Source organism: Paenibacillus baimaensis (genome assembly GCF_025567575.1).
In genome coordinates, this window is sequence record NZ_JAOQIO010000124.1 from 460,821 (window position 1) to 511,172 (window position 50,352).

Consider the following 50,352-nt stretch of genomic DNA (forward strand, 5'->3'; position numbering starts at 1 on the left):
ACATGCCTTGTTCATTCAATCACACGTTCCATCTGTTATCAACAGCATATAGCGCAATTTCGATGAAACTATGAGAGATTTGTGAATATTATGTAAAATCTTTTTCCAGGTTTCTATTAAAGTGACTCGCATTAAATATGGTGCTAGATTCCTATTTTTGATATAGTTGGAAGTGATACAACATACCCATAACCTCAGTCCATGAGGAACCATTAGGAGGAACGCAACATGCTGCTGCAAAAAGGACAGAAAATCGATGTCACCAAAAATCGAAATCATAAAACTGTACAGGTTCATATTCGCTGGAAAACGGCTGATACTCATATTGAGGTGGATGCTTCTGCATTTTTATTATCCGGCTCCGGTAGATGTGAGCATGATGAAGATTTCATATTTTACGGGAATCCTGTGAGCTCTGATCGTTCTGTGTCGTATACTGCAGGCAGTAACGCCCAAAGTGGACAATTCACAATGGACTGGAGCCGATTATCCTCCTCGATCCATAAAATTGCACTTACGCTAACGATCCATGAAGGCAAGAAATTAAACCAGTATTTTAATCAAGTATCCAATACTTATCTGGAGATTATTGACCCTAGCGGTAAAGAAACGACGATTACATTTGAGTTCGGCAAGGATCTTACCAAAGAAACAGCGATTGTTGTTGGAGAGTTTTATCTACATAACAGGGAATGGAAGTTCAGCGCGATCGGCAGTGGTTTTTTCGGAGGATTAGACGACTTATGCAAGCATTACGGACTTGAGGTTATAGACACGCAGGACGATGCAGGTCATGACGCTGTTGTAGCTGAATCTGCCGCTGCAGCCGCGCCCCCTGTAGAAACGAAAATTAATCTCAACAAAATCGACCTGCTGAAAAAGAAAGTAGAAATCTCTCTTGCCAAAAATAAGATCGCGAACGAAAAGGCACGCGTTGCTGTTGTCTTTGACGCTTCCGGTTCCATGTTCGACCTATATGAAAATGGCACCGTTCAACGTGCCTTCGAAAAAGTGTTAGCAATTGCCTCCAGTATGGATGATGACGGACAGCTTGATGTATGGTTTTTTGCAGATAGTAGCATGCGTACCGGTAGTGTTACTTCCACTGATTATGAAAACTATGTTGAACGCTCCTACACCTTAGGTGCTGCTGGAGGCAGCAACAATGAGCCAGTTGTCATGCGTGACGTAATCAAAAAATATAGCAAAGAAGAGCCCAATAATCGCCTGCCCGCTTACGTTATCTTTTTCAGTGACGGTGGCATCTATGAAACTGAAGCAATATCGAAGATTTTGATTGAGAGCTCAAAGCTGGGGATCTTTTGGCAATTTGTCGGCTTGGGACAATCTTACTATGGTGTGTTGGAAGAACTGGACGACCTGCCAGGTAGATTCATTGATAATGCCGACTTCTTTGCACTTGATGATATCGATACCGTCAGTGACAGTGAACTGTATGACAGATTGTTCAATGAATACCCGCAATGGCTTGTACAAGCGAGACAAAAACGAATTCTCAAATCGTAGCAGCTACCAGACCGTGGAAGTTCAGAGAAACAGATTGGGCATGGCTCACAATAAAAGGCAAGCGAGTATGAAGACTAAGCTCCTTCATGCTCGCTGAGTGGAAATGACAGCTTAAACTCGGTTCCTACGCCTACCTCACTCGCAACCTCGATCGTACCTTTCATTCCGTTAACCAGGTGCTTCACAATAGTAAGCCCAAGCCCCGTACCCTCAGATCGGGAAATCCGTGAATGCTCGGCTTTATAGAAACGCTCCCAGATCCGCTGCAGCTCATCGCCCGATATGCCTATACCCGTGTCAAGAATATAGATCGTTCCGTTTCCGTCCTCCTCACATACACGAACTGTAATCGTCCCTCCCGATGGAGTGAACTGGATCGCATTGTGCAAAAGATTTTGTAAGATTTGTGCAAAACGGTCATCGTCCAGATCGGACACGATCGGATTATACGTTTCTTCCGGAAGCTGCTCCAGCAGGGTGATTTTTTTGTCAGCCAGGGTCGGCTTGATCAGATCGAGCACTTCACGGGTTTTGCCAACGATGTCCATCGGATAGGTCAGAAAAACATCCATACCATTCTGAATTCTTGCCAGATCCAGCAAATCATTAACAAGACGCTGCAGGCGCTGTACCTCGTAATCACATATTTTTAAATAATGGCCGTATTTATCCTCGGGAATAATCTTGTCATTCATTGCGATGATGAGCCCTCTCAGCGAGGTTAGAGGTGAACGCAGCTCATGGGATACATTAGCCAAAAACTCCTGCCTCGCATCCTCCCAATTCACCAGCTGATCCACCATGAAGTTAAAGCTGCTGGCCAGCTCACCTATTTCATCCTTGGAGGTCACGGGCACTCTTACTGTAAAATCTCCACCTGCAAGCTCAAGCGCCGCCCGGTTCATCTGCTGCAACGGCCCTGCCAGCTTACGGGAGATCACGTACAAGATCAAACCTACCGTCAATAATGAAAATAACAGTGGGACCGAAATATTCCAGCGTACAGCAGCTAGCGCTTCACTGACCTCAATTGCAGGCACATTCAGGAAAATCACAATCGGCTTCCCGTTCAGCTGCGATGGTGCATAATAAGTCAAGGTGCCCCCTCGCGCCCGCTCATCCAGCTTGTATTCGCCTGCCACGAAGCCTGCCTGTCCCTTCAGGCCATCGATAAACAACGTATCCACAACCTTCGGAATCAGCGTCCCTTCACGCTCTGACGATCCATTAAGAATCATTCCCGAGCTATCGACAAGCCACACCTGACCATTAATGCTTCGGGCAATAATCCGTACACCAAATCGCATTTCACGTGTTGAAATCGTTCCCTCCTGAATAGATGGCAGCAGCTTGGCGACTTCACCAAAACGGGAGGAGAGCATTTCTTTTTTATCCTTATAAAATAAATCGGTAAAGTAGTAATTCCAGAACACGGCCAGTCCGACAAAGAACAAAATACACGTGACCAGGAACGTTAAGAAAATTTTGATATAAAAGCTGCTGAACCATGGTTTACGCATGCTGCATGACCTCGAATGAATAGCCGATCCCCCAGAGGGTTTGAATCGCCCAATCAGTGCTGGCACCCAGCTTTTTGCGTAAATTTTTGACATGAGCGTCTACCGTACGTGTGCCTCCGCTAAAATCGAAGTTCCACACATAACCAAGTAAGTCCTCACGCGAGTATACCCTCCCCGGATTTGAGGCCAGAAAATAAAGCAGCTCGATCTCCTTAGGGGTCAAATCGACCCGTTTGCCATCCAAGGTGACCTTGTATTGGCCTGGATCGATCATCAGAGCACCCATTCTCAGCAATTTCTCCCGATCCTGCTCGGAACCCGTATTTGCAGTCGTATTCTGCAATTGTGTCCGACGTAATACGGCTTTAATTCGGGCAATCAGCTCATTGGGATCAAACGGTTTTACAATATAATCGTCGATACCCAGATTGAAGGCCCTTAGCTTGTCTATCGACTCGCCTTTGGCGGTGAGGAAAATAATAGGTGTATGCGCAAGAGCTCCCGATTCACTTCGAATACGGCTGCACAGCTCAAAGCCGGAATGATCCGGAAGCATCACATCCAGAAGCACCAGATCAGGCTGCTGAACCCGTACGGTTTGCAGTACCTCCCCACCTCGATAAGCAATGATCGGCTCGTAGCCTGCATGCTCCAGATACAACCGGATGACTTCGACAATATTCGGTTCGTCATCAACGATCATAATTTTACCGTGCTTAGACTCTTTACTCATCCTTTGTCCCTCTTTGCTAACAGTTTGAGCTGCCTGCTGCGCTCCCGCTCCAGAATAACAGGTGCACGGTCCCGCAGGGTATGCTTATGGATAAGTTGTGTGTTGTTCAGATCACTGGGGCTAAGCCAGGTCAGCTCATTCACGCTGCAATGCTCCAGGCAAAGCACCTCCAGTTGCGGGTCAGCAAGTGGGATATCCAAATCCTCGTATTGCCTATCATCAGGATTCTCCAATGCCTCCAGGCGCCCTGAAAGTCTTGTGCGAAATACCTTTGCCTCTATGCCCAACTGTACCAAATCTGTATCCTTCAACTGGGTGAGCGCGCTGCGCAGCATCTTCTCAGCTCCTGCGTAATTATGCCTGCGCCAGTGATATAACGAAACGGCAACCTGGATCAGTCCTACATAGGTCGAAGCCCATAGATCACCGGGATGGTCCTTCCAGTACTCTTCCAATACCTCATGACATTCAAAATAATCTCTTTCCGCATGAAAGTATATCAGATAATTGATATAAGCCTGTGGATATTTCTGCATACCAATAACCGCCTTTTCCATACATCCGACATAGCTGTAGCTACGGGTATTCTTATTGTATCAAGAAGGTCCGAAAACGGAAACTACTGATTCAAATTCGTCCACAGATTTGTTACTTTTATCAGGAATAATTTTCCTTTCTATTATTTTCCTCGCAACTTCTTAGTGCTATATTGCGTTTAATAGATTAGTAACTAGTAGAAAGAGGCTGATGCAACTTGAAGCGCAACACCGTTCTGGTCATATCCATATTGGCGCTGCTCCTCACTTCGTCCGGTACGGCTCTGGCCGCAGATAAGACGTCCAAATATCGGGTTTATCAGGATGACCGAATTTTAGTAGAAACCTCCGATTATAGTTCTGCCGAGAATTACGCCAAGCAGTTTACAAGCACGCATGTCGAGGAAATCAGCACACGTAAATGGCTGTGGAACAACTATCCTCGTTATAAAATGTATCAGAATGGAGTAAGCAGCTCCGCTTGGGAATTTGCCACGCTTGATCAAGCTGTACGGGAAGCCTCCAATTGGGGACATGCCAGTATTCGCGATCTTCGTTCCGATGGATGGGTCTGGAATAACTATCCTCAGTACCGCTTATATCAAGGTGATATCACACTGGATTCCTGGGAGTTCACTACTTTGGCCCAAGCCAAAGCCGAAGGCGCCAAATGGGGCAATGTACATATCATCGATCTTCGCGACCACCAGTGGATCTGGGACAACATTCCGGAATCCAGCAAAAGCGAGCTTCGTGCAGGACCCAAGGTGTACCAGGTATATCAAGGCAAGTCAACGCAGGATAGCTGGTCCTTCTCTTATTTGGAGGATGCCGTTCGTGAGGCTGCAGCGTGGGGAAATTCCAGTGTAGTCAGATCAGATAAGAACAACCAGACCATTTTATCCAATGAAAAAATGTATAAGGTTTATCAATATTCGTCACTGCTGAATTCCTTTCTTAGCCTTGATGACGCCATAGCCTACGCAAAGTCTTTTGACCATACTCGTATTTCTAAGAATGATTCACCGAAAGACATTTGGACTAATTATCCCTACTACCAGGTATTCCAAAATGATAAGTGGATCTCCGACTCATCGATTTTGCCGGATGCTGTTAATTACGCGCTGAGCTTCAGCAATGCCTCCATCCGACTGTTGGATGATAGCTATAAGGTATGGGACAATTTCCGGATGCTGCAGTTCTGGGGTTGGAACGGAAGCTCCAACAATGATACGATTCGCGCGCATGTGAACAATACGGTAGGGCTGGACGTGGTATCACCAACGTATTTTACACTTGCTGATGCATCAGGTACTCTGACGGATACGTCCAATAAGGACACCGTTGCTTGGCTGAAAGCGCAAAACGTTCGTGTATATCCATTAATTAACAACCAGTTTGACGCCGCGTTAACGACCAAATTTCTAGCCAGTCCAGAAGCACAAAAAAAGTTTATCCAAGCGCTGGTAAGTAAAGGTGCTCAATTGGGTGTCGAAGGCTTAAACATCGATTTTGAAAGTGTTGCCGGTAAGGATCGCGCACCATTCACAGTCTTTGTCAAAAATTTGACGGCTGCCGCGCATGCTGAAGGTCTTAAGATTTCTATCGATTTGCCGCGTGGCAGTGTGAAGTGGAATGCACAGACGGCTTATGATCATGAGAAGCTGGGAGAAACCGTTGATTACATCATCACGATGACGTATGATCAGAACTGGAGAACCGGACCGGAAGCTGGCTCAGTAGCCGGGCTGCAGTGGGTCGAGGAAGGTGTTCAAGAGTTCCTGTCATACGGTATCCCGAGAGACAAGCTTATTATGGGAATTCCTTTCTATGTGCGTGAATGGCAGATCGATGAAAGCGGTCAGCTCGTTGATAACCGCGCACTGCTGATGAAGGATTTACCTGCTTTGATCAAAAGTAAAAAAGCTACTCAAACCTGGGATGACAAATTCGGCCAATATCGGGTCGAGTATGAGCAGGATGGGAACAAAAGAGTATTCTGGCTGGAGGATGAGGCCACCGTTAAGGCTCGTCTGGATATTGCCAAAAAATATGATCTCGGCGGCGTCGCAGCCTGGAGACTCGGATACGATTCAGCCGATCTGTGGAAAATGATGATTCAGGAAAAATAAGCTTTCCGTAGTATAATGAATTCTGAACGTTACCCTGAACGCAAACAACAAAGCCCGCAAGCAACGGTATAGACCGTATACTTGCGGGCTTTGTCATAAGCAAGACCATTTCCATGAAGGTGCAAGGCTGGTTACAAATTAACCATGCTTCGTATGCTGCAGGGTCTGGACAAAAATCTCTTCGATATGTGAATCATCCAGTGAGTAAAAGACGGTTTTGCCCGCTTTTCGACGCTTCACGATTCTCATATTGCGAAGATAGCGCAGCTGATGGGATACTGCAGATTGTCCCATATCCAGTAGTACGGATAAGTCGTGAACACAGAGCTCCTTTTGAAGCAGTGCACCAATTAATTTAACACGGGTCGGGTCGCTGAATGCTTTGAACCAATCGGCAAGTTGAACGGCCGACTCCTCATCAATCATCTTTTCCCTGACTTGATTGAGATCTGCTTCCGAGCCAAAACACGAAGATTCACAATCCTCGACTGTACCAAGGGACGGTTCCATTTGATCACACCTTTCAATCCAGACAACTATCCCTGTATTATAGCAAATTAATCAAGCGAACGGAATCATTCATATTGGTTACATAATATGTACCGGCTGCCCGGCGGAATGCTTATTCATCATTTGTATCAAATACGCTATTTCCAGAATGAGCGCTACCCTACCGTTGCCCAGGATGGTCGCTCCCGTAATAAACGGAATTTTCCCTAAAAAAGTACCCAGCGTTTTGATCACGATTTCTTGATTGCCTAACAATTCATCGACTGCGAGAGCAAGTTTCTTCTCAGCAGATCCGACCACTACAATTGGTATGAATTTACCCTGCACCTTGCTTTTGTCTAATTGCAGAGCATCATGCAGCCATATGAGAGGAATCACTTTATCGCGTATAACAATTACATTTTCACCGTGAACGGTTTGAATATGCTCCATCGGTATGCGGACGATTTCAATAACGTTATTCATCGGAATGACATAATCACGGCTGCTAACCTTGACCATAAGTCCTGTAATAATAGCCAGAGTCAGTGGAATTCGTACTGTAAAACAAGTTCCCTGTCCTGCTTTCGAGTCGATATCGATTAATCCGTTCAGCCGCTCAATCTGGTTGCGGACAATATCCATCCCAACGCCGCGCCCCGATACCTCGCTAACAGCCGCAGCCGTGGAAAATCCCGGACGGAAGATCAGGCATATCGCATGATAGTCCGAAAGCCGTTCAGCCTCCTCTTCGGTAATAATCCCTTTACGCAGCGCAGAAGCTTTCATCTTGTCAGGCAGAATGCCTGCTCCATCATCCTCTACTGTAATGACAACCTGATTGTCCTCATGAAACGAATTTAAACGGACGCGCCCCTTCACTCTTTTCCCTTTACTTGCACGCACATCAGCTGCTTCAATACCATGGTCCACTGCGTTGCGTATGAGATGGATCAAGGGATCCCCGATTTCTTCGATCAGCGTACGGTCGAGTTCCGTTTCCATTCCTTCCAGTACCAGCTCAATATCTTTGCCCAGCTTCTGTGACAGGTCTCTAACCATCCTCGGGAAACGGTTGAATAAATGCTCAATGGGCAGCATACGAGCTTTCATCACACTTTCTTGCAGCTCTTCCACGATGCTTGACATATGATCACTGATGTCGCTAAGTCTTTCTACAAACTCCTCGTTCGCAAATCGCCTGGATACCGACTGTTTCAGCTGGGCGAGCGATGTCTGGTCAATGAGCAGCTCTCCGACAAGATTCATCAGATGCTCCAGACGTTCAACACTGACGCGTATAGTTTGTGGTCCCTGCTTGCTCTTATCCTCCTGCACCTGTACTTTGGGAACAGGCACTGTGCTGCTCGGCTTACTTGACGGCTTGTAACTTTCTACCTTAACCAGCCTGACGTCGGTCAGTGTGGATAACTGCTCCTGAACGTCCTTCATATCGAGAGAGGTGCTTATGAGAAAGATGGATTCTGAATATACGCTGTCCTCGGTCTCATGGTAATCCACAGTAGACGGCTCGGAACAAATAACCGTACCGTAGCTTGCAGTTATTTCCTGAGTCGTGAGCTGAAACCTTGCAGCCATCATCGGACAATCGTCACTCAGGTTGATCTGGACCTTCAACAGCTGCAGCCCTGATTCCATAGCTTCCTCCAGCTGCAGCGATTGCTCCAGAGTTAGCTCCGGCAAGCTTTTAAATGGAGTCGGTTTTGTGGGGGCTTTCGTGAAATTCTGAAGATCATACAGCAATTTTGAAATATCGGAATACGAAAGTCCTCGCATATACTCGTCCCGTAATGCTTTTAAAACATCCAACGCGCTGAACAGCAAATTAATAAGTGACCCATCGACCTCAAGCTTCTTCCCCCTGATCATGTCCAGCAAATGCTCGACTTCATGTGTCACTGACTTCATTTCATCAAAGCCCATCGCAGCCGAGGAGCCTTTAATCGTATGTGCGGCCCTGAAGATGGATTGGATGGTTTCTTCCGCTGCCTCCTTTTCCATCGAAAGCAGTTCTTGCTCCATTCGGTCAAGCTGATCCACCAATTCTTCAATAAAGGCTTCCCGATAGGCTGACAAATCGTTCATGCGTAACAGCCTCCCCTAGTCGCGCAGCAGCACTTCATCCAGTTTTAAAATCCCGACCAGCCTGTTTTCACGAAGTCCGATCCCTAAGAAATAAGCCCCGCTCACACCCCCTACATGGTCCGGCGGCGGCTGAATATCGGGAAATGTGGTTACTTTGTTCACTTGATCAACAATGATTCCGACCGACTCTTCCCTGTGCTTAACAACCACAATGCGTGTTGTTTTCGTATCCTGCTGTTCAGGCAAGCCGAACAAATTCCTGAAGCTGACAACAGGTACAACCTTCCCTCTTAAATTAATGACACCCTTCACATAAGGTTTACAATGAGGAATTTCCGTTATCGTCTGCATTTTAATAATTTCATGAATTTCTTCAATTCTGACGGCATATGCCTCAAGTCCGACAGTCATCTCAATATATTGGTCCTGCTGTACTGTTGCCATAAGAATCACATCCGTATGCTTAAATTTTGAAAATCGAGACGGAGGTATTCAACTCGTCCGCAAGCTGTGCAAGTGATTGGCACGTTGCCGCTGTTTCTTCGGAGGCTGCTGCCGATTCCTGGCTGGAGGCAGCTATGGACTCAACCGAGTGCATAACTTCGGATGCCTGGGCAGCTTCTTCCTCGCAGGCCGCCGCGATCTCATTCACTTTCTGTGAAGAATCGTTGACCATATGAATAATATTTTGGAAGGCTTCGCCGGTTTGGGACGATTGCGCCACGCTGTCCAGCACTGCATTCACACTTTGCTTCGTATTTGACTGCATCACTTTAATAATGGAAGATATTTCCTTCGTCGCTTCACTACTTCGTTCAGCGAGCTTACGGACCTCATCAGCTACAACGGCAAAACCTCTGCCTTGATCTCCAGCTCGTGCCGCTTCAATTGCTGCATTCAACGCCAACAAATTAGTTTGATCGGCAATATCATCAATAACTTCAATAATGTCGCCTATCTTCAAAGAATCCTCTTCTAACCTTGTCATCGTCTGGTTCACGGCTTGCATGCCTACTATAGAGGCCTGTATGACTTTATCGCCTTCACTGGCGGTTTTGACCGTTACGTTGGATAACTCGGCGGCTTGCTCTGCGCTTTCGGCAACGGAATTAATGGCTACACTCAATTCTTTGAACAGCTCTGTGATGGATTGCGCCGACTGCGCCTGACTGATACTGCTGCCAGCAATTTCTTCTGTGCTTGCCGAGATTTCCTCAGATGCGGCAGCGACACTTTGCGAGGATTGGATGATGCCACTAATCAGATTTTGCAGACTGCTGATCATTTGATTCATGGAAGCCGCCAATTGGCCGACTTCATCCTTCGTGTCAATATCGGCCTTCTCCCGCAAATCGCCGTGTGCCACCTTGGTAACCAGACTTACGATCCGGTGCAGTGGGCGAGCGATCGATTGTGCGATTCCATAACCCATTGTAAGACTAAGGATAAAAGCAATGACAACAATAATAATCGTTGTCGTGCGTGCAGACGTATAGGCTTCTTCTGATTTGGTATTCGTCCCTTCCGCCAGTTTCACGTTGGTATCGATCAGCTTGTTTAAGCTTTCCCTGACCTTCGATCCAGCAGGAGTCAACTCGCTATTTAGAAGCTTGCTATATTCGGTCTTATCCTCTTTTTCCGCCAGTTTCATTGCCGCAGCAAGTGTCTTCGTATAGGCTGCAACAGCAGTGTCATATGCTTTAAGCTGCTCTTTCTCAACAGGGGTAATGGGTGTACCGCGGTAAACGTCAATCTGGTCCTGTAATTCCTTCACGTAGCCATCAATATCCGTCTGCAATTTATTCCCGGCCGCCAAAGTTTCACTCTGGCTCATATCGCGTATGGCTACGCGTATATTTTGATAGCTGTTGAGTCCGGCTGACAATCTTTGAATAGATGTGAGATTATTGTTGTACATTTCATTAATATTGCCGTTCATCATACTCAAATTAGATATAGCGTACAATCCTACAACCGCTACGATTACTGCGACAATACCAAATGCGGAAATTAATTTCACCGATGTTTTCAAATTCATAAACCATTTCATAGTCTCACCCTCTGTAAGTTAGTTTGTGTTCCCTGGTGCTTGTTCCATTAGATTTGACTTCATCATCTATGTAAATGTCATGTCGAGATAAGAGGATTTTACAAAAAATTCCGCAAATATAATATGGTTCTTTGTACCTATATTCGACTTTATTCTACATCGTTCTACAAGATTATATGAATTTTACTATGACTAATAGTCATTCTCTATCTAATATTAATTTTGTATATTTTATCGTATATCTGTTATGTACATATGAATTGTATAGGACAATTGTCATCTTTACAGACATAACAAAAAACGTGAGAATCACAAGGATCCTCACGCTCGTAGTCCGAACTATTCAATTTCATCCAGCTCATCCAAATCGGTAACAGGAGCATAGCAGGCAAAATTTTCACAAATGTAGGCAGTTGCCCTACCGCCTAACACAACTTTATCCCTCAAGAGCGGTATTAGATTCCTTGCAGCTTCCCTCTGCTCTGTGCTTGGATGCAGCATGTAAATCGCATGAGGCATAAATCTGCGCTGCAGCTTCTCCTTCATTGCCTGCAAATCCGGCTTATTCGGATCACCAGCTAGAACAATCTCCGAAGGCGCACTTATGACATAATCCAACGCAATCAGGAACAAGGCATGACCTGATGGGTATTTCTGCACAGAACCCGCAAACGCCTGAAGCTGCTCGTCCGTCTTTTGAGATAAACTCGCATCATACGTGTATCTGGCAAGCTTGGCCATATTGAGTGCAGCAGCGGAATTACCCGATGGCATCGCACCATCATAGATTTCCTTCGGACGTGTGAACAGCTGCTCGCCATCATGGCCATAGAAGAATAATCCACCCTGCTCCGTGTCCCAAAACAACGTCAGCATGTCTGCATTCAGCTCCACAGCCAGCTGCAACAGCTCGATGTCAAATGTCGCCTCATACAGCTCAATCAGCCCCCAGACATAGAACGCATAATCGTCCACATACCCAAGGTAAGCGGCCTCCCCATCACGATAACGGGCAAGTAGTCGTCCATCCTCACGGCGAAGCTCCCGAGCTATGAAATCCGAAGCACGACGCGCTGCCTCCGCATACTCCGGCTTGTTAAGCGCCTTGGCCGCTTTGGCCAGAGCCATGATCATCAGCCCGTTCCATGAGGTGAGTATCTTATCATCCTTATGAGGGTGAATCCGCTTCTCCCGATGCTCGAACAGCTTGTGCCGCGAAGCTTCCAGTCTTGCTCTCAACTCATTAAGCGGTATTCCTTGTAATCGGGCAGCATCCTCGATCGTCCATTCGATCAGATTCGGAATACTATGTCCTTCAAAGTTCCCACTGTCGGTGATATCATATACACTGCAGTACAGCTCGCCCTCTTCTTCACCCAGCAGCTGCCTGATTTCCGCGGGTTTCCATACATAAAACTTTCCTTCCTCACCTTCTGAATCCGCATCCTCCGCACAATAAAAGGCACCTTGTTCATCCGTCATATCCCGCAGCACATAAGCAATAATCTGCTCAGCTACCTCAGCATATTGCTGCTTACCGGTTACCTGATAGGCCTCAATATAGGTCATCGTCAGTAGGGCGTTATCATAAAGCATCTTCTCAAAATGCGGCACTAACCACCGTTCATCCGTCGAATACCGCGCAAATCCCCATCCGATATGATCATACATTCCACCGCGATACATGCTGTCCAGCGTCTTCTCCACCATCGTCAACGCCCGCTCATTGCCAGTCCTTGTATAGTAGCGAAGCAAATAAGACAAGTTATGCGAGGTCGGAAACTTGGGCGCATCACCGAAGCCGCCATACTGCGGGTCAAACATCTTGTCGTACATTTGAAAAGCCTGCTCCAACGATTCCTCCGAGATATCCCCCTGCAAATTGGCTATCAGACGACTCTGCGTTTCCGCAATGATCTGATCACCCATCTGCGATATTTGGGTGCTGTCTTCATCCCACTTGCCTGCAATCTGCGGCAGGATATCCATCAAACCTTTACGACCGTACTTACGGCCTTTGGGGAAATACGTTCCAGCGAAGAAGGGCTTCTTCTCCGGCGTCATGATGATCGTCAGCGGCCATCCACCCTGCCCGGTTAGAGCCTGGCAGACTGACATGTACAGATGATCGACATCCGGACGTTCCTCACGGTCTACTTTGATCGATATGTAATCTTTATTTAAGAGAGCTGCGACTTCCTCGTCTTCGAAGGATTCGTGATTCATGACGTGACACCAATGGCAGGTTGACATAATGCTAACTACTACGAATACCCAATAGATAAGAAGACAGGTTTGTTTTCCTGTTTCGCTTTTTCAAAAGCTTCTTCTGACCAAGGGAACCAGTCTACCGGGTTGTATTGGTGCTGCAGTAAATATGGTGATTTTTCCTTGGTTAATCTATTGGGTACTCTTTGAGTTGTCATGGGGCATCACCTCCTTCGTTTTTGGGATAATTTTGATGTTGATGGGTTCAGTTTAGCATAACCTCAATAAAAAGAAAAAACCTCTGCTGAGATGAGTAGAGTTTTGAAACCTTTTGGCTCTAAGCATACCTGTCTACTGGGTTAGGGTCTCGGTGGATAATTATGGTTATCTTTCTCAGAATCCCTTTACCAAGCCTTTTAAAAGGAAGGACCGCAAGTGTTCTTGAATTAAAAATACTTTAGCATATAATTTTTCAAATCATTAAACGCTTTGGGAAACATCTTTTTTCCTTCTTCTAAATTATAAGGGATAACGACGTTTCTTCCAAGATAAGTATTTAACAAATCATGTAAGTAGTCTTTAGGTGCTTCGGCATTCAATCCTCGCTTTTTACGAGATTTTGGCGAAATATAATGCTCGATAACAACACTAACTTGGTCATTATAATCACTTAGAAAATCGAGTTCCATAGTAGAAGTCGGGGGGCTACCCCATACTACACTCAACCGAGACTTATACTCTTTTTCAATAATTAAGAGATCTTTAATATCTTTTCTTAATCTGCTGTTTCCTGTTTGATTGTAGATAGTTTGATACACTGCTATATTAATAAAAATTCTTTTAGAAATAATTTTAAATGAATTGTTTACGATACTTTTTTCATAGAGTGTATCTTTCAACACTGATAGATATTCACTTATTGCATATTTAGAAAAAACTAAGCCGGAAAAAGAAGTCAAATTTTTAAAGTTTATATTATCATCATTTTTTAACCAGAACCAAGGTATTACAACTTGAGAAAGCATACTTAAGGTATAACTATGTAATAACGTATAACCTCCTTCAAAAAATAAAAGTTTACCTTCTCCCCTATTATATTGATTAACATCTTTTGAAGTTGGTTTAAGTTCCCAAGTTAACGAAGGGTGTAAAAGTTGAGTTTCATTTATTTTGGCTATGTGACTATTAAAACTGCTGATATTTTTAGTGGCTAGTAATTGGGCGATAATATCTTTACAAATATCAATTTTAAGTTCGTTCTCAAATGGAATAGATATTTCTAATTTATTTCTGTCTAGTGATGAAGGTAAATTGCCATCACTGTCAATAACCAAAATTGTGGGTTGGTTCTGTATACCAAATTCAGGAATTGAATTGTTCCTATCAGAAAATCTATATCCATTAGTAATTACGATGCCGTTACATAACAATAATTCTCTTACAGGAATATATCTCCAATAAATATTGCTATATCCATTTGGATAAATCGAGTGCCAACCATTTCTAATATCAGCAGGCTCTTTTATTAGGTTTTCTTTGTGAAGCTCCAAACCTTCTTTAATCCAATCATCTGGAACATTAAATTCAATAAATGGTTTATCGAAAAGATACCAGCCATACCAACATATTGTTACTCATGAAAAGAATCCCGGTATTTTGCTGATTTTCGTTTTTGGATTCATGTCTTTAGTCACGGTATATGGTATTTCCATACTGCATTTATAGGCATTTTGGTTTATAATCAAAGGTGGGATTTGATGAATTATGTCGAATTGCTGTCCATTCTTTTATATATTTGCATCTAGAACACAAGGGGGGCATTCGATGCCTAGGCTTACAGAAATAAAAGCAAACCAAAATAATAAGATTAGCCTGGCCACACTTTTAATAGGGCTGGTTTCCCTCTCTGTTCTTCTGACTTTAACCATTCTTCTTATTGCATCCTATCAATCGAAAAAACAATCACTGATTGACACTACACTCACCTTGAATTTTTCAAGCGCAGGCAAAATGAGTCAGACCATAGACTCTTTGTTTACATCCATGCGGAGCAGCTTGCACTATTCCGCAAGCATCTTATCAAATATAAACTCCATGAATACAGATGAAGTATATTCTAATCTAGAATTAATGCGTCAAAGCAGCAACTACTTTAATTCCATTTCCGTGGTGGATGAAACAGGACTTGTTCGAAATTTGTCTCCGGAATCCACCGGATCAGTCGGAATATATATTTCAACGGAAGCGGCGAAGACCGCATTGGCATCGCAAAAGCCCTACCTCTCCATACCTTACATAACTGCAACTTCCAAACGACTCATCGTATTTATGAGCGAACCAATATTCGACAAAGGAGGTATATACCGAGGGTTTATCGGAGGAACTCTTTATCTTGAGGAATACAACATATTGAATATGATCTTCGGAAGCAACCCGACTGATAAAGTAGGTTCCTATTTTTACATAGTGGGATCCGACGGGCATGTGCTGTTCCATCGAGACACAACTCGGTTAGGCGAGGATATCAGCACCAATCAAATCGTCCGAAAGCTTATTCAAGGTCAAAGCGGATATGAGCTGATGGTTAACTTGAAGGGAGAGGCTTTACTAGCGGGATACGTAAAGGTTCCGGAAAATGGCTGGGGCGTCGTTGCGGTGTCGCCAATCAGTATCGTCTATGAACAATTAAACCGGCATATAAAAACCATTCTGTTGTATATGATGCTTCCATTTTCGTTATTAATGTTAATAGTCATATGGCTAGCGCGCAGATTGGCGAAACCTTTCGTATCCTTGGCCGACCTGGTGAGCAAATTCGGTCGAGAAAAAATCGAACTTCCTGAAGAAAAACAACATTGGAATAGAGAGGCTGATTTGTTAACTAAAGCAATTAGATATGCATTAACAGATATAAAAGAACAGACTGATCAATTGACGCATGATGCAACAACAGATCCAATGACCGGGTTAAAAAACCGAAGAGCACTCGAAGTAATCATGCATAAATGGATTGAGGAGCAAACCTCTTTTTCTATTATTATTATGGATATTGATAGATTTAAAACCGTTAATGACACATATGGTCATCAGGCTGGGGACGAAGTGTTAAAGCATTTCGCGAAAATTATTACTTCAACTATCCAACCAGGTGATGTGTGTTGTCGTTTCGGAGGGGAAGAATTCATTACACTTATTTCACATATTGCTGCTGATGAGGCTTATCTTGTGGCGGAACGAATTCGCATTATGTTTGAAAAAAGTGCGAATCCTATCGGGCAGCCTATTACAGTCTCACAGGGCATCGCACACTATTCCTCACATTCCGTTTCGGCTGAAGAGCTAATTCAAATGGCCGACCAAGCCTTGTATCAGGCTAAGGAATTGGGGAGAAACCAGACATGTATAGCGGAAATGAGGGGGAGAACTTAGTCATTGAACCCCTGCAAGCAGTCTTAAAACGTTTGATGTATAGCTTCAAGCATTTAGCTTTAAAAATTATAAAAGCATCTTCACATATAAGTTGCCGGAACATGAAAATTAATGATTCACACGAACATCTCATCAATGACAGGTTCATGTGGGTAACCAACGTTAGCTATACCCAATAGATAAGAAAATAGGCTTATTTTCTCTTCTAGCTGTTTCAAATGCTTCATCACTCCACGGGAACCATTTCAACGAAACAAGTCGTGTAATTCCATAGGAATCGCACGACTCCGATCACCAAGTTGAATTGCATAGAGAAAATCTTCCCTTAGCTTATGGACTGATTCAATATATTCAGGTGTTGGCCCATTTCGATATTGTTCCTTCATCTATAGTCCCTGCCTTATACATGTTGCCTTTATATTCTATTTATTAGAGTCAACGTACAAATTAATTGTATGCCTCAAGCAGTATGGACAGCTCATCAACTAGAAAAAGGTCTATCGGCTGAGCCGGCCGCATTCGACCATCGATCAATAGCAAATTATCCATGTTCCTGATAAGATCAAAATCGCCTGAAATAATCGCATAATCAATCCTTGTCATTGTTTTCTGTTGGGGAAAATTCTTAGTGTTAGGCCTTCTTCCAATGCTAATGCTACCATGGACATCTCCTGTAATGTAGATCAATCAATCACTACCTTCCAGTTAGATAATGTTATTTTCTTTGATGTACGTTTTAATTCTTGGTTGCGAGAACATCCCTCATCAGTGGTGTAACTGCAAAACAATTGTCTATTTCATTATCTTCTAGCACCCAGTATAAAATTGTATTTTTATGTATAACAAAGTCTTGTATAAGATAGTATCTGATTTTGCTCCATACAAGATCAGGCTCATTACCGCTTGATATAAAATCATCATAAGATGCGATAATCAAAGCCATAAGTCCAAACCGTTCATTTTCGCTGAGGACTTGTTCTTCATAAAATGAGATGAATTCCGCTACTCTTGATGAATCAGCCATTTCAAGATCCCAATCTTGTGAGTACGGATCAAGGGCAGGTAAATTTAATTTTACAATAAGATTTTCAATAGTTGATCTAGTAATGTATCTCGGACTTGTATCTTCCATAACTGACCTCTTCTCAAATCTATTTAAAAGCTTTTTTCATTAACACATCAATAATCTTCAGTTCCTATAAAATATCCGTTTTATCGTAAAACGACAACAATGTTTTTACTTCCTTGCCCAATCTGCTATTCTTTCATACTGAAGATAGAAATGAAAAGTATCCTTCGGCTGCTCTTTCGCAAGTGTAACTAGGAATCCAAGTTCAAAAATTCTCAACTTTCTCCTCATCGGTTATTAGAGAATTGCCATCTTCAATCGCACGCTGAATAAGTTCCATTTCATTATAAGTCATAACGATTGATCACCTCTCTCAATAAAAGTTCGATTTTATCTTAGAGATTTTCTGACATTCACAAAATTATTATTAGTTTCATTTGTTTCTTCAACTTCTATTAAATGTCCACCAGCATCCCTATTGTTTGCAAAATAAACTCTTTTCACATAATAAACTTTGCCCTCATATTGAAGAAATGACTTTACTTGGATTACATGATCGCTGGAAACAATAATAAAATCCTTTGCGTGGGGTAGTTTTAACCTGTATCCTATAGTTGCTATCATGAACACCTCGCATTAACTAAAGTCACTATAAAAGATTCATTATATTAGAAAATACTAGTGATTTCCACATCATCCCATATCTCTTTTAAACGCCTATCATCAATTTTTCCTTTTTCAAGTAATTCAATTGTATCAGAGAACATTTGTTATTCGGAGCAGAACTCAGACAAATACCAACCAGCTTTATTATTGCTTATTGAGTATTCTTTGTCCTTATATTTAAAATGCAATTCATGTCCAATAGATAAGTCGCTTTCTAATTCTTCATAGGAATACGACAAACAAATCACATCCCAGTATTGTTTTTTATTAGTATTCTTTTTGCTGCTATCCTAACAACGTCACTGGAATTTAGTTGTATATAGGTAGTAAATGACACTATTCTCTCGCAATGGGTTTTAATGGAGTAAAAGATAAACAAATATTAAATTATCGATACCCAAACGAGTTGGGAAACTCCCTTAGATACAATAGTACCAAAGTTTCGCAGCATTTTGAACGTCACTGACTAAAGTCTCCTGGTTAGAATCCAATTTTTTTTTTGCTTCCATTGAAGAGATCCCAGATACATGATCCCGTGCCTCAGCTTTCCCCTTGCAAATACTCCTCTGCAAAGACAAAAAAAAATCGGAGCGTATTGGATACGCTCCGAAGAGTCTATTTTTACCTATTCAAAGTGCGACGTTTTCCTCCTATGTTGCAGGAACCAGTCGTAAATCTCCATATTGAAGAAAACGGGTGTCAAGCCAGCATGATCGGCATCGGGATAAATCGTCAGACGCGGATTGCCTCCGCATGCTTTGAGCTTCTCAACCATTTCCTCTGCATGATGCACGGGTACAGTTGTATCTTTTGCACCATGAAACACCCATACTGGAACATCCTTCAGCATATGGACTTTTTCCGTTGGCCCTGTGGAACAAATCGGGGCGATTGCCGCGAATCTTGTGGGATCGTCCGTTGCTAAATTCCACGTTCCAAAACCACCCATGCTAATTCCCGTCAAATAAATCCGGCTTCTATCCACCGCGTATCGCGCAGACACATCATCAAGCAGTTCAAGTAAAGCATCACTTTCTAAACCCCAAGTCGTGTACAATGGACATTGCGGCGATACGACGATAAAGGGAAAATCCTCTTGTTCCTCGACTAGCTTCGGGAGTCCGTATTGTTGTAGACGGCTCAGATCCGTGCCTCGCTCACCACGTCCATGCAGGAATAGAATGAGCGGCCATTCACGGTTGGTTTCTTCGTATCCGACTGGCAAATAAAGCAGGTAATCAAGTTTTACTTGTTTCGTAATTTCTTTATCAAGCTTGCATTCTTGCTGTTTCATAATTGTTTTCTCCTCATGTAGGGTAGTCTACTTGCTGCTTGCTTTAGCACGTTCCTGATAGGCCTTGTTATATTCCTCGATAATCTTCATATAGTTGGCATCCGACTTCAACTGTTTCACAAAGTTATCCCAGGCTTCGATCGGTTCTTTGCCCATGATTACTTTTACCTTCAAATCAATAATTTTTTTCGTATAATCGGCTCCAAGCTTTTGATTCGTTTCTGACACAAGGCCAATCGAAGGATCCGCAATGCTTATTTTCAGGCGCTCGTCGACAATCTTTTTGTTGCGTTCTAATACATCTTTTGGCATTCCCGTTCGGTAAGCCCACAAATATTTGTCATATCGTTCGAAAATTTTACCGAAGGAGCTCTGCGCGACGCTGTCCTTTGTCGCCTGCTCAGTTGTTACTTTAAATCCGTCCTGTACTGTGTAGTGTACACCCTCAAACCCGTAGCAGGCCAGCAAAAATCCTTCCTCGGACGCTCCGTAATCCATCAGCGCAAGGATTTTCTTCACCTTGTCCTCGGGAACCTTTTTCGGAATCAGGAACAGCCCGGAATAACCCGAAGTTTGGAAAGCAACATTGCCGAACGGGCCTTTTAAACTGGTGAAAGGAAGGAAATCCGCCTTCGGGTTCGTTTTAACCAATTCAGCCGTCGAACGCCAGATGCCCTCTACTGTATCTGTATGCAAGCCTGCCTTCCCCGCTTTTGCCATATCCTCCGTTTGCGATCCTTTCATCGCAGCGAAATCTTCGGGAATCAGCTTTTCCTTGTACAGCCTATTCAACCAGATCAGCGCGTCATGTGTACCCGGTTCGAGTTCGGTGTTGATCAGCTTGCCATCCTGTACCTTCCATTTACCGTTACTGCCATTCAGCACATTTTGCACAAAATTGTATTCATTCATCGTATAGCCAAGCGTGTTTGGTTTACCGTCCCCATCAGGGTCATTGAGCGTAAACGCTTTCAGTGCCCCGTACAATTCATCTAACGTTTCCGGCATTTTCAAATTCAGCTTGTCCAACCAATCCTTACGGATGGATGGCAGCGAGTTTCCTCCTTCAAGCGGACGCACGGAAGGGATGATGAAGTTTTTTCCGTTGATTCTCGTCTTCTCCCATACTTCCTTGGGATACTCCATCAAATGCGGGTATTCCTTCAGATAAGGCGTCAAATCCCAAAATGCCCCATGATCGACCATCTGACGCATAAGCGGGTTGATTAAATCGCTGACTTTCATCAGATCCGGTATTTCCCCCGAGGCCAGCACCGTATTCTGCTTTTCCCCGTAATTATTTGGTGATACCCATGTAATTGACAACTTCGTGTTCGTGCGTTTCTCAAATTCCTTCAGTACCGGATTATCGGCACTTGGTGCCTCTGTCGTATTAAATTCGGTAAGAATGCTGATTTCAGTAGGCTTTTCCTTAGCTCCAGCTTTATCAGCTTTTGCCGCCGTCCCCCCGTCTATCTTGTCACCACCGCAGGCAGTAAGCAGTGCCGCAATCAGACAGACGGCAGTAGTCGCCTTTACGTTCTTGCGAAACCATGGTTCGTGTTGAAACATGTGTAAAATCCTCCCTTTTCGATGAATTCTATATTTTATTTTGAAGTGAGCACTTTTTGTTTGAACCCACCTGTCAGCCTTTCACGGAACCTAGCATGACGCCTTTGGCAAAATGCTTTTGCAGAAACGGATATACAAGCACAATCGGAGTGATGGCAATTACGACTGCAGCCATTTTTAAAGTTTCCGTTGGAATGGTCTGCTCCGCCATCATTTCTGCTGCAGCCGATCCCCCAGCCGACGTGGAGGAATTGATCAGCATATTGTTCAGCACCAACTGAAGCGGCCACTTTGTATTATCGTTGATGAACAATACGGCATTAAAAAACGTGTTCCAGTAAGCCACCGCGTAGAACAGGCCGAATGCGGCCAGCGACGGAAGTGAAAGTGGCAGAACAATACGGACGAATATCCCGATATCATAACAGCCGTCTATCGCTGCCGATTCTTCCAGCTCCACTGGAATATTATCGAAAAAGCTTTTCATTAGAATGACATTCCATCCGCTTGCAAGTGCCGGTAAAATCAGCGCCCAAATGCTGTCGATCAAGCCCAGATTGCGGATCAGCATATAGTGGGGAATGATCCCTGGATTAAACAAAATCGTGATAAGAATCAGCAGCATAATCACCCGTCGGCCTAGCAAACGCTTTCTCGACAGACCATATGCCAAAGCAGAAGTAACGATCAAGCTGAGTACGGTGCCTACAGTTGCAAGAAATACACTGACACCCGTAGCATTAATAAATGTTCGAGTGGACAGCAAATACTTATATGCGGATAACGTCCAATGGTGTGGGAACAAAACCAAGCCCTGCTTGAGAATATATTCTGATGGATCCGTGAACGAGACAACGAACACGTAATAAAGTGGAAACAGCGCTAACAGTCCAACAATGGAAAGCAGCGTTACATTTCCCGCATCGAACAACCGGGAACCAAGACTTTCTTTCATCGTTTTCACCCCCTAATCTAAAGCTAATCACAGGTCCACCACTTTAGGATCAATAGACTCCTTCTTCTCCCAAACGCTTGGCTATCCGATTGGACACAATGACAAGAACCAGGCCTATGACAGACTTGAAGAGCCCTACGGCCGTGCTGTAGCTGAATTGACCACTCTGAATTCCCATCCTGTACACGTAGGTCTCGAATACGTCAGCCACTTCCGATACGGCCCCATTCATCATCAGGAATACCTGTTCAAAACCGACATCCATAACATGACCGAGACGCAAAATCAAAAGAATAAGAATGACACTGCGAATCGCTGGCAATGTAATATGCCAAACCTGCCTAAGACGATTGGCTCCGTCAATCTTAGCAGCCTCGAACTGCTGCGGGTCGACCCCGGCAATAGCGGCGAGGAAAATGATCGTCCCCCACCCTGTATCCTTCCAGATCGACTGCGCAGTCAACAGCCACCAGAACATGTCGGAGTTCGTAAGAAAATCAACTTTATCCTCTCCATACGATGCAAGGAGCAGGTTGACGATCCCTGACGTCTGAGAGAACAGCAGGAAAGTGATGCCCGCAATGATGACCCATGATAAAAAATGCGGCAAATACACTATCGACTGGAGTATCCTTTTAAACACCACATTCCGGACTTCGTTCAACAGTAAAGAGAAAATGATCGGCATCGGAAAAAAGAATAACAGACTCATGAGGCTGATCATCGTCGTATTGCGCAATAATTTAACGAAATCCGGATTAGAAAAAAGCCTGTTAAAATGCTCGAACCCCACCCACTTGCTCTGCACTACTCCCAAATAAGGGGAATAGTCCTGAAAAGCGATGACAATACCCCACATCGGAACATATTTGAAGAGGATGAAAAATACGAGTCCCGGTAACATAAGCAGATACAGAAACTTGTCCCGCCTCAGGCCGTGCCACAAAGATTTGCGTTTGCCTTTCTCCTTAAATCCGGTGGCTCCTCGCTGTGAATACATCCTAATCGTATTTACCTCCTTCACGAACTGTTCGCCTCCTCAATTAACTCATTCAATATTCAATGATTATTACGCATACGATAATGTCTTGGGTTACCTTTAGTATAGGGAGCGAACCACCGCTCGAAAATGTGTAATACTGACCTAATTGTAATTATTTTGACTATTTTCGATTGCAGCTTAGATTTGCACAAAAGAAAACTAAAAAAGCTGACGCCGATTGAGTACCGACGACAGCTCGCTGCCTGCTCATCCTTTTATTTTAGAGTATCCAAGAATCCTCTTGTACATCGTTTTATTCTTCAAAGTGTTAAAAATACTCATATCAGGTTCAGTATTAATCTCCAGAATCCATGGCTTCAGTTTGGAATCAATTGCTATATCAACACCGAAAGCTCGCTTCCTTCTATAACTTTTACCAAGGACATGACTTGCTTTTTTACTCAATAATTCCATATTTTTAATATATTTGATCCTAGAGTCTCCTTTAAGATGTGATTTGAGTAACTTGTCTATTGGCAAAGGAGTGCCTCCAGAATGATAATTAGTTACTATTTTTTTTGGCTTCGCTAACCTTCCAATAATACCTGTCGGGATCAATATATTATTGCTGTTCTTTTGCACCATAACTCTGATATCAAATCCTCGTTTGTTATGTTTTAGCAAATCAATCCCTTTCTGGACTACATACTTTTCTTTAGTGAGTAATATATGAAGTGAACGATATAAAGTATCAATTGAATTGAAATATCTAGTGGCAGTCCCACTTCTTAACGAATACCCTTTTTTAGTTTTTGTTATTTTATATATCCCATGACCTCCGGTACCCTCATCAGGTTTTAAATAAAGTGATTCGTATAATCTTATCATAGTTTTTATATTGGATTTAGAGGCTATTCGAGTATCAGGCAGGAAAGTGTTTATAGCATTAAATCTTTTCATGAAATTATGTTTCCCTAATTTACCCATCTTGTACTTAACCTTTTTCACATAATCAACCTCCCTACATCTTCGCCAGATTATTTTATGTGCACAAATAATTTATGGTACAGGCTGATAAGAAAATAGGCTTATTTCTCTTCTTACTGTATCAAATTCTTCATCGCAACACGGGGGAACTGATTTTGAGATTGACCATATTTACCAAAAAACCCCATCACGATTGATCGAATTGCGACCAAACGTGATGGGATTTTTAATATCCATTACACTTATTATAAAAGGACACCGCAGAGCCCTACCAGTCTCTTACAGATCCATCAAATCCATTCAGTTTGGGCAATACTCTTGTAGGCTTTTGCGGAATGGAAGCGGCGATCTCTTCGTTAAACTCCACTCCCAGTCCAGGACCAACGGGCGGGTAGGCATAGCCGTCCACTATTTTTGGCCATGGTGTTACTACGTCCGTCGGCTTTGCGGAATCAACCCAGAATCCTTCCATAAGTGTAATGTTAGGAATTGCCAAAGAAATGTGTACACTTGCGGAGGTCCCGAGTGGTCCCCAATTATTGTGCGGGACAACATTAATATTATATACTTCAGCAAATGCGGCAATTTTTTTTATTTCCGTAATGCCGCCGCACCAGCATACATCGGGTCGCAAATAATCGACATGACCGTCAACTACAAATTCACGGAAATCATACTTGTTATGTCCGCGTTCTCCGGTTGCCAACGGGATGTTCGTATGCTGCCTGTACCTCACCAACGCTTGGGGATTTTCGTGACGAATGGGATCTTCAATGTAAAGAGGTTTAAACTTCGCAACACCTTCTGCAAGCATTACAGCAAAATCAGGGTCATAGCGCCCGTGGCATTCAAGAATGAGGTCAACATCGTCGCCAACCGCAGCACGAATGGCTTCCGTATATTCAATTTGCTGTCTAACCGCCCGCTTGTGATCATGCAAGTCAATATCGTCGGTATCGTGAAAGCCGCGATAGCGAATAGCAGTTACTCCTTTTGCTGCAAGCCTCTTGGCATTTGCGGCTATTTCTTCCGCAGAATTACCTATGATATGTCCGTATAATCTCACCTTTTCCCGCGCTAACCCTCCAAGTAATTGATACACGGGCACATTTAGCGCTTTACCCTTAATATCCCACAAAGCCATATCGATAGCAGAAATTGCAGATCCCGTCACTGGACCACCTCTCGCAAATAGACGACGGAAGCAAGCCTGCCATAAATATTCGATACGATGCGGATCTTCCCCGAGGATATACGGTTTTAATTCCTCCACCATGCCGATAACTGCTAGAGGAGTAAAATTCGAACCTTCACCGTAGCCGGTAATCCCTTCATCCGTCTCAATTTTGACAAATACACCATTCGCCCGGATACATGTAACATTTATAATTTTCATGCCATTCTACCTCCTGTTTTTGCATTACTGATTTTCTTCCCTATCCCTTGATGGAGCCCAGCATAACGCCTTTGGCAAAATATTTTTGCAAAAACGGATACACGATAAGAATTGGAAGCATAGCTACTACAACGGCAGCCATCCGAATCGTTTCCTGCGGAATCATTTTATCCTCTGCGGAGCCCGCTGCGGCAATCCCCGACGATTCTGAATCGATGACGAGGGTTTTGACCAGTACCTGTAGCGTCCATTTTTTCGCATCCGTCAAATAAATCAATGCATTAAAATATGTATTCCAGTGTGACACCGCAAAAAATAGCGTAAACGTGGCAATCGCCGGCATGGAAAGGGGGAGCACAATACGTAAAAACACCATCAAATCATTGCATCCATCAATTCTTGCCGCATCCTCCAGTTCTTCGGGAAGGGCATCCATAAAGCTTTTCACCACAATCAACGTCCATGCATTCGTCAAACTGCTTAAGATCAGCGCCCAATACGAATTAAGCAGCCCTAACTCTTTCACTAACAAATAGTTAGGGACAATTCCAGCATTGAACAACAAGGTGAATATAACGCATCCGAGCATGAAATTCCTTCCAATCACATGCTTTTTGGTCAACGCATAGGCAAGAGTGAACGTAAAAACCAGGTTAAGCGCCGTACCGACGACAGTGACGAACATCGTGCTTTTCAGCGAATTCATAAAACTGTTAGTTGACAAAATGTACTTGTATGAAGCCAGTGAAAAGTCCTGCGGAAACAAATAAAATTTGAATGGAATATAGGTAGCTGGATCCGTCAGGGATACACTGAACACATAGATAAAAGGAAATATACTGGTGAGGGATATGATCAAAAGAAGTGTGTAGTTTACATAATCAAATAACGTTAAATTTTTCTTATGCACAAAACTCATGGATTCTCCCCACCTTTCTTAATAAATACCTTCATAACCTAATTTCTTGACAATATAATTAGCTGATACCACGAAAACCAATCCTACCAGCCCTTTAAATAATCCGATAGAAACACCGATGCTGAACTTGCCTCGCAAAATCCCCTGTGTATACGCGTAGGTGTCAAAAACCTCGCCTACTTCCCTTACAAGCGGATTCATCATTAACAAAATTTGTTCAAAACCGACATCGGCCATATGACCCAGTCGCAAAATCAGCAGCACTACAATGGTGGGGCGGATCGCCGGCAGTGTAATATGCCAAATCTGGCGAAAGCGTGAAGCACCGTCAACCACCGCTGCTTCATAGCGTTGTGGATCGACGCCTGCAATAGCCGCAAGGAAAATAATCGTTCCCCAGCCTGCTTCCTTCCAAATGGTTTGTCCTGTGATCAAACCCCAAAAAAATTGAGATTGAGTTAAGAACGGAATGGGTGCTATCCCAAACGAAGTGAACAGTTTATTGACAATTCCGATATCTGTCGACAAGATGAAAAATGTCATGCTGGCTATAATAACCCAAGATAAAAAATGCGGCATATATACAATCGATTGATTGATCTTTTTAAAAAACTCATGCCTGACTTCATTTACCATCAAAGCCAGGAAAATAGGAATCGGAAAATAAAAAATGAGACCGAACAAATTAATGAGTAAAGTATTGCGAAGCATACGATAAAAATTGGCATCATTCAGTAAATCCGTAAAATGCTTTAAACCGACCCATTGGCTACCCATCAGGCCTTTAAACGGGTTGTATTCTTGAAAAGCAAGCAGCAGTCCCCACATCGGTACGAATTTGAATAAAAAAAGAAAAAGAAAACCCGGCATCGCCAACAAATAAATATATCTCCCTTTAATAATTTGCCTCCATAGCCGGCTCGAAGAATATCGGCTTAGGATTCCGGACATTGATGCAACGGAAGGAACTTCAGTCGAATGCTTCATGAGATATTAGAACTCCTTTCTGATAGTCGGGGGATAGAGAATACAAGTTGCCATTCAGCGATGCTTGATTCGAAACTGGCCTGGTGTCAGATGGATGTACCGATGAAAAACACGACTAAGATTTCGCTCCGTATATCCAATACTTGCCGCAATTTCTTGAAGAGTGCAATCGGATTCCAGAAGCATCCTTTGTGCCTCCTCCATCTTGCAGTTCGTTACGTATTCTACAAACGAAATCCCCATTATTTTCTTAAATAACCGGCTGACATATGGCGGAGTCATAGAAAGCATCTCCGAGCATTGTGTTAACGAAATGTCGCACTGGACGTTTTCTCTAATATATTGGCATACACGCATAATATCGGACTTGCCCTTAGCTAGTTGATTCAGATCGTTTTGAGCGGTTATTCTTTGGATCAGGGGGAAGCACACATCCGTAAACCAATCACATATTTCTGTGGATGTCTTTCTCTCCATCAATTGATCAAACAAGTTGTTCTCCAATACAGTAAAGATACTGCCTCCCTGACTTTCCACAGACTGAATAAGGGAAGCCAAAAGAAGATGATAAGATTGATAAGTAATCATATGAGATTGGGAAAGACGGGCAGTTTGAGAAAATGATTTTAACGCCTGCTTTGCCGCTCCAGCATCCTTAGACAGGAGTGCTGAAACCATCGATTCTACATGTTGATGCGGATAGAGTGATACCATCTTTCTTTGTGGATTTTCCAAATCCTCAATGTAAAGCACAGGATTGGAATCATCAATCAAACGGTACTCAAGGGCTAATAAGGCCTCTTGGTAAGACACCGGTACATCAAAAATATGGGTGCAAACGGTACCCATTCCAATAGAAACTTTGAACTTCAGGAATCGATTCAATGCATTGCATACGGCAATTGCATATTTGTGGGACTCCTTAGCCAGCAGCGACATGTCCGTACAACTAACAACAGCAATACCGTTTCCCTTATTTAGGTTAAAGGTATAGCCGCTCAATGATTTATACTCTTCCAGCAGTTCTTCCATTACGTTGGTTATGGCAAACCCAATTATTGCTTTGTCCTCTGGCAGGAACCGCTTTTCTTTATGAACATTTTCCAACTCAACAACCAATACGATGTAGTTTCCGGAGACAGAGATGCCCAAATCAGAGCACTCCTTCTGCAACAAGCTTTGATCCGCGTAACCTTTTTCCAAAAGCTTGTGAAAAAAACGTTCACGCAAATTCGGTTCCATTTTCCTTAAATAAGTAGATAACGATTTCGTTTCTCGGTTTAAATAGTTAAGACATTCTTTGATGTAAGTAATTTCATTTGGATTATGATTTGGTTCCGTCCCAAGACTTAAATCTCGGCCCTGTTTCAATAATTGTTGAATCGGACTATATACCCGCATAGAGTTGAAAAATGTTAATAACACCGCGACAAGGATTAAGATCAAAACGGCACATATCGTCATCCAGCGGATCCAACCCAATTGTTTGGCAAATGCCTCCTTCGGGATCAAGGAAATATAAATACGTCCCGAGGTAGTTTTTTGATAAGAGTAGAGTGTCTCACTCCCATTCGGGCCTGTGGCAAGGAACATGTCCGATAGCTTTTGATCTTCCACAACTCGTTTTATATTTTGATCGTGGTGCTCGTCTGTATCCAGACTACTTTTTCCCTGAGAATGGAATAAAGTCAGGCCTTTGGCATCCGTCACAAGTAATGATTTATCAGTAAATGAAAAAAAACTGTCGTTCATGTAACTTTTCAGCTTATCGACACGAATGTGAATGATCAATCTATCCATACCTTTAGCAGCGCTCATCAACGGCAGTCTTCGAACAAAAGTAATGTATCCGCTTTTTTCAGATCGCGGCAGATACAGCCATTGAGCTTCCGGGGAATCCATGCTTAATACGGACTCGATATCTTCAATGTAGGGATAATTCGTAATAGGTATTTGCCCGTAATATACCGAATTCAGCATTTTATTGCCTTCTTGATATAGCAGAATTTCCCCGATGAAGTCATTTGTGTTTTTTTTTCGGTCCAATGCAGCGAGCATCTGTTTGTTGATGAGATAATCATTTCCATTACGATAGCCAGAAAGGAAATCTACAATTGAAGGGTCCAAGGCTAATTGGAACGATTCCAGCTCAATCGCGGCCAATAAGGAATCGATTCGATCCGACACAAATTTCAGCAAACACGGCTTTCCTCTTCGGTCTTTTGGTAAGCTTCCTTGACCGCAATTTGATAGTAACCCATTCCCGCCAAGATGATCGGTATACATGCCGAAATCATCCCCAACCAGATGAGGCGGTAGAAAAAATGACCTCGCATATCAGACCAAGCAGAAATGATCCCAGACCATCTCCTACGCAACCATATTGCCATTAGGAACCCTCCAAACTACGTTGAAACCTAGCAAGTCAGCTATACCTTCGGCAAATGCACATTACAGGGAACTAAGGGTATACTCGGCTTTATCCAGCCAATCGGGATGAATGGTTACACCCCATCCAGGTTCATCAGGAATGCTCACTTCTCCATCTCTGATTGCAAAAGGATCTGAAGTATACAGACCATTCAACCACTTTGTTTCCTCAATGCTGTATTCCATAAAAGGCCCTCCGTTAGGGAGTGCACCCAGTAAATGCATCGTAAACAAGGTCACCATGGAATGGTTGGCCGCATGTGGTGTGCAGGGCAACCCTGCTTCTTCAGCCATCCTAGCCACACTCAGCGCCCTGCTGATTCCGCCCAAATAACAGATATCCGGCTGTACGATATCGACTGCTTTCATCTGGATCATCCTTCTGAATTGCGCCAAATCGCAATCCTGTTCGCCGCCAGATACCGGAACCGTTAACGCTGCAGCCACCTCTGCTGTCCATTCCAATTCGGGATAGGGGCATGGTTCTTCAAAGTGGCCTACATTGTACTGCTCCAGCATGCGGCCGACTTCAATCGCCCTTTTGGGTGTGTAACCGCTGTTTGCATCCACCAGCAGAATCGTATCATCTCCAATTGCTTTACGAACAGTAGGTACAATTGCTTCTGTACGACCTGGCCAGCGATCGACATCGTTGCCGAAATTGTCGGCAATCCGAATTTTAAATGCCCGTATTCCATATTTATCCTGTAATCGGACCAATCGATCGGCTTCATCCTCGGGTTTAATGTTACGGCTCATGCTGGAACCGTAAACCGATAATCGGCGTGGCTTTCCACCCAGAAGCTCACACACGCTCTTGCCTTCCCGTTTACCACGGAGATCCCATAGAGCTGTGTCCACGCCTCCGACAGCGCGGCATATATATGAACCTGGGAATTTATGCTCGCCGATTACGATTCGTTCAGCCAAGCTTGCAATATCGTCTGAATCGGCTCCTAATACATATGGAGCGATTTGCCGGTGCAGCACTTTGGCGGAGAGATCTGAATGATAAGATGCTACTTGACCATATCCCTCCAACCCATCTTCGGTTCGTACACGAACGATACCGACCGATTGCGAGATAAATGTTTCAATACTTTTTATTTTACTCATATTTTCCGTCCTCCTCGGCATGATCTACTAGTTTCATTTATGCACTGGAAGCATAAAGCTAACTGTATGCGCTTTCAAGCTGGTTTCTGGCAGTTAGCCTTATGCTGATTACACGTTTATTTTCCTTTATTTGCTGCAAATTCTTTCTCTGATTTAGTGAATTCCTGGAAAGCCTTTTTCATCTCGGGCAAATTTCTTAATTGTTCTTGATAAGCCCTGAAATCGTTTATTGAGATTTTACCGATGATAGCCTGAACCGTTTTAGTATCAAATTCATCCTGATATTTCGGCCAGATATCATTGAACGTATCAGATATTAGGTAGCTGAATGGGTCCAACTTCCCCTTTTCCGTCCAGTCTTTTACCAGGCTTTCCGTTTCTTTATTGAATTCTGGCGGTGCGTTTACGTTTCTGATTTTAAAGCCGGGGTCATAAGTCAAGACCCAAGGATCATAGCTGGAAATGACCATTTCTTTACTTCCAAGCTCGGTCATCTTGGGATAGCCGTTCACCATAGTGTAATGGATACCTTCAACACCGTATTCACCGAATTTCAGGAATTCAGCCGTAGCCGTAGACTCATAAAAGTCAAGAATACGCTTTAGCTTTTCCTCTGGAACCTTTTTAGAAATGAACATCCCTGGTGCAAAATTTGACCGTAAATTAATCGCATAGCCTTTAGGACCCTTTAGTACTGCGGATCTAACAAGAGCATTCGGATCGATTTTTCTATTCGATTCCGTGTACTGCCAGTCAGCTCTGACAACATATCCCAAGGAGGCGGCTTTACCAGAGCCAATCAGATCCAGAGACTGCGGCTCTTTCATCGTAGAGAATTCCTTGGGCAGCAGCCCGTCAGCATACAATCCCCGGAACCATTCCACCATATCGGCATACTGCGGCGTTAGTAATCCGCGGATAAGCCCTCCATCTTTATCGTATGTTGGGTCGTAGACACCAAAGCCAGGCATAAATACGTCTCTTGCCCCACCTAATACCCCGTGAGTGGTTAATCCAATGGGATTTTGTCCAGTCGGATTGGCTTTGACAATCGCTTGTAAAGCAGCCTTATACTCATCCAGCGTCGTCGGCATCGGGATTTTCAAATTGTCCAACCAATCCTTACGCATCAACAGGCTGGAATGGACCTGTGATCTCATCCGGGGCAGAGTGTAAATTTTTCCATTTACTCTGTTATAATCGAATACCCCGGTCTCTTTGTTTTTTTTCAAATTTGGATATTTGCTAAAATCGCCTAAAAAAGGTGTTAGATCCCAAAACATTCCATTCTCAATTGCTTTGTAAAAAGTAGGTACGTTGTAGCCTACCCCCAAAACAACTTCTGGAATATCTCCCGTTGCCAACATGAGCTCTAATTTCTGCTGATAATTAGCACTCGGTATCCACTGAATATCCAAATCCACATTGGTTTTTTTCTTAAATTCCTTCCAAAAACTGTTGTTCATATCCGGAAGCTCGTTATACAGCCCCCATGCCATACTGATTTTTAATGGCTCGTCTTTCTTATCTTTCTGATTCGTGTTTCCAATCGCTGCCGGCGCAGACCCTTCTTGGGAACATGCTGCAAGCAAAGAGATGGATAACCCTAAGGGCAATAATGCAGACACTATTTTATTCCGTTTCACACTCATTTTTCCCCCCTTTAATTTGCGGCAGGAGTAGATTAAACCGCTTTCATAAAAATAATGCATATCCGTTTGGATAGAAACAGACAGTTTTTGATGTGTGTAACTGTAGTTAAATAATGTCTTGCTATACAAGATTACTTGAAGATCATGTTGAGGTACCAAGTACAATTTGAAACAATATTATGAAAAAGCTACTACAAAAATTGTCCTTAAGAATTTTTAATTGGGATGCCGTTAGCGACGAATTGTCATGTTCGAAATTTTGAACCTGATTCACTATACAGTTTATATTAACACATTTTGGGAATGAGATCCCATATATGATGTTTATTTCCTTATTTCAATGAATGTGCTCGCTTGAAAAAGAGATATGGATGGAGAAGTCTAGACAGTTAGAAAAATAGTGTACCAGATCGATGAAAACATGAAGGATAAATTTCCGTCCACAGCAACATCAGATGAATTAGCGAATAAACTGGACTATTGCCAAAATGAATTGCAACTCGTATGTATGATGTGGCATATTGACGCTATTGAAGGAGCGAAAATAAAGCAAAGCATAAAAAAGGCGAATTCTTATTCAAATTGAATAGAAATTCGCCTTTATGACCCTATCCTTAACAGAATTCCTCTAAAGTTGTATATAAATATTTTTCAGGGCAATTTCTAATTGTTAATGATAAACCAATAGAGTCTGATGCCATTATAGTTTTAACGGGAGGTGGCCAAGAACGTTCTCTTGCGGCTATATCTTTGTTTAAAGAAGGCTTTGCACCTCTAATTATTATATCTAATGATCGTGAAGATGGTACTACGAATCCATTATTAAACTTGGTGTTCCTGCAAGTAACATCATAAGATAGTTTTTACTATTATCCAAACAATGCTCGGTTTAGGAAGCTCTACTTCAAATCATTCAGTAGCTTCTCAAACTTATTGGGACTTAATATTTCGTGTGTGACAAATCTCCCATTATAAAACAAACTAAAGGTTGTCCAAGCAGTTGGAGCCTTTTGAGCTTCTTCTCTAGATTGGATACGGTGAGTGTGGAATGCGAATCCTCGATTACTCGCAACCTCCCTTAGTTCCTCCAATACTCCGACTGCAAAAGGACATTGAGCTGTGTAGTAGATATGGATATCCTCTGCATCAGATACATATGAGATGTTAAATGCTGGTGTAGGGGCTGAATTGCTCCATTTCAGAGCCATTAGCTCAAAGTAAGGCTCAGATTTATCTACTACTTCAAAACCCATGTATTCGAAGTAGTTCTTGTCGCTTAGGTAGGGAAGCTTTTTCTTACCAACAATATGTACTATGCCATCCATCCCAAGCGCCATTGCGTCTTTCTTACATTTTTCCAACAATTGTTTTCCGTGTCCTTGGTTCTTATATCTCCCAGAAACCCATAGACAATTGACAAACATGTAGTTAGGAGCCACGATTGGTACCCACGCTTTTTCAGCAGGAAGATACTCAATAAATACTTTTGCGCGCCCATTCAGACGATAGAATGTTAACCCATCATCCATCCGTGCGCTAAGCCACTGCTTTTTTTCGAGTACGGCCTGTTCATACTGCTTGGCCCCCAGTGCACAGCAAATGTGCTCTCGATCAATATTTTGTTTCGTGATTTCTATGTAGTTCATCGTGTACCTCTTCCTTATTCAATTAAACGCTTGCCTCATTTCTGCCGAATGGAATCAGGTATAATAAAAGACACCGTTGTTCCCTCACCAGACTTGCTCTGAATTTGCAAACCTTGTCCATACAATTGTGTTAATCGGCTATGCGTATTAAACAGCCCGATACCCCGATATTCTTTACCGGCTGGACGTAACAGCTTGCTAATCTGTTCGTCATCCATGCCAATCCCCGTATCTATGACAGAAAAACGGACAGCCTCTGCTTGCCTCTCAATCCGAATCCGTACCGTCCCACCCTTAGACAGCTTTAAAATACCATGTCGAACCGCATTCTCCACCAGCGGCTGAATCGTAAGCGGTGGAATCAGCACTTCCATATCTACGTTCACTTCCCATTCCACCTGTAGACGTTCCTCGAAACGCTGCTGCTCGATATATACATAGTTCTCCACCAGATGAAGCTCCCGAGCCAGCGGTACCAGCTTGCCTGCGGTCAAAAAGTCAAAACTGATACGCAGGTAAGCTGTGAATGCCTCTGTAAGTTCTCGCATCTTTTCTGTATCAATTTCACTTAGAGCCATAATCGAATTCAACGTATTAAAGAGAAAATGCGGGTGGATTTGCGCTTGCAAATAAGCAGCCTCTATGCGCAGCCGTTCATTGACGGCTTGCTTCAATGAGGAGAGCGACCAGGCGCGATACTTCAATTCCACAGCATCCGCAGGTTTGGTGACATAATCGTTCGCTCCGGCAAGGAAGCCTGCATATATATCCTCCGATTCACCACGAGCTGTTAGCAGTATAATAGGCAGTTCAAACAGTGAGAACCGCTCACGAATCAAGCGCGTCAATTCATACCCCGATGTACCCGGCATCATGACGTCGGCGATGATCAGATCCCACTGTTCGTGGTGCAGCTTGTCCAACGCTTCACGTGCAGAATACGCGGTTTCTATATAGTAATCTTCCGTTGATAAGATCTGGATGAGTACCTTCAGATTGACGGGATCATCATCGACTGCCAGCACTCGAAATCGATCAGAACCACCCTGTGGTATCGAGATAGGATGAACTTCTTTTATTTCATAACTGGCTGCCACCATAGCAGCGGCTTCGGCTGTTATCTGTGCCCTGACCAATGTCAGCGAGTCCATCTCCTGCTCTGTACGATCAGGTATAAATGACTGCCGCCTCTCATCCAGCATAGGTAATTGGAAGCTGAACACGCTGCCTTTGCCCGGTTGCGATACCACTACGAGCTCACTACCGTGCAGTTCGACCAGATCCTTGCAAATACTAAGTCCCAGTCCAATACCACCTCCGCCAAAAGCCCCCTGCTCATAGGGCATAAATGCACGCTTTTGCATGGCCTCATCCATACCTGCTCCCGTATCCCTCACATGTATCCATACTTGCCCGTTGTCTTGCACGGCTGCCAGTTCAACGCTGCCTTCCTGTGTATGCTTAATTGCATTATGTACTAAATTAATCAGAATCTGCACCAAACGTTCTTCATCTGCATATACGAAGGGCAAATCCTCCTTGATGTTCAGGCGAAGCTGCACCTTTGTACCATCGGTCAAAAACCGCAGCATATCGAATACACCAGCTGCCAAGGACTGCACTTGCACAGCCGACCTGCGCAGCGTAATCCTCTTATCCTGCAATCTCACGACATCAAGTAGGTCATTAAGCGTATGCGACATCCGGTTGCTAATCATAATGAGCAGTTCCATATCACGTTGACTTTGTTCATCCAGCATATCCTTTTTTCGGGTCAGTACACTTTGAGAAATGTTCATAATGCCGTGCAGTGGCGTACGCAGTTCATGTGACGTATTAGCTAGAAAACGATCCTTCAAGCGGTTAGCCTCAGCTAATTGAGTATTGAGCAATAAAACTTCATCTGAATTATGAAAATATCTTTTAAACCAATAAGCAGAGAAGCTTGTAATCGCAGCAATCAAATCTATGGGATAAAACATGAACTGCGCCGCTCCCGCATAATACACTGTCCCCCACAAAATATTATTGATGATACTTATCACCGAAAATAACAGGTATAAAGCACCGACTTCTTTATTCAACACCATTCGTATAAAATAGTACGCCGTCCAGAATAGTGGAATGTAATACAGCATCATGTAGTGCTCTTTCTCGAGTGAGTAAAGTACCATTTCTGCCGAACCGATTACAATAAAAAGATTATAAGCAATAAGCACAAGCACATAACTATAAAAAGCCACACCCTTACGTTGATTGCCAATAAAACTTCTTCCCATCAGCAAGACGAAAAAGGCGAACCACATGAAAGCAAAGGCTTTCAACTTCACCCTCCATGCAAAGTCTGCTTCAACCCACTGGAATAGAAGCCCATTGTGATACACGGCAACCGTCATGGCTGATGCCACCATCATCAGGAAAAACACGAGAAACTCTGTTTTACGGACATTCATCAGATAGATTATCAGTGCATATAACGCATGAAGTAGAAAAATCACGCATACGGTAAGCTGCAAACCCGTGGAAACCAAGTATTTTTGGTTGACCTCTTTTTGCGTCCCAAATTGTACAGATTTAATGATGCCACCTTTTAGAGGTGACTCATGATTAGCAGCCCGTACGAACAGATTCAGCTCCATTTGATTCGTCTGCGCAAAGGGTACCAAAAAGGATTTGGTTTCGGAAACATGTCCCTCCCTCCCTTCGGCAAGTACACCGAAATGGGCAAGCACCTCCCCATTAATCTCTACTTCTGAGGCTGTATAAATCGATTGAAACCAAATACCAAGCGGCTCGATCAATGGACGATCAAGCAATATACGCACATAATAGGTTCCGTATCCATATGCCTCTTTGTTTGCAGGATCAAATACAGCATTCCAGTTGCCTGGTACCTGCAACATCTGTCCTTGCGAAGCCCCTGCAATATTGGATGCACCTACCCATTGTCCAGGATAAAACAGCCACTCCCCATCCATCGGGAAGATACGTGAATGATCAAGTTCTAGGCCTCGCAAATCCAACACGCCTTGCTTCACAGATGGAGGATTGGGTAACGACAGCTGATTATGCCAATTCCAACGCACTACAACCAGCAAGAGAATGAACACTAATAAATAAATAACATGGCTTAGCTTGATTTCGTTCTTCGAAGTTGTCATGAACGCCTCATTCTTCGATAATTTTCAATAAAAGCTTTATTAGGGATTAATCGATGGTAGTGGATGGATTGTTTAAAGCACCGAGGGTATTATTTTGATGTAGATATTTCGAGTCTAGCATATCCTTGGTAAAAGGAAAACCCATAGTAGGACAGTTACAGGTTGTAACCACCATAATAGATAATAAATCTGTGATTGATTAAATCACCTAATCGTTGGGTAATACTTTAAAATCCCATATCAGATTAGGAGCATACAATTTGGAAACTATTTATCGATGGATTACCGTTATCAAAGAAACCTATTTATTAATTGGTGCAGGTCTAGTTGCTGTATTTGTTTTAAAATCCCTCGCTGGTTCCATAATGAATAAGTTTGTCAAGAAAAAATTAATCAAGCATAAAAATGAGTGATCTACATCGATGGTTGGAAATGTCTTATGCATCTTTTTCACAGCTCAATCTCTGCTCAATTTACTCCTGATCGCATCTAATTGGTCCATCATTCTTTTACGTAAATGTACGGGACTGACGTCTTCAAGAAGGACACCAAACGACAACAGATAACTGTCCAGCCAGTTACCCTCTGGAAAATATACCGTGATACTATAAGTACCATCTTCATTATGGGTAATCGTCTGCTCTGCAAATTCATCGAAGATTCGGTAAGCACCTTGTGCAGAAATCCGCAAAGTCACCTCGATAGAGTTACGCATAATGTTGTCTTCTGCATCTGTAAACGGCACTACCGGTCTTGGATCGCAAACGACCTCAGTAACAACGATCTCCTTCATGCGACTGATCTTAAATACACGGGAGCTCTCACTATTACGGCAGTACCCCTCCAAATACCACGATTTACTCTTAAACAGCAGCCTGACGGGTTCAACACTCCGCTTACTCTGTTCACCCGCTGTGTTATAGTAATGAAACTTGATCAGATGATGGGCGATTATCGCTTGACGCAAGAGTGGGAATATCTGTCTCTGGCTGTCCTGACTTCCCCATGGGGAGAAATCCACCTCAATCCAGTTATTCATATCCTTCTTAAATAATGTGCTAAGCTTCTCCAGCACGTCGTTTGTTTCAGGGAGTTTTACAGCGCTTAAGCTCTGAAGAGCCATTAAAATATCATTTTGCTCATGCTCAGACAACAAAGACGTATTTAATACGTACCTGTCCATTAAAGAAATTCCGCCGCCTTTTCCTCTGCTGCTGTAGATTGGAATTCCGGCCGCGCTTAAGGTATCAATATCTCTAAAAATGGTTCTGGCGGAGACTTCGAAATGTTCGGCCAACTCGGCTGCTGTCAAAGTCTTCTTATGCAGGAGTAAATAAATAATTTCGAAATGTCGACTTATCGGCATATGTACCACCTCAATGTAATAGTATACATCTTAATATGACATTATAAACCAAACCAGGGTCAAGTTTTGAGGAAAATGGAAAAAGATCGCCCTCCCTATATCAAACATGCAGGGGACGATCCATAAAGCTATTGTGCTCTCTTGGTAAGCTTCTCCTATTCCGCTGGATGCTCCTGTAATGATGATCACATTGGATTTCAAGTTTTCCAATTGTTTTCGCTCCTCATATGAATGCGTAATTACTTTCTTACTATACAACCCCTAATATGACAACGTAGGGTCATATTATAAAAACTTCCTATTCAAAATTTACAGCTGCAAAATCTTTAAAAGTTTTAAAATATGACATACTGCTGTCGAATTAAGAGTCGTATACTAAGCTAGCAAGTATCAAACAAACAGGAGTGATAACAATTGGAAACAAATATGATTAAATCGTGTCAAAGCTGCGCAGCACCGCTGGGTGAAACCAATGATATTCAGGGTACAAATGCGGATGGCAGTACCAATCCTGATTATTGTAAGTATTGCTTTGCAAATGGCGAATTCACGGCAGATTCCACTATGGATGAGATGATCGAATTTTGTGTGCCCCACATGGTGTCAGCAAACTCAGGAATGACTGAGAGTGAAGCCAAAGCACAAATGAAAGTGTTGTTCCCAACATTAAAACGCTGGGCCCCTGTGCAATAATAGTTGGTATGTTGGTATGTTGGTGTCTGGGTCCAACCTACTTGATCATGGAAGTCGTGCAATATTTCAAACCCATAACGCTCCATCCTTTGAAAAAACGGCATCTCTGCCGTTTTTTTGTTATACCAGTCTTTGATGAATTGTGCTTTTAAATAGATTGTTTTCAAATTAGAATTTGATGCAGATTTTCCCAAAATGCTTACCTTTACCCAAGTAATGCAGAGCATCAACAGCCTGCTCGAATGGAAAAACAATGTCAATGATCGGTCGAAGCTTACTCTGATCAATTGCCCGATTCATCGTCTCAAACATGTCGCGACTACCGACATTGATCGCTTGGAGTCTTGCTTTCCTTAGAATAGCGGGGATGATATCAAATCCTTCGACACGGTATCCCGATAGAACACCAACCATACTGATTTGTCCTCCCACCCGCAGCGCTGAGATGGACCGGTTCAAGGTAGCAGAGCCGCCAAGATCGACGATATGATCCGCTCCACGACCATTCGTCAGTTCAAGAACGACCTTATCCCATTCAGGTGATTGTCTGTAATTGATTCCATAATCCGCACCGAGTCCCTTCGCTCGCTCCAATTTATCGTCGCTGCTTGATGTTACAATCACAGTCGCTCCGTGAAGCTTGGCAAATTGAAGCGCGAACAAGGAAACGCCGCCTGTCCCTTGCACGACAACTGTTTCACCGGCTTTTATTGTGCCTTCCTCCACTACAGCATGCCAAGCCGTAACACCTGCACAAGGGAGTGCCGCTGATTCTTCATCCGTCAAATGATCCGGTACACGAACCAAGCCTTTCGCGGGAAGCACGATATATTCCGCGAGCAGCCCGCCCAACGGGCTTCCCAGCGTACTTACCCAATTGTCTTGTGTAGGTTCTCCGGATATCCAGCTTTGAGTAAAAATGCCGCAGACTCGGTCACCTGTGTTGAACCTGGTTACTTGCTCTCCCAAGGCGACAACTTCTCCAACACCGTCAGATGTCGGAATGAAAGGCAGCATTAAATTGGGGTTATAAAACCCGTCAATGACACCCAGATCTCTGGAGTTAAGTGAGACTGCCCGCATTTTGATGAGTACTTCATGAGGACCAGGAATCGGCATTGAACGTTCAGCTACCTTTAGTTGATCGAGCCCAAATCCACTTTGAATTTCGTAAGCTTTCATGGAAATCTCCCCTTTAGCGAATGGTATAGACATACATTAATACATGAACTAAAATAATGTAAGTAGGCACTTTAATGTGTCCTGGGAACAAAAAGGTGCACAGGGGGGGCATGAAATGACATCATCAAGTTCGATTAAACCCATACAACCTGATATATCGATATCTGTTTGCGGATATAGTAAAGTACTTGAAATCATTTCCAATAAATGGACAGCGCTAGTCATCTACTCTTTGGAAGACGGTACAATTCGTTACGGTGAAATGAGGAGACGAATCGAAGGCATATCCAAAAAAATGCTGACCCAAACACTTCGGCAGCTGGAACGGGATGGGTTGGTCCAACGCGATATTACTCCGTCTATCCCTCCAATCGTCGCATATTCACTTACTTCGCTTGGTGAAACTTTGCTTCAACCTATGAGAGAGCTGAAACAATGGACGAGAGATCATTATTCGCTAGTCGAAAATGCCAGAGCGGCATATGATCAATCTTATAGCCAGGAATAAGCTATAGGGATTCGCTTTGTGCGATGATTAGGCGAGCTTCTCAGTAACAAATAAAAAGCATGACTATGTCTCACAATTCGGGACATCGTCATGCCGGATTAAAGTCGAAGACAATGATAAGTATTTGATATTAGTTATGCGCCCCGTTCCCGTTCTACAAATGCCAAGAAACTCCGAATTAATGGCACCTACCCATAATAACCCATGTCGATTCCGTTAATTCTTTGCTACAATAGCGGTTAAGTCTTCTGCAATAATATACTATAAGCATTATAGTGATTAGGTGTATATTCATGTGACTACTTGTACAGGAGGCATTATGAATATAACGTCCTTTTTCATCTATTGTGTTGTTGCGACATTTACACCTGGGCCGGCCAATATGGTCATTTTACATTCCGTGCATCATTTTGGCGCAAAAAAAGCAATGGAGTATGTAGGCGGGGCCACAGTTGCCTTTGGTATGATGCTCGCTTCTTCTGTGGTGCTAAACCGTATGTTAGTGGGGATCATTCCGAATATTGTAGGCATCATGCAGATCATAGGCAGTTTATATATGCTCTATCTCGCTTATCAAATCTTCAAGATGGATTCAACGGAATCCAAACCTAAACAAACCGCCAATTTTCTCTCAGGCTTGCTGATGCAATTTGTAAATCCTAAAGTTGTTTTGTTTACGCTAACCGTAATACCCAGCTATATTATGCCCTATTACACCTCATCGCTGGCATCGTTCCTGTTTGTTATGGTCATCACCGTCATCGGATTTTTTGCATTTACCACTTGGGTTGTTTTTGGTGCAGTTTTCAAAAGATTTTTAATTCATCATTACAAATTGATAAACACCCTGATGGCGCTTTTTTTAGTTTACTCTGCAATTATGGTATCGGGCATCCTATAGAGATTGGGAGGTGAAGGGCGTGGAGAAATTCAACTATAAGAAATCAGCAGATATCCTGGCCTTATCGGCAAGCATCACTGAGTTTACATATAAAAAGCATTGCCACGAGGAATATGCACTTGGTGTGACTTTACGCGGAATCCAGCAATATAACTTGGACGGCAGCTTTCAGTTATCCCATAAAAATGGTGTTATGCTGTTTAATCCCGAGCAATCGCATGATGGCAGCTCATATGATAGGGCAGAGCTTGATTATGTCATGCTCTATATCAAGCCTGCCCTATTATTAGAGATACTTGGGAAAAAAGAATTGCGTTTCTCCTCCCCTATCGTCTACAATGCCAATTTAGCGCGATGTATTATCACCCTAAGCCATGCCATCCAGAACGGTAAAGAAGAATTACTGTGCAGCGAGCTACTGTTAACATTAGTTGATCTTATTTCTAATACAAACATAGATACAGCCTATAGAAAAAATAATGAATTCGTCAAAAAAGCGAAGGAAATGATGTTCGACAATATAGAAAATGTGCTGAAGCTTGACGACCTCTCTCAAGAGTTTGATATGTCCAAATACCAATTTATCCGAGAGTTTAAGCATCATACCGGCATATCGCCTTATCAGTTTTTTTTGAATTGCAAGGTAGAGCATGCGAAGCAGTCCATAGAGAAAAATAAGGATATTTATTCGGCCGTGGCGGAATGCGGATTTGTCGATCTGACTCATCTGAACAGGCATTTTAAAAGTGTGTTCGGAATAACCGCTTTTGAATACAAGTCACAGCTCAATTGAAGTTGATCTTATCATTTTCTGGACTTCAAGAAGACTGATGCGCTTCCGGGTGTCATCCTGATATAGATAAAAATCCTGAACGTGGTCAATAAATAGTAGGCCATTCAAATGATCGACCTCATGCTGGATGCAGCGAGCCAAATAATCCTCGGCTTCTAAAGTAAACCGTTCTCCGTATCGATTCAGGCTTGTGACTTTAACAGATTTGGCCCGCTTCACGATTCCCGTATATCCTGGAAATGACAGGCAAGCCTCCGGACCTATTTGCTCATCCGCGGATTCAATAATCTCAGGATTGATCAGCTCAATTAATCCTTCCCCACAATCCATGACAATTACTCTTCGAAGAATTCCTACTTGTGGCGCAGCCAGTCCTGCCCTGCCATCAGCCGCGTAGAGGGTATCCACCATGTCATCCAGAAGTTTTAAGATTTTCGGATTTATTTCATCTACCGGTTTGGCTGCCTTTCTTAAAATTGAATCACCAAAAAGGACAATTGATCTTTCTGCCATGATTTGCCTCCAATCTTCCTCCTATACTAAGCGCCTTTCATAGATGTTGGAGTATGTACCCAAAGATCGCTGGGCGTACACTCCAAAGCTGTACATAGCGCGTCCAAGGTGTCTGCCTTCATTTGTTTAGGTTGGTCGTTAAGCAGGGCGCTAATGGAAGGAGCGGATAAATCGTACCCTGCTTTCTCCTTTAACAAACGGGCTAATGCCGTACCTGAATTTATCATAATCTCAAACCATTTTCAACCATAAAAAGGCTATAAATCATCTACCATTCGTGACTTTCAGATCCGCCAGAGGCTTCATCAGACACTGCCAGTAATCAGGCAACTGTTCCCGATTATCGAGATAAACCGCTCGCAAATGTTTGGACACGTCCATTACCTGATCTTCGACGAGCACCTCCCGTATTTCGGATGCTTTTACAGGTACTAAACTGCTGATTACAGTATTGAAGTGTTCCAAAGGTAAAAACATATCCGGGCTTTTCTTGTAGGAACAATGAGCCGGAAACCGCGGAGAGCTCCCCGAATCATACTTGGACAGCTTCACTGCGGCATAATGCTCCAACAATAAGGACTGCGCATCGAATTCAAGCACAGCAAATTTTTCATCCGGCTCTCTCCGCGCGTAGGTATCCACCATTTTCTGACAATCCCTTAAGGTAGGCCAAAAAAACACATGCCGATCCAGACAAGCCCGAAATTGCTCCTGTGTAGTTGCCGCATCGATCATACTGTCAACAATCTTCAGATGAGCATTGATGGTAATTAAAAAATCACCATAGCTCACATTTTTCGCCAGTAATCGACGCTCACCTTCGAATTCGGGATTGATACGAGTACTGGATAGTAACGCATCCAAATGGGCAATAGCCGATAAATTACTCGCTCTTGTAAAATGATACAGGGACTTCCTGCCTTTTGCTTTTGTTATTGCCGCTATTACAGCCGTTTTCATGGTCCTGCTCCTTCTCGTCTATGAGGATCTAAGCATGGTTTCTAACAGGAAGTTGCGTATATTTGAAATCATAGTGTGTAATGATACAATGACAATAGGCATTTAACAACGCACTGATGTCCAATTCAAACTAGGGAGTGAAGCACATGTCGATTGATGTTTATTTTAATTTCAATGGAAACTGTCGTGAAGCTGTAGAATATTATGCAGAGGTTTTTGGAACAGATAAACCGCATATTATGACCTTCGGAGAAGCGCCGCCCAACCCGGATTATACGGTTCCAGAGCAAGTGAAGCATTTGGTCATGCACGCACGACTTAACATTTATGGAAGCAATGTCATGTTTTCAGATACCTTTCCTGACATGAACTTTATAGTAGGAAACAACATCAGCCTTGCCCTAGTCATTAAGGACATTGATGCCATAAAGTCAATTTTTCATAAGCTCAAAGAAGGCGGTACTGTAGGGATGGAGCTGCAAGAAACATTTTGGAGCAAATGCTACGGCCAGCTTACAGATAAGTTCGGAATTGGATGGCAATTGAACTACGATAGTGGAGAAATGAATATGTAATAATTTTAGCATAATGCTGTGCGAAATCAGGATATGGAACTTTTCTTATTGTGAAAAGATTCTGTATCCTTTTTGCTTGTCAACATAACGAAAAGCTTCGTGAAGGAGCTTTGTTATGGTTTTGTTATGCGGAGGCTGCTGCTTTTTATTCGAATGTTATGACCTCTAGGCTATTGTATACCTATGAACACTTCCTACAGCAAGTCAGGCAGTAGAATATAACACAAAAGGAGATTGATCTTCATGGTAAAACGGAACTCTTTGTTAGCAACCTTAACGATTACAACAGCGGTAGGTTTTGCAGCCATAGCACCCCTGAATGTACTGCAGGTGCTTGCAGCAGATAAATTTATCGATATCGAAAACACAGCCGCATCCAAGTTGGCGATTCAAGAGTTAGCTAAACAAAATGTGCTGTCAGGATATTCCGACACGGAATTCAAACCTAATCAGAACGTTACCCGAGGCGAGCTGGCTAAGATCGCTGCTCTATCGATGTATGTCAATCTGAATACGGACAAAAAGCTCAGCTTTCAGGATGTACAACAATCCGATTGGTCTTTCAGCTATATTAATGCCTTGGTCAATGCGGGCATAATGAAAGCCGATAACGATCGGTTTCAGCCAGGCGCTACGGTAAGCCACGAGCAGCTGGTGGAGACCGCAGCAGCACTATTGAAGCAGGATAAGGCAGCTGTGCAGATTCTATTCGGCAGCTCATATACAGCAGGTAAAGCTGCTACCCGTGCAGAAACAGCACAGTTATTTTATGCCGTACAGCAAGCGGCTATCCCGCAAATCACCCAGGTGAAGGTACTGAATGCAGTTGCTGTACAAATCACATTCTCAGCTCCTCTGACTGCTGAAAATACGGATGTAGAGAAAGCGAAGCAAAATTTTGTGTTTTCGGACGGTTTGATGCTCGAAAACATTCCGCAGCTCAAAACTGGGGCCAAAGCAACCTATATCGTACCGACCTCACCTCAAAAAGCAGGTACCAACTACACAGTAGCCTATAAAGGTCAAAAGTCGGGTTCGTTTATCGGTAGTGATATCAAAATTCCGTTTAAAGCGGTAGAGCAGGTAGCGGCTGATACGATTGAGCTGCAATCCTACCTCGCTGATGGTGTTACCGACTACCAGTACATCATTGCACTGTACAGCGGCAAACGTAACGGGCTGGATTTCACCGTAGACGATAACAATACCTATAACGGAAAACCGCTTACGATCATTCCATCCATGAGACTTAAGCAAGTTACACTAACAGACCAAGCAGGAGCCAGCATGACGGCAACTTATGTTCCTTTCACCCAATCGACAGACGGTAAGCAGGAGCCGAAGTTTCGTCTTGCAAATGGTGAAACCTTGAAATCGGGTTCGGTCTATACCCTATCTGCACCATGGGCGACTTTTGGCGGACAGACGCTGACTGCCAAGAGCATATCCCCGCTTGCGATACAAAAAGCAGAAGCTGTTTCCGCTACGAGCATCAACGTGACTTTGACCGCAGATCCTCAGGATGAGCTGTTCGCAGGCCGCAGTGTGACATTAACCGCACCGGACGGCACCAAGCTAACCGCACAATATAAGTTTACATCCCGCCAAGGCGCGGTAGGTGTATTTGATATTCAAAATAACGGCAAGCTCATTTCCGGAGTCACTTATTCGGTTGCCGCTGTTAACAGTTGGGCTGATTCACAAGCTGTTACCTTAACAGGCGTTCAGTAATAGCATCTCTCCCAGAAGACCATCACATACACAAAAGGAAGACACCTCCCGTTACAGCGGGTGTGATGTCTTCCTTTTTACTTGTTCCTAATGTGCCGGTTGATTCGCCGTAGTTTCTTTTTCCGTAGGAATCATGTAACCGACTCCGGGATAGTTTACTATCAAATGACTCCCTGTGTTGGCGTGCTTCAATTTCTGACGAATCCGTGCGATCGTTACCCGTAAATACTCGACATCATCGCGATATTCACTGCCCCATACCTCACTTAACAGTTGCTCATGTGTCATCACTTTATCCACATTTTGCAGCAGCAGCACGAACAATTTATATTCGGTATTCGTCAGCTTGATCTCGGTTTCCCGATGTCTTATTCGTCGCTGCGCCATGTTAACAGTAATGGAACCATGTTTCATTTCACTGGCGTTTGCCGTTTGTAGGGCCCGTCCGTCGGTGCGACGCAGCACGGCATTCACACGGGCAAACAGCTCGTCGAGCGAAAAGGGTTTGGTCAAATAATCATCTGCCCCTATATTCAAACCTTGTACCTTATCATCCGAGTTGCTGCGGGCTGTCAGCATGATCACAGGGACGTCCGAGTAGCTGCGCAATCTGCGCAGTACCTCCAACCCATCCATCCCTGGCATCATAATATCGAGAAGAATCAGATCTGGGTCCATCTCATCGATCTTGTCCATGGCCTCCAGTCCGCTCAGACAGGTCATCGTTTCATAGCCCAATGACTTCAGATTAGCGGAGATGAAACGCAATATTTTGGCCTCGTCATCCACAATGAGGATTTTTTGTTTCTTCACAGCGTATCATCTTCTTTCGGATTATATTGGGGTATTGAAACGATAAACGTACTGCCTTCACCTTCTATACTTTCTACGCGAAGCTGGCCGCCATGGGAATCCATAATGCCTTTACAGATCGCTAGCCCAAGCCCTGTTCCGCTTGTACGGCGGCTTGAGGACAGATCTACCCGATAGAAGCGGTCGAATATGTGCTCCAGATGGTCGGCATGAATGCCCGTACCGTTATCTGTAACCCGGATATGCACATAAGTATCATCACTCTCAGCTGATACCCGAACGAGAGGCTGTCTGTCATTATATCGGATGGCATTCGTAAACAAGTTGACAAAAACCTGTTCCAGACGGGTCTTATCCGCATAAACAAGTGGCAGGCGGTCCTCCAAAGAAGCATCGATCTCAAGCCAATGCTCGTCCGCGTTCGGTAATCGTTTGATGGCGTTCCTGACTATAGATTGAATACGGGTCGGCTCTCGATTGACCCTCATCGCACCAGCTTCAATCTTGGAAATGTCCAGCCAATCCTCTATCAATTGCTGAATACGCCCAATATCCTCGTGAATCCCTTCAAGAAGCTCCTGCTTAAAGCTTTCTTCCCAATCGGCATCGGTACGGAGCAGCGTTTCAACACTTCCTTTGATACCGGTTATCGGGGTTTTAAATTCATGGGACGCCAGCGATATTAAATCATTTTTCAATGAATCGACCTCATGCTCCTTCGTAATATCGCGCCACACGTAACCTCGGCCATAGACATGATCCTGATTAAGCACATGAAAAGATGAGACAGTCATAAAACGTTCTTTTCCAGAGCTTGCTGTGAGTTTGAATTTAATCGCAGCAACCTGCTGAGCTATCAATGATGAGAAGGCCTCGCGAGAATCAGGGCTTCGGACGCTGATCGTCTCAAACATAACCTCTTCGCTCATTTGCAGCAAATCAGGTGTCGGAATCCCGAACATTTCACTCATTTGGCGATTTCCATATACGACCTGTTTTTGCATATCGATCAGTACAATCGCATCTGTCATACTCTCCAGAACAGCCTGCAGCGTAGCATGCTCATGCTGAACACTTTTGAGCAGTAGATCATTCTGCAGCATAATGGCGACAGAGTTCGCAAACGTATGAAGAAAATGGCGATCCTGCTCCGTGATAGCTCCATCCTCAGTCCCCTGTGAAACAGCCAGTTGGGCCAGCTCGATAGCACCTGAACGTACAGGAACGATATAGGTTGGCATGGCTTTTAATTCATGGGAGAGCGAACGCTTACCTCCATCAACGATTGTTCTTTTCCTGCTAAAAAGTCCCAGAGGGCGCGTATCCTCCCCATACGAAGGATGCAGCCGGACGTCCGTATTCAACAGCATTCGCAGTTGACCCATACTTCCTTCAATAAGCTCCGGTGTTTCTTGAATAGGACTTATAGGCGTAATGAGTGTATTGACGATTTCCAGCTCTTTGTTTTTACGAGAAAGGCTTTGTGTGCGTTCCTCCACCCGATTCTCAAGCTCCGCATTGAGTCTGAGCAGCGCCTGCTGATTCTCGTTCACCTGCTGAGCCATTTGAAAAAAACGGCTGGCCAATACATTCAATTCGTATGGAACTCCACGCATGGATGTGGATTCCGGCCTTTCCTTGTAGCTGCCATCAGCAAGCTTTTGCGTGTAGCTTACAAGTAGACGAATCGTATTATTCAGCCCTTTGGCGAGAAAGAAGCCAAGCGCTATCGTCAAGCCAATCGCAAGCAGCAGCAGCGTAAAGGTTAATAATAGAGAGTTAAACAACGTCTCATTGACCGTCTGATAAGATCGTCCGACCCACACCTTCCAGCCAAGCCCGCTGATCGTTGTATAGGTGACAAGCTCCTCTTGCTGCTTCAAGGTAGACATGTATCTGCCCAGTCCCTCGGGGTTCTCTCCTGCTGCCTGAACGACTGCTTCTGAGCTTAAATCATTCATTGTGGCTGTTAGTTGACGGTCCGGATGGTAAATGACTTGATTCAGGCGGTCCAGCACTACAGGATACGTATTTTTCCCATAATCATATTTGGTCACCAGCAGCTCCAGCTGCTTTAAATCGAGAGTAGCCGCTACAAATCCGTCATACTGCCGATCCTCGTTAAATATAGGAGCAGCAATGACGATATCTGGTGACCCACCACTTTGCAACCCGCGGAACAAGGCAGTAATAACCGTGGATTGAGATTTAAGCATCTCGTCATAGTAGCCATTCTGACTAAGACTTGCACCTACAAGTGGCTCACCTACGGGATTAGTTTCCGGATAAGCGGCGGTTACGATACCTGTACGATCTGCAGTAACCACATTGATTAATCCGGGGAGGCTAGCTTGAAGTGATTGGATTTTGGGTGTAATTCCAGCCCGATCGCGAAATGAAGTACGGGAAGCGCTGATCGTCGCACCCAAAGTCTCTATTGCATTTTGACGGTAATAAATATAAGCTTCGACAGCATCGGCAAGCCGTTGTGTCGTATGCATCTGGGTACGTTTATAATCATCTTTAATTTGATTGATCTGAACGATCTGAATGCTGCCCAGAATCAGAATCGGAATCAAGGCGATAATCGTGAATGCTCTTGTCAAATGTACACGTAATGGCAGATGCTTCATGTGTAAGTCCTTCCTGTCCGACATCATGGCCAGCTTGATCACTTTACCCTTTATTTTATCATATGTAGTGCTGTGTAGACAGAGCTGTAATGAGCTCCCAAACACGCCAAAAGGACTGAAAC

Annotated in this window: 43 protein-coding genes and 1 pseudogene; 10 read left to right on the plus strand and 34 right to left on the minus strand. The window is 43.5% G+C overall.

Annotation, left to right across the window (positions count from 1 at the left end; all coding sequences use genetic code 11):
- Nucleotides 1-228 precede the first annotated feature (228 nt).
- Complete coding sequence (locus tag OB236_RS38595) at nucleotides 229-1,527, plus strand: VWA domain-containing protein (protein ID WP_262688768.1); 1,299 nt, start codon at nucleotides 229-231, stop codon at nucleotides 1,525-1,527.
- A gap of 74 nt (nucleotides 1,528-1,601) precedes the next feature.
- Here the strand turns inward: OB236_RS38595 and OB236_RS38600 are convergent, their stop codons facing one another.
- From OB236_RS38600 to OB236_RS38610, 3 genes are read right to left on the minus strand one after another with little or no spacing between them, the layout of a single operon-like run.
- A complete protein-coding gene (locus OB236_RS38600) occupies nucleotides 1,602-3,047 on the minus strand; it encodes a sensor histidine kinase (protein WP_076228473.1) in 1,446 nt (481 codons plus the stop codon).
- Complete coding sequence (locus OB236_RS38605; RefSeq protein ID WP_262688769.1) at nucleotides 3,040-3,780, minus strand: response regulator transcription factor; 741 nt, start codon at nucleotides 3,778-3,780, stop codon at nucleotides 3,040-3,042. Before OB236_RS38605 ends, OB236_RS38600 begins: the two co-directional genes overlap by 8 nt.
- Nucleotides 3,777-4,316, minus strand: a complete 540-nt coding sequence (locus OB236_RS38610; protein ID WP_262688770.1) for a DUF309 domain-containing protein — start codon at nucleotides 4,314-4,316, stop codon at nucleotides 3,777-3,779. The genes OB236_RS38605 and OB236_RS38610 overlap by 4 nt, the downstream gene beginning before the upstream one ends.
- 218 nt (nucleotides 4,317-4,534) lie before the next feature.
- Between OB236_RS38610 and OB236_RS38615 the strand changes: the two genes are divergently transcribed.
- Nucleotides 4,535-6,448 (plus strand): glycosyl hydrolase family 18 protein, encoded by a 1,914-nt coding sequence (locus OB236_RS38615; protein ID WP_262688771.1) that lies wholly within the window; start codon nucleotides 4,535-4,537, stop codon nucleotides 6,446-6,448.
- Nucleotides 6,449-6,586: 138 nt separating this feature from the next.
- On the opposite strand, the gene OB236_RS38620 is transcribed toward OB236_RS38615, so the two are convergent.
- The 7 genes from OB236_RS38620 to OB236_RS38645 form a co-directional block, all read right to left on the minus strand.
- Nucleotides 6,587-6,958: an ArsR/SmtB family transcription factor gene (locus OB236_RS38620; RefSeq protein WP_076228463.1), complete on the minus strand. Its 372-nt coding sequence runs from the start codon at nucleotides 6,956-6,958 to the stop codon at nucleotides 6,587-6,589.
- Nucleotides 6,959-7,036: 78 nt separating this feature from the next.
- Complete coding sequence (locus OB236_RS38625) at nucleotides 7,037-9,043, minus strand: chemotaxis protein CheA (RefSeq protein WP_262688772.1); 2,007 nt, start codon at nucleotides 9,041-9,043, stop codon at nucleotides 7,037-7,039.
- Between the two features lie 15 nt (nucleotides 9,044-9,058).
- Nucleotides 9,059-9,487: a chemotaxis protein CheW gene (locus OB236_RS38630; RefSeq protein WP_262688773.1), complete on the minus strand. Its 429-nt coding sequence runs from the start codon at nucleotides 9,485-9,487 to the stop codon at nucleotides 9,059-9,061.
- A 19-nt stretch (nucleotides 9,488-9,506) separates the two neighbouring features.
- Nucleotides 9,507-11,093, minus strand: a complete 1,587-nt coding sequence (locus OB236_RS38635) for a methyl-accepting chemotaxis protein (RefSeq protein WP_262688774.1) — start codon at nucleotides 11,091-11,093, stop codon at nucleotides 9,507-9,509.
- A 339-nt stretch (nucleotides 11,094-11,432) separates the two neighbouring features.
- On the minus strand, nucleotides 11,433-13,319 hold the full coding sequence (locus OB236_RS38640) for a thioredoxin domain-containing protein (protein ID WP_317259422.1): 1,887 nt from the start codon (nucleotides 13,317-13,319) through the stop codon (nucleotides 11,433-11,435).
- A gap of 38 nt (nucleotides 13,320-13,357) precedes the next feature.
- A complete protein-coding gene (locus OB236_RS39910; RefSeq protein WP_317259423.1) occupies nucleotides 13,358-13,519 on the minus strand; it encodes a DUF255 domain-containing protein in 162 nt (53 codons plus the stop codon).
- A gap of 228 nt (nucleotides 13,520-13,747) precedes the next feature.
- A complete protein-coding gene (locus tag OB236_RS38645) occupies nucleotides 13,748-14,851 on the minus strand; it encodes a hypothetical protein (RefSeq protein WP_262688775.1) in 1,104 nt (367 codons plus the stop codon).
- A 274-nt stretch (nucleotides 14,852-15,125) separates the two neighbouring features.
- Between OB236_RS38645 and OB236_RS38650 the strand changes: the two genes are divergently transcribed.
- Nucleotides 15,126-16,730 (plus strand): sensor domain-containing diguanylate cyclase, encoded by a 1,605-nt coding sequence (locus tag OB236_RS38650; protein WP_262688776.1) that lies wholly within the window; start codon nucleotides 15,126-15,128, stop codon nucleotides 16,728-16,730.
- A gap of 165 nt (nucleotides 16,731-16,895) precedes the next feature.
- On the opposite strand, the pseudogene OB236_RS38655 reads toward OB236_RS38650, so the two are convergent.
- The 17 genes and pseudogenes from OB236_RS38655 to OB236_RS38735 all read right to left on the minus strand — a co-directional run.
- Nucleotides 16,896-16,979: pseudogene (locus OB236_RS38655) on the minus strand (DUF255 domain-containing protein); the annotation flags it as partial.
- A gap of 487 nt (nucleotides 16,980-17,466) precedes the next feature.
- On the minus strand, nucleotides 17,467-17,862 hold the full coding sequence (locus OB236_RS38660; protein ID WP_262688777.1) for a hypothetical protein: 396 nt from the start codon (nucleotides 17,860-17,862) through the stop codon (nucleotides 17,467-17,469).
- Between the two features lie 327 nt (nucleotides 17,863-18,189).
- Complete coding sequence (locus OB236_RS38665; RefSeq protein ID WP_262688778.1) at nucleotides 18,190-18,423, minus strand: hypothetical protein; 234 nt, start codon at nucleotides 18,421-18,423, stop codon at nucleotides 18,190-18,192.
- Nucleotides 18,424-19,090: 667 nt separating this feature from the next.
- Entirely contained in the window at nucleotides 19,091-19,759 is a 669-nt protein-coding gene (locus OB236_RS38670) for a carboxylesterase family protein (RefSeq protein ID WP_262688779.1), read from the minus strand.
- 27 nt (nucleotides 19,760-19,786) lie between these two features.
- Nucleotides 19,787-21,331, minus strand: a complete 1,545-nt coding sequence (locus OB236_RS38675; RefSeq protein WP_262688780.1) for an extracellular solute-binding protein — start codon at nucleotides 21,329-21,331, stop codon at nucleotides 19,787-19,789.
- A gap of 73 nt (nucleotides 21,332-21,404) precedes the next feature.
- Entirely contained in the window at nucleotides 21,405-22,286 is an 882-nt protein-coding gene (locus OB236_RS38680) for a carbohydrate ABC transporter permease (RefSeq protein WP_076230267.1), read from the minus strand.
- 49 nt (nucleotides 22,287-22,335) lie between these two features.
- Nucleotides 22,336-23,310 carry an ABC transporter permease gene (locus tag OB236_RS38685; RefSeq protein WP_317259424.1) on the minus strand — a complete coding sequence of 325 codons (975 nt, stop codon included), beginning with the start codon at nucleotides 23,308-23,310 and terminating at the stop codon, nucleotides 22,336-22,338.
- 225 nt (nucleotides 23,311-23,535) lie between these two features.
- On the minus strand, nucleotides 23,536-24,276 hold the full coding sequence (locus tag OB236_RS38690; RefSeq protein WP_262688781.1) for a YheC/YheD family protein: 741 nt from the start codon (nucleotides 24,274-24,276) through the stop codon (nucleotides 23,536-23,538).
- A gap of 247 nt (nucleotides 24,277-24,523) precedes the next feature.
- Nucleotides 24,524-25,651: a galactonate dehydratase gene (dgoD, locus tag OB236_RS38695; RefSeq protein WP_262688782.1), complete on the minus strand. Its 1,128-nt coding sequence runs from the start codon at nucleotides 25,649-25,651 to the stop codon at nucleotides 24,524-24,526.
- Nucleotides 25,652-25,691: 40 nt separating this feature from the next.
- Entirely contained in the window at nucleotides 25,692-26,570 is an 879-nt protein-coding gene (locus tag OB236_RS38700) for a carbohydrate ABC transporter permease (protein WP_076230265.1), read from the minus strand.
- Between the two features lie 18 nt (nucleotides 26,571-26,588).
- Nucleotides 26,589-27,557: an ABC transporter permease gene (locus OB236_RS38705; RefSeq protein ID WP_262688783.1), complete on the minus strand. Its 969-nt coding sequence runs from the start codon at nucleotides 27,555-27,557 to the stop codon at nucleotides 26,589-26,591.
- 54 nt (nucleotides 27,558-27,611) lie between these two features.
- The gene (locus OB236_RS38710) at nucleotides 27,612-29,756 is read right to left on the minus strand and encodes a helix-turn-helix domain-containing protein (protein ID WP_262688784.1); all 2,145 of its coding nucleotides are present in this window, start codon (nucleotides 29,754-29,756) and stop codon (nucleotides 27,612-27,614) included.
- Nucleotides 29,750-29,947 carry a hypothetical protein gene (locus OB236_RS38715; protein ID WP_262688785.1) on the minus strand — a complete coding sequence of 66 codons (198 nt, stop codon included), beginning with the start codon at nucleotides 29,945-29,947 and terminating at the stop codon, nucleotides 29,750-29,752. The genes OB236_RS38710 and OB236_RS38715 overlap by 7 nt, the downstream gene beginning before the upstream one ends.
- Nucleotides 29,948-30,008: 61 nt before the next feature.
- On the minus strand, nucleotides 30,009-31,103 hold the full coding sequence (locus OB236_RS38720; RefSeq protein WP_262688786.1) for a mandelate racemase/muconate lactonizing enzyme family protein: 1,095 nt from the start codon (nucleotides 31,101-31,103) through the stop codon (nucleotides 30,009-30,011).
- 116 nt (nucleotides 31,104-31,219) lie between these two features.
- Nucleotides 31,220-32,755 (minus strand): extracellular solute-binding protein, encoded by a 1,536-nt coding sequence (locus tag OB236_RS38725; RefSeq protein ID WP_076230261.1) that lies wholly within the window; start codon nucleotides 32,753-32,755, stop codon nucleotides 31,220-31,222.
- Between the two features lie 899 nt (nucleotides 32,756-33,654).
- Nucleotides 33,655-34,401 carry a GNAT family N-acetyltransferase gene (locus OB236_RS38730; RefSeq protein ID WP_262688787.1) on the minus strand — a complete coding sequence of 249 codons (747 nt, stop codon included), beginning with the start codon at nucleotides 34,399-34,401 and terminating at the stop codon, nucleotides 33,655-33,657.
- Between the two features lie 35 nt (nucleotides 34,402-34,436).
- Nucleotides 34,437-37,562: a hybrid sensor histidine kinase/response regulator gene (locus tag OB236_RS38735; protein ID WP_262688788.1), complete on the minus strand. Its 3,126-nt coding sequence runs from the start codon at nucleotides 37,560-37,562 to the stop codon at nucleotides 34,437-34,439.
- 260 nt (nucleotides 37,563-37,822) lie between these two features.
- On the opposite strand from OB236_RS38735, the gene OB236_RS38740 reads away from it, so the two are divergent.
- The gene (locus OB236_RS38740; protein ID WP_262688789.1) at nucleotides 37,823-37,975 is read left to right on the plus strand and encodes a hypothetical protein; all 153 of its coding nucleotides are present in this window, start codon (nucleotides 37,823-37,825) and stop codon (nucleotides 37,973-37,975) included.
- A 44-nt stretch (nucleotides 37,976-38,019) separates the two neighbouring features.
- On the opposite strand, the gene OB236_RS38745 is transcribed toward OB236_RS38740, so the two are convergent.
- Nucleotides 38,020-38,928 carry a helix-turn-helix transcriptional regulator gene (locus tag OB236_RS38745; RefSeq protein WP_262688790.1) on the minus strand — a complete coding sequence of 303 codons (909 nt, stop codon included), beginning with the start codon at nucleotides 38,926-38,928 and terminating at the stop codon, nucleotides 38,020-38,022.
- 414 nt (nucleotides 38,929-39,342) lie between these two features.
- Here OB236_RS38745 and OB236_RS38750 point away from each other — a divergent pair, with 414 nt between their 5' ends.
- On the plus strand, nucleotides 39,343-39,621 hold the full coding sequence (locus OB236_RS38750; protein ID WP_262688791.1) for a zinc ribbon domain-containing protein: 279 nt from the start codon (nucleotides 39,343-39,345) through the stop codon (nucleotides 39,619-39,621).
- A gap of 168 nt (nucleotides 39,622-39,789) precedes the next feature.
- On the opposite strand, the gene OB236_RS38755 is transcribed toward OB236_RS38750, so the two are convergent.
- On the minus strand, nucleotides 39,790-40,803 hold the full coding sequence (locus OB236_RS38755) for a zinc-dependent alcohol dehydrogenase family protein (protein ID WP_262688792.1): 1,014 nt from the start codon (nucleotides 40,801-40,803) through the stop codon (nucleotides 39,790-39,792).
- A 115-nt stretch (nucleotides 40,804-40,918) separates the two neighbouring features.
- On the opposite strand from OB236_RS38755, the gene OB236_RS38760 reads away from it, so the two are divergent.
- From OB236_RS38760 to OB236_RS38770, 3 genes are all read left to right on the plus strand, one after another.
- The gene (locus OB236_RS38760) at nucleotides 40,919-41,311 is read left to right on the plus strand and encodes a winged helix-turn-helix transcriptional regulator (protein ID WP_262688793.1); all 393 of its coding nucleotides are present in this window, start codon (nucleotides 40,919-40,921) and stop codon (nucleotides 41,309-41,311) included.
- A gap of 319 nt (nucleotides 41,312-41,630) precedes the next feature.
- Nucleotides 41,631-42,212 (plus strand): LysE family translocator, encoded by a 582-nt coding sequence (locus OB236_RS38765; protein ID WP_262688794.1) that lies wholly within the window; start codon nucleotides 41,631-41,633, stop codon nucleotides 42,210-42,212.
- A 19-nt stretch (nucleotides 42,213-42,231) separates the two neighbouring features.
- Entirely contained in the window at nucleotides 42,232-43,005 is a 774-nt protein-coding gene (locus OB236_RS38770; protein ID WP_262688795.1) for an AraC family transcriptional regulator, read from the plus strand.
- On the opposite strand, the gene def is transcribed toward OB236_RS38770, so the two are convergent.
- The 3 genes from def to OB236_RS38785 are packed head-to-tail and all read right to left on the minus strand — an operon-like array spanning nucleotide 42,991 to nucleotide 44,478.
- The gene (gene def, locus OB236_RS38775) at nucleotides 42,991-43,518 is read right to left on the minus strand and encodes a peptide deformylase (RefSeq protein WP_262688796.1); all 528 of its coding nucleotides are present in this window, start codon (nucleotides 43,516-43,518) and stop codon (nucleotides 42,991-42,993) included. The two genes, OB236_RS38770 and def, sit on opposite strands and share 15 nt — an antisense overlap.
- 26 nt (nucleotides 43,519-43,544) lie before the next feature.
- A complete protein-coding gene (locus OB236_RS38780; protein WP_076230253.1) occupies nucleotides 43,545-43,745 on the minus strand; it encodes a helix-turn-helix domain-containing protein in 201 nt (66 codons plus the stop codon).
- A 37-nt stretch (nucleotides 43,746-43,782) separates the two neighbouring features.
- On the minus strand, nucleotides 43,783-44,478 hold the full coding sequence (locus tag OB236_RS38785) for a DUF7002 family protein (protein ID WP_262688797.1): 696 nt from the start codon (nucleotides 44,476-44,478) through the stop codon (nucleotides 43,783-43,785).
- A 146-nt stretch (nucleotides 44,479-44,624) separates the two neighbouring features.
- Between OB236_RS38785 and OB236_RS38790 the strand changes: the two genes are divergently transcribed.
- Nucleotides 44,625-45,053 (plus strand): VOC family protein, encoded by a 429-nt coding sequence (locus OB236_RS38790; protein WP_076230251.1) that lies wholly within the window; start codon nucleotides 44,625-44,627, stop codon nucleotides 45,051-45,053.
- 243 nt (nucleotides 45,054-45,296) lie between these two features.
- Nucleotides 45,297-46,784, plus strand: coding sequence for an S-layer homology domain-containing protein (locus tag OB236_RS38795; RefSeq protein WP_262688798.1), 1,488 nt, complete (start codon nucleotides 45,297-45,299; stop codon nucleotides 46,782-46,784).
- An 87-nt stretch (nucleotides 46,785-46,871) separates the two neighbouring features.
- Here OB236_RS38795 and OB236_RS38800 read toward each other — a convergent pair whose 3' ends face one another.
- Together OB236_RS38800 and OB236_RS38805 are read right to left on the minus strand one after the other, a co-directional pair.
- Nucleotides 46,872-47,597 carry a response regulator transcription factor gene (locus OB236_RS38800; RefSeq protein WP_262688799.1) on the minus strand — a complete coding sequence of 242 codons (726 nt, stop codon included), beginning with the start codon at nucleotides 47,595-47,597 and terminating at the stop codon, nucleotides 46,872-46,874.
- Nucleotides 47,594-50,230, minus strand: a complete 2,637-nt coding sequence (locus OB236_RS38805) for a sensor histidine kinase (protein WP_262688800.1) — start codon at nucleotides 50,228-50,230, stop codon at nucleotides 47,594-47,596. Before OB236_RS38805 ends, OB236_RS38800 begins: the two co-directional genes overlap by 4 nt.
- Between the last annotated feature and the right edge of the window lie 122 nt (nucleotides 50,231-50,352).

Excerpts from the sequence above, each read along its gene's own strand:
- OB236_RS38790 (WP_076230251.1), top strand. The coding sequence starts at position 44,625 with ATGTCGATTGATGTTTATTTTAATTTCAATGGAAACTGTCGTGAAGCT.
- OB236_RS38725 (WP_076230261.1), bottom strand. The coding sequence starts at position 32,755 with ATGAGTGTGAAACGGAATAAAATAGTGTCTGCATTATTGCCCTTAGGG.
- OB236_RS38595 (WP_262688768.1), top strand. The coding sequence starts at position 229 with ATGCTGCTGCAAAAAGGACAGAAAATCGATGTCACCAAAAATCGAAAT.
- OB236_RS38805 (WP_262688800.1), bottom strand. The coding sequence starts at position 50,230 with ATGAAGCATCTGCCATTACGTGTACATTTGACAAGAGCATTCACGATT.
- OB236_RS38605 (WP_262688769.1), bottom strand. The coding sequence starts at position 3,780 with ATGAGTAAAGAGTCTAAGCACGGTAAAATTATGATCGTTGATGACGAA.
- OB236_RS38755 (WP_262688792.1), bottom strand. The coding sequence starts at position 40,803 with ATGAAAGCTTACGAAATTCAAAGTGGATTTGGGCTCGATCAACTAAAG.
- OB236_RS38745 (WP_262688790.1), bottom strand. The coding sequence starts at position 38,928 with ATGCCGATAAGTCGACATTTCGAAATTATTTATTTACTCCTGCATAAG.
- OB236_RS38640 (WP_317259422.1), bottom strand. The coding sequence starts at position 13,319 with ATGAATCACGAATCCTTCGAAGACGAGGAAGTCGCAGCTCTCTTAAAT.
- OB236_RS38680 (WP_076230267.1), bottom strand. The coding sequence starts at position 22,286 with ATGAAAGAAAGTCTTGGTTCCCGGTTGTTCGATGCGGGAAATGTAACG.
- OB236_RS38720 (WP_262688786.1), bottom strand. The coding sequence starts at position 31,103 with ATGAGTAAAATAAAAAGTATTGAAACATTTATCTCGCAATCGGTCGGT.
- OB236_RS38650 (WP_262688776.1), top strand. The coding sequence starts at position 15,126 with ATGCCTAGGCTTACAGAAATAAAAGCAAACCAAAATAATAAGATTAGC.
- OB236_RS38730 (WP_262688787.1), bottom strand. The coding sequence starts at position 34,401 with ATGAACTACATAGAAATCACGAAACAAAATATTGATCGAGAGCACATT.
- OB236_RS38600 (WP_076228473.1), bottom strand. The coding sequence starts at position 3,047 with ATGCGTAAACCATGGTTCAGCAGCTTTTATATCAAAATTTTCTTAACG.
- OB236_RS38610 (WP_262688770.1), bottom strand. The coding sequence starts at position 4,316 with ATGCAGAAATATCCACAGGCTTATATCAATTATCTGATATACTTTCAT.
- OB236_RS38630 (WP_262688773.1), bottom strand. The coding sequence starts at position 9,487 with ATGGCAACAGTACAGCAGGACCAATATATTGAGATGACTGTCGGACTT.
- OB236_RS38665 (WP_262688778.1), bottom strand. The coding sequence starts at position 18,423 with ATGATAGCAACTATAGGATACAGGTTAAAACTACCCCACGCAAAGGAT.
- def (WP_262688796.1), bottom strand. The coding sequence starts at position 43,518 with ATGGCAGAAAGATCAATTGTCCTTTTTGGTGATTCAATTTTAAGAAAG.
- OB236_RS38780 (WP_076230253.1), bottom strand. The coding sequence starts at position 43,745 with ATGATAAATTCAGGTACGGCATTAGCCCGTTTGTTAAAGGAGAAAGCA.
- OB236_RS38715 (WP_262688785.1), bottom strand. The coding sequence starts at position 29,947 with ATGGCAATATGGTTGCGTAGGAGATGGTCTGGGATCATTTCTGCTTGG.
- OB236_RS38785 (WP_262688797.1), bottom strand. The coding sequence starts at position 44,478 with ATGAAAACGGCTGTAATAGCGGCAATAACAAAAGCAAAAGGCAGGAAG.
- OB236_RS39910 (WP_317259423.1), bottom strand. The coding sequence starts at position 13,519 with ATGACAACTCAAAGAGTACCCAATAGATTAACCAAGGAAAAATCACCA.
- OB236_RS38705 (WP_262688783.1), bottom strand. The coding sequence starts at position 27,557 with ATGAAGCATTCGACTGAAGTTCCTTCCGTTGCATCAATGTCCGGAATC.
- OB236_RS38660 (WP_262688777.1), bottom strand. The coding sequence starts at position 17,862 with ATGGAAGATACAAGTCCGAGATACATTACTAGATCAACTATTGAAAAT.
- OB236_RS38675 (WP_262688780.1), bottom strand. The coding sequence starts at position 21,331 with ATGTTTCAACACGAACCATGGTTTCGCAAGAACGTAAAGGCGACTACT.
- OB236_RS38700 (WP_076230265.1), bottom strand. The coding sequence starts at position 26,570 with ATGAGTTTTGTGCATAAGAAAAATTTAACGTTATTTGATTATGTAAAC.
- OB236_RS38635 (WP_262688774.1), bottom strand. The coding sequence starts at position 11,093 with ATGAAATGGTTTATGAATTTGAAAACATCGGTGAAATTAATTTCCGCA.
- OB236_RS38760 (WP_262688793.1), top strand. The coding sequence starts at position 40,919 with ATGACATCATCAAGTTCGATTAAACCCATACAACCTGATATATCGATA.
- OB236_RS38670 (WP_262688779.1), bottom strand. The coding sequence starts at position 19,759 with ATGAAACAGCAAGAATGCAAGCTTGATAAAGAAATTACGAAACAAGTA.
- OB236_RS38735 (WP_262688788.1), bottom strand. The coding sequence starts at position 37,562 with ATGACAACTTCGAAGAACGAAATCAAGCTAAGCCATGTTATTTATTTA.
- OB236_RS38620 (WP_076228463.1), bottom strand. The coding sequence starts at position 6,958 with ATGGAACCGTCCCTTGGTACAGTCGAGGATTGTGAATCTTCGTGTTTT.
- dgoD (WP_262688782.1), bottom strand. The coding sequence starts at position 25,651 with ATGAAAATTATAAATGTTACATGTATCCGGGCGAATGGTGTATTTGTC.
- OB236_RS38795 (WP_262688798.1), top strand. The coding sequence starts at position 45,297 with ATGGTAAAACGGAACTCTTTGTTAGCAACCTTAACGATTACAACAGCG.
- OB236_RS38765 (WP_262688794.1), top strand. The coding sequence starts at position 41,631 with ATGAATATAACGTCCTTTTTCATCTATTGTGTTGTTGCGACATTTACA.
- OB236_RS38625 (WP_262688772.1), bottom strand. The coding sequence starts at position 9,043 with ATGAACGATTTGTCAGCCTATCGGGAAGCCTTTATTGAAGAATTGGTG.